The 57,671-nt window shown below is 44.1% G+C and carries 50 protein-coding genes and 2 pseudogenes (1 of these 52 running past the window's edge); 12 read left to right on the top strand and 40 right to left on the bottom strand.

The features are described from left to right. From metE to O3644_RS07315, 10 genes and pseudogenes are all read right to left on the bottom strand, one after another. Nucleotides 1-540, bottom strand: partial view of a 5-methyltetrahydropteroyltriglutamate--homocysteine S-methyltransferase gene (metE, locus tag O3644_RS07360; protein WP_371595385.1) — the 5' portion only. The gene continues 1,713 nt to the left of window position 1, outside the view; only the first 540 of its 2,253 coding nucleotides appear in the window; the start codon lies at nucleotides 538-540; its stop codon lies beyond the left edge, outside the window. A 376-nt stretch (nucleotides 541-916) separates the two neighbouring features. Beyond that, a complete protein-coding gene (locus O3644_RS07355; RefSeq protein WP_371595384.1) occupies nucleotides 917-2,002 on the bottom strand; it encodes a HigA family addiction module antitoxin in 1,086 nt (361 codons plus the stop codon). Next, nucleotides 1,995-2,333: a type II toxin-antitoxin system RelE/ParE family toxin gene (locus O3644_RS07350; RefSeq protein ID WP_048764774.1), complete on the bottom strand. Its 339-nt coding sequence runs from the start codon at nucleotides 2,331-2,333 to the stop codon at nucleotides 1,995-1,997. Before O3644_RS07350 ends, O3644_RS07355 begins: the two co-directional genes overlap by 8 nt. Before the next feature lie 131 nt (nucleotides 2,334-2,464). Continuing rightward, nucleotides 2,465-2,863 (bottom strand): annotated as a pseudogene (locus tag O3644_RS07345) (N-6 DNA methylase); the annotation flags it as partial. Between the two features lie 15 nt (nucleotides 2,864-2,878). Further along, a complete protein-coding gene (locus tag O3644_RS07340; RefSeq protein ID WP_048764778.1) occupies nucleotides 2,879-4,624 on the bottom strand; it encodes a DUF2075 domain-containing protein in 1,746 nt (581 codons plus the stop codon). Further along, nucleotides 4,624-4,959, bottom strand: a complete 336-nt coding sequence (locus tag O3644_RS07335) for a nucleotide pyrophosphohydrolase (RefSeq protein ID WP_048764782.1) — start codon at nucleotides 4,957-4,959, stop codon at nucleotides 4,624-4,626. The genes O3644_RS07340 and O3644_RS07335 overlap by 1 nt, the downstream gene beginning before the upstream one ends. A gap of 123 nt (nucleotides 4,960-5,082) precedes the next feature. Continuing rightward, entirely contained in the window at nucleotides 5,083-5,931 is an 849-nt protein-coding gene (locus O3644_RS07330) for a hypothetical protein (RefSeq protein ID WP_152901992.1), read from the bottom strand. Nucleotides 5,932-6,382: 451 nt separating this feature from the next. Next, nucleotides 6,383-6,606: pseudogene (locus O3644_RS07325) on the bottom strand (hypothetical protein); the annotation flags it as partial. Between the two features lie 104 nt (nucleotides 6,607-6,710). Continuing rightward, nucleotides 6,711-7,811, bottom strand: a complete 1,101-nt coding sequence (locus O3644_RS07320; protein ID WP_371595383.1) for an AI-2E family transporter — start codon at nucleotides 7,809-7,811, stop codon at nucleotides 6,711-6,713. 87 nt (nucleotides 7,812-7,898) lie between these two features. Next, nucleotides 7,899-8,270, bottom strand: a complete 372-nt coding sequence (locus O3644_RS07315) for an insulin activator factor (RefSeq protein ID WP_371595382.1) — start codon at nucleotides 8,268-8,270, stop codon at nucleotides 7,899-7,901. Nucleotides 8,271-8,402: 132 nt separating this feature from the next. Here O3644_RS07315 and pabB point away from each other — a divergent pair, with 132 nt between their 5' ends. The 3 genes from pabB to O3644_RS07300 all read left to right on the top strand — a co-directional run bounded on the left by pabB (nucleotide 8,403) and on the right by O3644_RS07300 (nucleotide 12,150). Further along, nucleotides 8,403-10,124 carry an aminodeoxychorismate synthase component I gene (gene pabB, locus O3644_RS07310; protein ID WP_371595381.1) on the top strand — a complete coding sequence of 574 codons (1,722 nt, stop codon included), beginning with the start codon at nucleotides 8,403-8,405 and terminating at the stop codon, nucleotides 10,122-10,124. A gap of 335 nt (nucleotides 10,125-10,459) precedes the next feature. Further along, nucleotides 10,460-11,389 carry an ATP-binding cassette domain-containing protein gene (locus O3644_RS07305; RefSeq protein ID WP_371595380.1) on the top strand — a complete coding sequence of 310 codons (930 nt, stop codon included), beginning with the start codon at nucleotides 10,460-10,462 and terminating at the stop codon, nucleotides 11,387-11,389. Beyond that, complete coding sequence (locus O3644_RS07300) at nucleotides 11,386-12,150, top strand: lantibiotic ABC transporter permease (RefSeq protein ID WP_048764038.1); 765 nt, start codon at nucleotides 11,386-11,388, stop codon at nucleotides 12,148-12,150. The genes O3644_RS07305 and O3644_RS07300 overlap by 4 nt, the downstream gene beginning before the upstream one ends. A gap of 41 nt (nucleotides 12,151-12,191) precedes the next feature. Here O3644_RS07300 and O3644_RS07295 read toward each other — a convergent pair whose 3' ends face one another. The 4 genes from O3644_RS07295 to spxB all read right to left on the bottom strand — a co-directional run bounded on the left by O3644_RS07295 (nucleotide 12,192) and on the right by spxB (nucleotide 17,581). Beyond that, nucleotides 12,192-13,067 (bottom strand): sensor histidine kinase, encoded by an 876-nt coding sequence (locus O3644_RS07295; protein WP_371595379.1) that lies wholly within the window; start codon nucleotides 13,065-13,067, stop codon nucleotides 12,192-12,194. 2 nt (nucleotides 13,068-13,069) lie between these two features. Then, nucleotides 13,070-13,750, bottom strand: a complete 681-nt coding sequence (locus O3644_RS07290; RefSeq protein ID WP_048764040.1) for a response regulator transcription factor — start codon at nucleotides 13,748-13,750, stop codon at nucleotides 13,070-13,072. A 264-nt stretch (nucleotides 13,751-14,014) separates the two neighbouring features. Further along, entirely contained in the window at nucleotides 14,015-15,454 is a 1,440-nt protein-coding gene (locus O3644_RS07285; RefSeq protein ID WP_048765411.1) for a 6-phospho-beta-glucosidase, read from the bottom strand. Between the two features lie 351 nt (nucleotides 15,455-15,805). Beyond that, the gene (gene spxB, locus O3644_RS07280) at nucleotides 15,806-17,581 is read right to left on the bottom strand and encodes a pyruvate oxidase (protein WP_000191810.1); all 1,776 of its coding nucleotides are present in this window, start codon (nucleotides 17,579-17,581) and stop codon (nucleotides 15,806-15,808) included. Nucleotides 17,582-17,916: 335 nt separating this feature from the next. Between spxB and O3644_RS07275 the strand changes: the two genes are divergently transcribed. Beyond that, complete coding sequence (locus O3644_RS07275; protein ID WP_048765412.1) at nucleotides 17,917-18,354, top strand: GNAT family N-acetyltransferase; 438 nt, start codon at nucleotides 17,917-17,919, stop codon at nucleotides 18,352-18,354. Here the strand turns inward: O3644_RS07275 and O3644_RS07270 are convergent. After that, a complete protein-coding gene (locus O3644_RS07270; RefSeq protein WP_048765413.1) occupies nucleotides 18,351-18,662 on the bottom strand; it encodes a hypothetical protein in 312 nt (103 codons plus the stop codon). The genes O3644_RS07275 and O3644_RS07270 overlap by 4 nt on opposite strands. A 135-nt stretch (nucleotides 18,663-18,797) precedes the next feature. Between O3644_RS07270 and O3644_RS07265 the strand changes: the two genes are divergently transcribed. Beyond that, the gene (locus O3644_RS07265; RefSeq protein WP_048765415.1) at nucleotides 18,798-20,132 is read left to right on the top strand and encodes an Nramp family divalent metal transporter; all 1,335 of its coding nucleotides are present in this window, start codon (nucleotides 18,798-18,800) and stop codon (nucleotides 20,130-20,132) included. Between the two features lie 249 nt (nucleotides 20,133-20,381). Here O3644_RS07265 and O3644_RS07260 read toward each other — a convergent pair whose 3' ends face one another. The 3 genes from O3644_RS07260 to O3644_RS07250 are packed head-to-tail and all read right to left on the bottom strand — an operon-like array spanning nucleotide 20,382 to nucleotide 22,940. Further along, entirely contained in the window at nucleotides 20,382-21,014 is a 633-nt protein-coding gene (locus O3644_RS07260) for an SGNH/GDSL hydrolase family protein (RefSeq protein ID WP_048765421.1), read from the bottom strand. Beyond that, nucleotides 21,015-21,842 carry a Cof-type HAD-IIB family hydrolase gene (locus O3644_RS07255; protein ID WP_048765422.1) on the bottom strand — a complete coding sequence of 276 codons (828 nt, stop codon included), beginning with the start codon at nucleotides 21,840-21,842 and terminating at the stop codon, nucleotides 21,015-21,017. It lies immediately after the preceding gene. Nucleotides 21,843-21,857: 15 nt separating this feature from the next. Beyond that, a complete protein-coding gene (locus O3644_RS07250; RefSeq protein ID WP_239665876.1) occupies nucleotides 21,858-22,940 on the bottom strand; it encodes a DUF3114 domain-containing protein in 1,083 nt (360 codons plus the stop codon). Between the two features lie 202 nt (nucleotides 22,941-23,142). Here O3644_RS07250 and O3644_RS07245 point away from each other — a divergent pair, with 202 nt between their 5' ends. From O3644_RS07245 to O3644_RS07230, 4 genes are all read left to right on the top strand, one after another. Beyond that, a complete protein-coding gene (locus O3644_RS07245) occupies nucleotides 23,143-23,790 on the top strand; it encodes a metal-dependent transcriptional regulator (protein WP_187421789.1) in 648 nt (215 codons plus the stop codon). 106 nt (nucleotides 23,791-23,896) lie between these two features. Beyond that, on the top strand, nucleotides 23,897-24,358 hold the full coding sequence (locus O3644_RS07240) for a MarR family winged helix-turn-helix transcriptional regulator (RefSeq protein WP_048765429.1): 462 nt from the start codon (nucleotides 23,897-23,899) through the stop codon (nucleotides 24,356-24,358). Further along, nucleotides 24,351-24,761, top strand: a complete 411-nt coding sequence (locus tag O3644_RS07235; protein WP_048765431.1) for an EVE domain-containing protein — start codon at nucleotides 24,351-24,353, stop codon at nucleotides 24,759-24,761. Before O3644_RS07240 ends, O3644_RS07235 begins: the two co-directional genes overlap by 8 nt. Nucleotides 24,762-25,059: 298 nt before the next feature. Further along, the gene (locus O3644_RS07230) at nucleotides 25,060-25,851 is read left to right on the top strand and encodes a DUF4037 domain-containing protein (RefSeq protein ID WP_371595377.1); all 792 of its coding nucleotides are present in this window, start codon (nucleotides 25,060-25,062) and stop codon (nucleotides 25,849-25,851) included. Between the two features lie 84 nt (nucleotides 25,852-25,935). Here the strand turns inward: O3644_RS07230 and O3644_RS07225 are convergent, their stop codons facing one another. The 9 genes from O3644_RS07225 to O3644_RS07185 form a co-directional block, all read right to left on the bottom strand. Further along, the gene (locus O3644_RS07225; protein WP_371595376.1) at nucleotides 25,936-35,061 is read right to left on the bottom strand and encodes an SIALI-17 repeat-containing surface protein; all 9,126 of its coding nucleotides are present in this window, start codon (nucleotides 35,059-35,061) and stop codon (nucleotides 25,936-25,938) included. A gap of 358 nt (nucleotides 35,062-35,419) precedes the next feature. After that, the gene (gene dtd, locus O3644_RS07220; RefSeq protein WP_125383544.1) at nucleotides 35,420-35,863 is read right to left on the bottom strand and encodes a D-aminoacyl-tRNA deacylase; all 444 of its coding nucleotides are present in this window, start codon (nucleotides 35,861-35,863) and stop codon (nucleotides 35,420-35,422) included. Nucleotides 35,864-35,910: 47 nt separating this feature from the next. After that, complete coding sequence (locus O3644_RS07215; RefSeq protein WP_061423401.1) at nucleotides 35,911-38,130, bottom strand: bifunctional (p)ppGpp synthetase/guanosine-3',5'-bis(diphosphate) 3'-pyrophosphohydrolase; 2,220 nt, start codon at nucleotides 38,128-38,130, stop codon at nucleotides 35,911-35,913. 273 nt (nucleotides 38,131-38,403) lie between these two features. Beyond that, nucleotides 38,404-38,544: a hypothetical protein gene (locus tag O3644_RS07210; protein ID WP_167320505.1), complete on the bottom strand. Its 141-nt coding sequence runs from the start codon at nucleotides 38,542-38,544 to the stop codon at nucleotides 38,404-38,406. Between the two features lie 294 nt (nucleotides 38,545-38,838). Then, a complete protein-coding gene (locus O3644_RS07205) occupies nucleotides 38,839-39,234 on the bottom strand; it encodes a single-stranded DNA-binding protein (RefSeq protein ID WP_015604291.1) in 396 nt (131 codons plus the stop codon). 78 nt (nucleotides 39,235-39,312) lie between these two features. Then, nucleotides 39,313-40,074 (bottom strand): SDR family NAD(P)-dependent oxidoreductase, encoded by a 762-nt coding sequence (locus O3644_RS07200; RefSeq protein WP_371595375.1) that lies wholly within the window; start codon nucleotides 40,072-40,074, stop codon nucleotides 39,313-39,315. Nucleotides 40,075-40,115: 41 nt separating this feature from the next. Further along, nucleotides 40,116-40,742 carry a YtpR family tRNA-binding protein gene (ytpR, locus tag O3644_RS07195; protein WP_371595374.1) on the bottom strand — a complete coding sequence of 209 codons (627 nt, stop codon included), beginning with the start codon at nucleotides 40,740-40,742 and terminating at the stop codon, nucleotides 40,116-40,118. A gap of 29 nt (nucleotides 40,743-40,771) precedes the next feature. Then, nucleotides 40,772-41,086: a thioredoxin family protein gene (locus O3644_RS07190; RefSeq protein ID WP_313963275.1), complete on the bottom strand. Its 315-nt coding sequence runs from the start codon at nucleotides 41,084-41,086 to the stop codon at nucleotides 40,772-40,774. Then, a complete protein-coding gene (locus O3644_RS07185; protein WP_311163875.1) occupies nucleotides 41,086-41,370 on the bottom strand; it encodes a DUF4651 domain-containing protein in 285 nt (94 codons plus the stop codon). The genes O3644_RS07190 and O3644_RS07185 overlap by 1 nt, the downstream gene beginning before the upstream one ends. A gap of 126 nt (nucleotides 41,371-41,496) precedes the next feature. Here O3644_RS07185 and pepA point away from each other — a divergent pair, with 126 nt between their 5' ends. Then, nucleotides 41,497-42,561 (top strand): glutamyl aminopeptidase, encoded by a 1,065-nt coding sequence (gene pepA, locus O3644_RS07180; RefSeq protein ID WP_371595373.1) that lies wholly within the window; start codon nucleotides 41,497-41,499, stop codon nucleotides 42,559-42,561. A 118-nt stretch (nucleotides 42,562-42,679) separates the two neighbouring features. Continuing rightward, nucleotides 42,680-44,164: a DUF1846 domain-containing protein gene (locus O3644_RS07175; protein ID WP_371595372.1), complete on the top strand. Its 1,485-nt coding sequence runs from the start codon at nucleotides 42,680-42,682 to the stop codon at nucleotides 44,162-44,164. Nucleotides 44,165-44,218: 54 nt separating this feature from the next. Here O3644_RS07175 and O3644_RS07170 read toward each other — a convergent pair whose 3' ends face one another. Together O3644_RS07170 and O3644_RS07165 are read right to left on the bottom strand one after the other, a co-directional pair. After that, on the bottom strand, nucleotides 44,219-44,599 hold the full coding sequence (locus O3644_RS07170) for a hypothetical protein (RefSeq protein ID WP_371595371.1): 381 nt from the start codon (nucleotides 44,597-44,599) through the stop codon (nucleotides 44,219-44,221). Nucleotides 44,600-44,668: 69 nt separating this feature from the next. Then, a complete protein-coding gene (locus O3644_RS07165) occupies nucleotides 44,669-46,309 on the bottom strand; it encodes an alpha-glucosidase (protein WP_371595369.1) in 1,641 nt (546 codons plus the stop codon). 152 nt (nucleotides 46,310-46,461) lie between these two features. Here O3644_RS07165 and O3644_RS07160 point away from each other — a divergent pair, with 152 nt between their 5' ends. Continuing rightward, a complete protein-coding gene (locus O3644_RS07160; RefSeq protein ID WP_371595368.1) occupies nucleotides 46,462-47,946 on the top strand; it encodes a DUF1846 domain-containing protein in 1,485 nt (494 codons plus the stop codon). 134 nt (nucleotides 47,947-48,080) lie between these two features. Here the strand turns inward: O3644_RS07160 and O3644_RS07155 are convergent, their stop codons facing one another. The 11 genes from O3644_RS07155 to O3644_RS07105 form a co-directional block, all read right to left on the bottom strand. Then, entirely contained in the window at nucleotides 48,081-49,112 is a 1,032-nt protein-coding gene (locus O3644_RS07155) for a sensor histidine kinase (RefSeq protein WP_371595367.1), read from the bottom strand. Then, nucleotides 49,079-49,777: a response regulator transcription factor gene (locus O3644_RS07150; protein WP_371595366.1), complete on the bottom strand. Its 699-nt coding sequence runs from the start codon at nucleotides 49,775-49,777 to the stop codon at nucleotides 49,079-49,081. Before O3644_RS07150 ends, O3644_RS07155 begins: the two co-directional genes overlap by 34 nt. A gap of 12 nt (nucleotides 49,778-49,789) precedes the next feature. Next, entirely contained in the window at nucleotides 49,790-50,512 is a 723-nt protein-coding gene (locus O3644_RS07145) for a lantibiotic ABC transporter permease (protein ID WP_148888942.1), read from the bottom strand. Then, nucleotides 50,512-51,300, bottom strand: a complete 789-nt coding sequence (locus tag O3644_RS07140) for a lantibiotic ABC transporter permease (protein WP_148888943.1) — start codon at nucleotides 51,298-51,300, stop codon at nucleotides 50,512-50,514. The genes O3644_RS07145 and O3644_RS07140 overlap by 1 nt, the downstream gene beginning before the upstream one ends. Nucleotide 51,301: 1 nt before the next feature. Beyond that, nucleotides 51,302-52,009 carry an ABC transporter ATP-binding protein gene (locus O3644_RS07135; protein WP_371595365.1) on the bottom strand — a complete coding sequence of 236 codons (708 nt, stop codon included), beginning with the start codon at nucleotides 52,007-52,009 and terminating at the stop codon, nucleotides 51,302-51,304. A gap of 94 nt (nucleotides 52,010-52,103) precedes the next feature. Next, nucleotides 52,104-52,916 carry a 2-amino-4-hydroxy-6-hydroxymethyldihydropteridine diphosphokinase gene (gene folK / locus O3644_RS07130; RefSeq protein WP_371595364.1) on the bottom strand — a complete coding sequence of 271 codons (813 nt, stop codon included), beginning with the start codon at nucleotides 52,914-52,916 and terminating at the stop codon, nucleotides 52,104-52,106. Nucleotides 52,917-53,003: 87 nt separating this feature from the next. Further along, nucleotides 53,004-53,558, bottom strand: a complete 555-nt coding sequence (gene folE / locus O3644_RS07125; protein ID WP_002903579.1) for a GTP cyclohydrolase I FolE — start codon at nucleotides 53,556-53,558, stop codon at nucleotides 53,004-53,006. Further along, nucleotides 53,539-54,882 carry a folylpolyglutamate synthase/dihydrofolate synthase family protein gene (locus O3644_RS07120; RefSeq protein ID WP_371595363.1) on the bottom strand — a complete coding sequence of 448 codons (1,344 nt, stop codon included), beginning with the start codon at nucleotides 54,880-54,882 and terminating at the stop codon, nucleotides 53,539-53,541. Before O3644_RS07120 ends, folE begins: the two co-directional genes overlap by 20 nt. A 2-nt stretch (nucleotides 54,883-54,884) precedes the next feature. Further along, nucleotides 54,885-55,835 (bottom strand): dihydropteroate synthase, encoded by a 951-nt coding sequence (gene folP / locus O3644_RS07115; RefSeq protein ID WP_371595362.1) that lies wholly within the window; start codon nucleotides 55,833-55,835, stop codon nucleotides 54,885-54,887. A gap of 186 nt (nucleotides 55,836-56,021) precedes the next feature. Next, nucleotides 56,022-56,651: a hypothetical protein gene (locus O3644_RS07110; RefSeq protein ID WP_371595361.1), complete on the bottom strand. Its 630-nt coding sequence runs from the start codon at nucleotides 56,649-56,651 to the stop codon at nucleotides 56,022-56,024. 148 nt (nucleotides 56,652-56,799) lie between these two features. After that, nucleotides 56,800-57,471, bottom strand: coding sequence for a lysostaphin resistance A-like protein (locus O3644_RS07105; protein ID WP_371595360.1), 672 nt, complete (start codon nucleotides 57,469-57,471; stop codon nucleotides 56,800-56,802). Between the last annotated feature and the right edge of the window lie 200 nt (nucleotides 57,472-57,671).

Below are 57,671 nucleotides of genomic sequence, written 5' to 3'. Positions count from 1 at the left end.
TACGAAGTCTTCTGCTTTCACACCTTCTTCAAAGTCTGACAATTGAAGGAAAGTGAATGGACCTACAAGAACAGGACGAGTGTTGAGACCAAGTTCTTTCGCTTCTTGGAACTCATCAAAGATCTTGTGACCAGCCAATTTAACTTGAGTGTCTTTTTCAAATTTAGGAACAATATAGTGGTAGTTGGTGTTGAACCACTTCTTCATCGGAAGGGCACGCACATCCCCTTTTTCACCTTGGTAACCACGCGCCAAGGCAAAGTAGCGCTCAAGGTCAGTCAAGTCCAAGTTTTGAACAGAAGCAGGCACCACGTTGAAAAGGAAAGCTGCATCTAGGAAGTTGTCATAGTGAGAAAAGTCATTTGATGGGATTTCAGTGATGCCTTTTTCTTTGACAATGTTCCAGTGCTTCGCACGCAAGTCTTTCGCTGCTGCCAAAAGTTCGTCTGCTGAGGTTTCATTTCTAAAATATTTTTCAGTTGTAAATTTTAATTCGCGGAATTCACCCAAACGAGGGAAACCAATGATAGTCGTTGACATAAACGTCCTCCAAAAATTGTTGTTGAAACTATCTTAACAGAAAATCCGCCCTCTGTATAATTGGAATTTCCCAGAGTTTGATATAGTTTAAAACTATATCACTATTATATACAAAAGAAAAAGATTTGAGACACGTGTCTCAAATCCTTTTTTTGCTTGTTTTTAAGTTACATACTAGTTTATAGATTAAAACAGGCTATCGCTAATTCTTATAAACAACTATGACTTGTTATTAGAAAAGACTATAGGTTATCTAAATTTTGATCTTTTTGATTTCTCTTTTCGCTTTTTAATAAAATGAGCGAATCAATTGGAGTCCACTGCTAACTATACTAAACTTTAAGCATCTTTTCATCTTCTAAAAATTTCCTGACACTTAAGATACAAAGTAATAATTTTCTTTTAGTTCTCGGAAACGATCAAAACTGAGAATGCCCTCATTTTGTAATCTTCCTAGAATAATACTCGGGTGAATATTTATTTCTTCAGCAAATTGAAGGATGTCCGACTTATCAAAGTTTCCTTTTTCTACAAAAGTTTGATAGTCTTCAGGGTTTATCAAAAGATCTTTTGCAAACTGGTCTGCCTCTTCCTCAGAACGTCGGTATGAGTCACTGTTTCCGTCTTCAGATGAAAAATCGTTCTGTAAAATGTGTCCAATCTCATGGAAAAGTGAGAACCAGAAAATATCGGATGCCTTGTTTCGGTCTGTCAATAATAGCAAGGCACTACCATTGCTGAATTTTTTTGTAGCACCATTCAGATTAGCATTTGCCAAAGCAGGTAGACCGACTAGAACAACACCACAGTCTAGCAAGATGTCAGACAAGCGTTGAGGAAAGACCTCTGGATCTTGTCTTGTCAACTTTCTCAACGCCGGCAGGCTTCTCTCTAGCTTTCTGCGATTGAGTTTAATTGTCGTTTTATCACGCGCCTTTTTAGATGCCAACTCCAGCATGATATTGGAGTTTACTATACTTTTAGGCGTAAACTCACGTGTATTCCGATAACTCACTAGATGATTGAAAGTTAAGAGGTTTTCTAAACTCGCCACCCCTAGAATCTTGCGAAGCTCGACGATCTTTTCTTTCAAAGTATAGCGTTTGTCTGGAACGTAGCCTTCTTCCTTAAAATACTTGAAATCAATCATCTCACAGATGTCTTTCTCGCCACCTTCTTCTAGCTCTCTTTGTTCTGCAATCTCTGCAACCTTTACATCGTAAGTATTCTGAAGATTGAGCCAGGTTTGCATGGAAACTCCGCTTAGCTTGGCTAACTTATGAGCCATATCCTTACTAATAGACTCCTCAGCATTGACGATTTTGCTGACAGTCTTTGCAGAAACTCCCAAACGCTCCGCAAATTCCTTCTGCGTTACGTTATAATCTTCGATTAACTCACTGACATACTGACCTGGATGAAAAGCAATCAGGTCTTTGGATTCAATAATTTTATTACTCATAATGATTGCTGACCTCCTCTATTTTTAGGATTTCGATTTCAACGGGACTAGGAAATACCTTTTCTAGATCCTCATCACGAAATTCTACAATCAACCGATAGGAACTCCTTCGACCATCTATATCCAAAGCAAACTGCCCTTGTCTCTTTCCCCTGAGTTGGTGAAAGTGATACTTAGGAAAAGCTGTCACACTAGCCAAAGAATCCGCCGCTTCCAAAAAGTTAATTAACTGATGCAACTTTACAGCAAGCTTATCCGAAAAATCTTTTTTCGCTCGCCTCAGCTCTGTGCACTGCTTTTTAACAGTTTTATTTTTATAGATAAGCTTCATAAGTCCCTTTCTGTTTAAATTAAATTACCTTTTAGGTAATTTAATTGTATCATCTTTAGAAAATAAAAACCAGCCAAAAATTGATTTGGCAGGGATATTAAATCAGGTTGATGTATCTGACTGCTTTTCCATCACCCTTTAAATTTTTCCAAAAACTGTTTGAGTTCGGTATCTGCTTCTAGTGTGGTTCCGTAAAGTTGGTTCAGCATTTTAAGTAAAGAAGCTGTTTGGCTTTCGATTGCTTCGTTTGTCGTGTTAATCTTGCTGACGATGTCCGTCAGTGGTTCGACTTCTTCTTCCTCAAAGGTATCTACATAGCTTGCTAGATGGGCAAACTTGTCAATCTCCTCACGAGACTTGTAGGCTTCCAGAATCTTCTCAATATGAGTATCCACCATGATATTTTAGTTTTTCCTCTCATCAAACTCCTTAGAAGCATCGATAAAGTAGACATCACGATTGGTACGGTTCTTTTTGAGAACGATGACCGTCGTTGGAATGCTGGTGTTGAAGAAGATATTAGCTGAGAGAGTCTTATCCCATTTTTATTTTACCGCTTTCTTCAGAACTTCCCTTAATTCTTCATCAACGGCAAAAATATATAAACCATTTACACCACGCGTTAACAAAACATTTAGTTCATTTCGCAACAGTCTTTCTCCATAGTTTACTTTTTCACCATTTGCAAGTTTACGATTTTGAACAGCACCCTTATTTTTACTTTCAGAAATATCATAAATGATTTTGCCATCTCGATACTTCCCAGATGGTCCGATAATAACACCTACATAATTCAAATCAAATCCCTGAACTGTAAACGTAGAACCTATTTCATCAATTGTTTGAGGCTGCTCTATCCAAGACAATTTGGCATATTCCTTCTCTGGCTTTAATTGTTGATTCCAAGGAGCCTTCCAGTCACCGATTTCAACAAACCATTTTGGTCTCACTTGCTTCTTTTTTTCTTCAACAAAAGGCCAATCATATGTTGCAACTAATCTAGAAATACCTAGTTTTTGATCTTTATTCTTTAACTTAATAGCTTTTTGTAGTTCCAAAGGAGAATCAAAGATTCTAATATCATATTGTTTATCTTTTGTTAATTTCTTAATCTCACCTTCATCAATAATACTACGAATCCAATCAATAGTAGCAGGATTTGCGTTAATTCTCATTTGGTTACGCAATTCAATTAAATTTCCTGCAAGATTAGCCTCATGTTCCAATTCTAAAAATGTATTATCAGTCCATATTTGAGATTTATTCATAATCTGTTTATCATCATAAACCAGAACAACTACTTTTGATTGTGCTAGTAAATCTTTTAAATGATTTCCACCAAGATATGCTTGATTTTTCGCAGTAAGCAGTAGATGGCCTTCGTCAACTATAACCACTCCTGCTTTAATCTTCTCTTTTCTCAAGGCATTTAAAAATTGAGTAGGCTTCATCGCCACTTCCAAACTAGAGCCACTATTCCAATTTAGTTTTCTTTCAATTTCTTTATATACACTTAATTGATTATTATGATTTACAACAAGATTAATGTAATTATTATCCTTAATAAATGAAATATCTTCAGAATTTAATAAATCATCCACAAGCGAACTCATTAAAACTGTTTTCCCCGCTCCAGCTTCTCCTTTAACTAGAATGAGTGTTCCATCTTGATTTTTACTAATCGAGGCACTTATTTTATTAATAATAGTGTTTTTAGCTTCGATTTGTTCTTCGGTCAATTTATGAAACGGAGACGCTTTGAAAATTGCTGAATTTCGAACAATACTCTCAACAGGGAATAAATGTTTGTTGCTCTTTCTTAGCAAACGCCAAATTTTTGAAAAAATTGAATCTAACTCATTAGATGTATAATATTCATTTTGAGGATTTCCTCTTCTATTTTGTACTCTGGTAACATTGTCGACACTTGATAAATAAAGCATTAAACGATTTTCTATGTCTAGAGTTAACGACTTATTAAAATGATTGTGACCAATTACAAACATCTTCGTTGTCGAAGATGTTGCAAAATCTCTCCAATCATCTCTATTCTCTTTTTTTATATCGGCAATTAAGTGTTGACTAGTTCGCCGAATTATATCAGTTGTTTCTCCTATGTATACACTAAATTGATTCTTCTTCTCATCATTAACAATATAAACTACCGGATAATCAAATAAAAATTTTATATCGTTTTTGTGTTCACTAAATTTAAGTTGATTTCTAAGATTTACCAGAGAATCACTTGTATATTCTATCTCTCTTACAATTGGACTTTTTATTTTAACCATTATTTCTCCAACTCAGTATATTTTTTGTTATTACCCTTACTTAACTTAACAGGATATTTCCGATTATTATCAATTAATTTATCTTCAATAATCTGTTCTACATCCAATTGTAAATTATCAGCTAACATAAAACTATAAATTAGGACATCAGCAAGTTCCTCTTTAACTCTATCCAATGATTTACTGGTGACCTCCTCGGATTCCTTCCATTGGAACAACTCCAAAAGTTCACTAGCTTCCAGTGAAATAGAAATAGCTAAATCTTTTTCATTGTGAAACTTTCTCCAATCACGATCATCTCGAAATTGATTTATTTTCTCTATTATTGACTTCATGATTATTTCTCCAATATAAATCTACTAACATATATTATAACATGAAGCGGATTCATAAATAGAGTAAATGTAATAAAAAGAAGGAGTAAATCCTTCTCCTGTGAACTATTCAATTTTACTCACTTACTTGGTTAGAAGTTCTATCAATTCTTCATCACTAAGTGATTTATTATCACTGAACCTAATTGAACTATCATAATAGGCTTCATAGTATTCAGGTGATATTAACGTCTTATCTAAGATATAGCTTTTATCTTTATCCTTTTGATAATTTGCTACTATCTCTGATTCTCGTAATTCTTTTTTAGATTTTGGTGTACCATTAGCCCTTTGATGCTCTTCACTCAACTGCAAGTGTTGAAAGATAACTGATATATATCTGGAAGGATTTACTAGAAATCTTTTACTAGCGATAGACTTTGGAACTAAAATTAAAAGTTCCTCCACACCACTTTCATTAGGAACAAGTACATACTGGCTTTCAAAGGTAGCCCACTCATGACTTTCAACATCCCAATAATCAAATCGTTGTACTTCATCACTGATTTTTAAACCGTGTAATCTAGCTTGTTCTAAAGAATATAAAATCAATTCTTTTTTTAATAAGCTTACCAACAAATCTGACATCCTATCTTCTGAAAATTTCTTTACAAAAATAGGCATCGCTATAGGAGTCAGTAATTTTTCTTTGATTTTATCTACTGATTTATAGACATACCCAAAAAATTGATCAAGCATCTGCATTGAAACACCTGTCCCTTTGGAGTTATTAACAGAATATCCAAAGTGGATAGCATTACATTCTTTAGAGTGCGAAAACAATTGTAATGCGCCTGCTTTATTACCCAAAGTGTACATTTTATAGACTGTCTTTACAAAATCATTAACAATATTCCTAAAACTATCTGATAACAGCAATGGGTCTAAAAATAATTTAACATCCTTTGATGTGTCTACATCAACAAAATCCAATCCTACTTGGATAGACTTTCTATTTAATAATCTTGATATTCTAATAATATCTACCTCTTTCCTTAATTCTTTGTAGAAAAAAGAAAAATTATCAAAATGAGATTTACATTTCTTTTATGTAGTGTTAGAATAAAATATAATTTTTTTAAATAGTGCCTCTATCACCATTTTGAAATTCACTATTTTTAGCCAGTCGTCAGCGCCCACTGACGTCTTTTTTCTACAATCTATATTATAACAAACAAAGCTAAAAAATCAATATATTGTGCTATTTTTTGCAAACAAAACAGAAAAAACACAATATATTGTGGAGGTTTCTAGTTTACCCATATTCTCTCTATTCTCTATATTTAGTGCATTTCATTTCTCAATACTATATCAAAATATCCCCTAGAACATCTATTCTAGGGGATATTTCATGGTTATAGATTGATATTTACCTACCAACCTACTACTTCCGCTTTTTTTCAGATTTAGCTTTCTTATCACTTGTGGTCAAGCGTCGCTTGCTATCTCGGATTGTATTGAGTTCCTTGAGGAGTTTACCGAGTGTTCTTTCTTAGGATAGGTTTCTGCACTGGTTACGATATAGTGCATAAAGAGGTCGTAGACTATTGTTGGTTCAGTACGGACTTCCTTGACAGACTTATAAGCATGCGCCTGACTTTCCACTTTAGCATTTACTACTACCGTTTTCTATGACACTTCCTTTGAGAGGATCTTTTGGCAGGATCAGGAACAAAAACAGGCATCAAAATGAAGCCACTAAACTTCATTTTTCACCTACTTGTTCCCCCTTCGACTTCCTTCTCCTCCTTCTCCACAACAAACTCTCTAACCAAGCGGTAGATAACCGCGAAGATAGGCGTGAAGAAAATCATGCCGACCAAGCCAAAGAGGTTGCCTCCAATCAGGGCTGCGGCTAGGGTAAAGAGAGTTGGGAGGCCAACGGACTGGCCGACCACGCGCGGATAGATGATATTGCCCTCAATCAGCTGCACCAGCTGAAAGACTGCGATTGAAAGAAGGGCTTTCCAAGGGCTGTCGGTAAAGATAAAGATAGCTCCCAAGGCACAAGCTGAGAAAGGCCCTATGTAGGGAATGAAAGAGAGCACTCCAGCCAAAACCCCAGTCAAGGCCGCATAAGGCAAACCTGTCAGCGAGTAGGCGATAAAGACCAAAACACCAACAATGACGGCCTCTATCATCTGCCCCATCAGAAACTTATCATAGGTCTCAACAAGGACAGAACCGACATAGGATAGGCGTTTCACAGCCTTCTCAGGAAGCAGGACTTGCAAGAGACGACTAGTGATCGTCTGCAAATGCTCCTTGCTGCTCAAGAAGGCAAACATGAGAAAGATAGACATGATGACAGAGAAGAAATTGCCAAAGATAGCAGAGATATTGCCTGTCAGGCTACCCAGAAGAGAGATGGCTCGGTTGACAATGTCGCTGTTTTGCAGCTGCTTGGTCAAATCTTTCAGCTGGCTAGAAGAAAGCAAGCCAGACTGCTGCAGCCACTTGGCTAGCTGCGGCGCTACTTTGCCGATGGTCGCGCTCAGCTGATTGACCGCTGTGGTCAAAGTCGGCACGACAATAGAAACAATCCCCGTCATGATGAGAGCTAAAATCAGCACCTCCAAAACCAAGGCCAGACTGCGCTGCAACTTCTGAGGGACTCGGCATTTGTCCAAGAGGTCTTCCAGCTTTTTCATCGGTACATTAAAGATAAAGGCCAATACTCCGCCCAGTATAATAGGTGAAAATACTGACGTCAGGCTCTGCAGGCACGACCAAATGTTTCCGATATAGAGAACCAGAGCCAGAGTAAGCGCCGCAAAGACGATGAGTTTATAGGATTCATTGATTTTTTTCATAAGACTTCCTTTACAGTTTTGTCATTTCCTTATTTTATCATAATTTTCAAGGCCTTTCGAGCAGGAGAAACTTAGTCGCCACACTTGTCAATCAGCTTTGTCATCACTCTTAAATTTTGACAAATCTAGAAGATATAGAATTCCTGAGATGATAGATAGAAGTCCTGAAAAAGTAAACAGAAAAGAGATAAAGCCCATGATGGAGGCGCAGAATAGAAGCTCATGACTCGTCTTATTGACTCTTGGGTCGTTGCTATAATGATACATTCCAACTATAGAAAGCCCCAAAAGCAGCCAGCTGGTCAGTATAACAACCTTGCCCCAGCCAGGGTTTTCAACCAGTGTGGGAACCGAATAAATAATTTCCCAGTGCCATCTATTTAAAGAAGCGTAAATGATCTGAAGGCCTCCTAAAATGCCAACAATTCCATTTATCCACAGCAATTTGTTTGATTTCATAAGCATCTCGTTCTTTCTTTTTTTTAAATAGTATACCGAGCCACTTTCTAATCTGTCAACTATTACAAAAGAATGAGTGTCTCATCCGATAAATCCGTTTTCATTCAAATTATCTTATGATACAATAAACTCATGCACAAGAAAACAGTTATTGATTTTAAAGAACTGGGTCGGCGCTTGATTTTCAGCCAGCCCATCAAAGAGCTCAAAACACGCGAGTTGTCCGAAGTCAGAGCGATTCTGCAAGAAGTCGAGGACTGGCAGAAAAAGGGATTTTATGCAGTCGGCTATGTCAGCTACGAAGCGGCTCCTGCTTTTGAGGAAAAACTCCAGGTCCACAAAGCCCCTCTGCTGGGCGAGTACCTGATTTACTTTACCATTCATGATAGGGCTGATGAAGCCCCATTTCCTTTGGCATACGACGAGGTAGATATGCCAGCGCAATGGCAGAGCCTGACGACTGAGCAAGAGTACGAAAAGGCCATCGGGACCATTCACCATCATATCCGTCAGGGCGATACCTATCAGGTCAACTACACGGTGCAGCTAGGCGCAGAGCTTAATCCACAGGACAGTTGGGCTATTTACAACCGTCTGGTCGTTGAGCAAAACGCCGCTTACAATGCCTACGTAGAGCACGATCATCAAGCAGTCTTATCCATCAGTCCTGAGCTCTTTTTCGAGGAGCACCGAGGTGAGCTGACAACACGGCCGATGAAAGGGACTACCAATCGCGGTCTGACAGTCGCTGCGGACTTGGAACAGGCGGACTGGCTCCGCCAGGATCCTAAAAATCGAGCGGAAAATATGATGATCGTTGATCTGCTACGCAATGACATGAACCGCATTTCAGAGATTGGCAGCGAGCGAGTCGAGCAGCTGTGTCAGGTCGAGCAGTATTCCACTGTCTGGCAAATGACCTCCACCATCAAGAGCCAACTGCGGCCTGAGATTAGCCTAGGAGAAATTTTTGATGCCCTCTTTCCATGCGGCTCTATCACTGGTGCTCCAAAAATTTCGACCATGGCTATCATCAAGGCGACAGAAAAAGCCGCCCGCGGTGTTTACTGTGGCACTGTTGGTATCTGCCTGCCAGACCAGAGACGGATTTTCAATGTAGCTATCCGCACCATTCAGCTAGAAGCTGGCAAGGCTATCTACGGTGTCGGAGGTGGCATCACTTGGGATAGCACATGGGAATCCGAGTACATCGAAACCCAGCAAAAATCCGCTGTTCTTTATCGGAAAAATCCGCAATTTAACCTGATTACGACAGGGAAGATTGAGCAAGGCCGCCTGACCTTCCAAGACCAACATCTGAAGCGTCTACGAGAATCCGCCCGTTACTTTGCTTATCCATTTGATGAGGAAAAACTGAAGGCAGAGTTGAACCAAACCCTAGCAGAACTGGATCCAAGTACGGACTACCGCCTGCGGATCTCCATCGCCAAATCTGGAAAAGTGACCTGCCAGCTAGAAAAACTGCAAGCACTCCCAGAAGCTTTCTGCAAGGCCATTCTCGTCCCACAAAATGCCAACTTACAGCAGCCTTTCACCTACTTTAAAACTAGCTATCGGCCACACCTATCCCTAGGCCAGCAGGAGCAAATTTACTACAATGCCCAAGGGCAGCTGCTAGAAAGCTCCATCGGTAACCTAGTCCTCCAGTTGGAGGGCCACCTCTATACGCCACCAGTCGAGCTAGGGCTTTTGGACGGCATCTACCGCCAGCATCTCTTGGCAACAGGTCAGGCCACAGAAAAAATCCTCAGCCTAGACGACTTAAAATCAGCAGAAAAAATCTACGCCTGCAACGCACTGCGAGGCCTTTATGAATTGGAAATAGATGATTAGAGAGTGGGACAGAAATCGGTAATTCGTTAGAATTCAATTTCGTCGTCCCACCTCCGCACAGTTGAGTAGGGCTGTAAAAGCTGATGAAATCAGCGTAGTAGAGCCCACTCAACCACTGCGTCTTGCTCGACAATCCAAAGACAATTGAGAGGCTAGGACTATTGTTCCAGCCTCTTTTTCTATAGGCCTCAGTCCGCTTAAACACGAATTATCATTGCTATTTCAAGATTTTAGAAATATTTTAGAATTGCTTGATGAATACTTAATAAGTGTCCGATATACTGGATAGTGAGGAAAGGATTTCCAAAGATAATTCAAAAAGGAGAAGTAAAACCATGGAAAATATTTTAGTTTTACAAGGGGTCAGCAAAAAGTTCGGCCAGCAGCAGGCTCTAAGCGATGTCAATCTGACCATCAAAAAAGGAGATATTTACGGCCTCATCGGTAAAAACGGGGCTGGTAAGACCACTCTGATCAAAATCATGACCCAGCTGATGCATGCCAGCAACGGAACCGTGTCTCTCTTTGGTTCTAGCGACCAGGCCGAATGGACACAAGCCCTCAAGCGGGTCGGCTCGGTCATTGAAACGCCCGTTGCCCACAACCACTTGACCGCTTACGAAAATCTCAGCTACTACTGCAAACTCCGCCAGATACCTAATGCCGAGAAGGCCATACAAGAAACCTTGGAATACGTGAACTTAACAGATACTGGCAAGAAGGAATTCAGAGATTTTTCTCTCGGTATGAAGCAGCGTTTGGGAATTGCCATTGCCTTATTGTCTAAGCCAGATTTGATGATTCTAGACGAACCTATCAACGGACTAGACCCTGTCGGTATCAAGGAATTCCGCCAGCTTGTCCAAAAACTCAATGAAGAGCTGGGCATGACCTTTGTTATTTCCAGCCATATCCTATCCGAGCTCTATCTAGTCGCTACACGCTTTGGCATCATCGACCAAGGTCATATGATCAAGGAAATCTCCAAGGCTGAATTTGAAGAGCAAAGCGAAGATTATATCGTCTTGAAAACGGATCATTTGGAGGAAGCCAGCCAGCTGCTCCAAGATCAATTAGGCTACCGCATCAAGGTGGTCAATGCTCTCAATGAGATCCATGTCTTTACCCATTCGCACAACATCAACAATATCGTAAAAGAGCTAGCCACAGCTGACTTAGTCATTCAAGAAATCTACTATGCACGGCAAAATCTCGAAAATTTCTTTACAGATTTACTTGATCAACACCAGGGAGGTCTATCATGATTCAAACCATTCGCGCTGACTTTTACCGTCTCTTCCACTCCAAGGGCTTTTGGATTACTGAGTTCGTTTTACTAGCCAATATCCTGATCGGCGTCCTCTATAAGGTTACCAGCAGATTTGGAACATCCATCTCAACGGATGGACAAAACATCACTCAGCAAGTACCAGTAAAAATGACAGGTATCAATGCTCTTGCCCATTTCTCTGGAAATTCTGACAGTATTATATTTTTCACTCTCATTGTCGTCTGCCTCTTATTAGGTGTGGACTTGTCCCGCAAGCTTTATAAAAACAGCCTCGCTCACGGTATTTCACGGACAGAGTTCTTCCTATCTAAAACTTTGGTCTCCTTTGTTGTCGCCATCTTCCAATTCATTCTCTTGCTAGGGCTATCCTTCATCATCGCTAGCTCTATCAATGGAATTGGGACAGCTCCGGCAGGTTTCTTTGGCCAATTTTTGCTAACCATTCTCGTCCAACTCATTATAACCATCGCTTGGATTGGCATCGTGTCTTTCGTTCTCTATCTCAGCCATTCTATTGCTGCGGTCTTTATTACCTATTTTGTCGGAAGCGCCCTGCTCATCTTTCCAGTCTTGCTCTATCCTCATATAGAATGGTTCCGCTATTTAACCTTACAATTTGGAATAGAGATGGCTGCGGATCCTGCTGTAGTTTTGCGAGCTAGTTTAGTCGCGATTGCCATAGCAGTCTTCTTCCTAGGCAGTAGCCTCCTCATTTTCAAGAAAAAAGATCTCTAAAACCAAACAATCAGCTAATCTTCTGACTAGCTGATTCTTTTTTATAAGGCCACAATCAATTCAAACCAATCTCCCTCTGCTTGAATGGTCAAGTCACCACCTAAGATTTCGACCAGCTGCTGGGTGATATAAAGCCCCAGTCCAGACGATTCTTCACTACTGGAGAGGTTTTCAGAATAGAAGCGATTGGTCAGTTTATCCAGATGTAAGATAGGCTTCTGAACCTTATTTTTGACCTGAAAAATAACCTTTTGTTCTTCTTTTTTCAGACTGATGCTGGCTGTTTCTCGACCATGTTTGAGGACATTGCTGAGCATATTCTGGACGATTCGATCAAAGATGTCACTGTCCGTTTCCAGAAGCAGATTTTCAGATAAATCCACATCTAAATCAATCCCTGATCGCTGAAAGGCATCATAGTAGGCAAAGAGTTGCTGGGTGACCAGCTGGGATAGGTCTGCCCGCTGAAGGCTCGGTCGAATAGCTCCTTCCATCAAGCGACGGTATTCCATCAGAGCCTCCAAGCGTCTGGATACCATACCCAGATTATCTGCAATCTTTTGCAGCTGCTGGTCCATCTGGTCCTTATCAGCGTCCTTGAGTAACTGTTGCGTGTAGCCACTAGCAATGGTCAGTGGCGTTCGGATATCGTGAGCAATATTGCTGATAGCCATATCCAAGGTTTTCTTTTCCTGCTGGGTCACAAAGGACATCTTATCAATTTCCTGAAAAAGCTGCTCCACCTCGTCAGTCAGAGTCACTAGACTAGGAGATTGATCTCTCAAGGTCAAGCGAACCTGACTTCCTGTGCGACGCTTATCGCCTATCTGTTGAGTCAGACTACGAATCGTCAGATGATAGCGAACGAGAAAGACTAGTAAGAACAGGATTATCAATACACATGCAATCCACCACATAGCTAATCCTCCTTAAGCCGCACGCCCAGACCCCAAATGGTCTCGATATAGTCTGTCGAACGATCCAGCTGGGCTAATTTCTTACGAAGATTGCTGAGATGGGCATTGAGCGTATTATCGCCTGGCAGATAGGTCTCCTCCCAGACCGACTCATACAGCTCCTCTTTGGTAAAAATTTTTTTAGGATGAGCCAGCAAGGTCTGGAAAATCTGAAATTCCTTTTTCCCTAGCCGCATGGACTGGTCACCAGAAGCAATTTCAAAAGTATCTGGCAGAAGGCGGATGTTTTTGATTGAGGTCTCCCCAGCAGGCTTAGACTGGGGCTGCTGACTACCTCGCAGTTGGACAGTGACACGCGCCGCCACTTCGTCTAGATTAAAAGGCTTGACAATGTAGTCATTGGCACCGTCCAGCAGATACTGGCTCACGAGACTCTTTTCACCCAGGGCGGTCAGCATGACTACCGGCACCTGACTGGTCTTGCGAATTTCCCTCAGCACCTCATCGCCATTTTTTCCAGGCAGCATAATATCCAGCAGGACTAGATGAATCTCTTCTTCCGCAAAAATCCGCAATCCCTCAGTCCCAGAATAAGCTGAAAACACTACGTGCTCCTGCGTAAAGAGATTTTTCAAAATCTCATGAATATCATTGTTATCTTCAATTAGTAAAAGATTGGCCATCATCATTCTCCAATAGCTTGATAAAACTAGTGTAGCAAGGATGAGCCAGCAAGTCAATCAAATATAAACGATGCAAAAGAAAGAGAGTGGGACAGAAATCGGTAATTCGTTAGAATTCGATTTCGTCGTCCCACCTCCGCACAGTTGAGTAGGGCTGTAAAAGCTGATGAAATCAGCCTAGTAGAGCCCACTCAACCACTGCGTCTTGCTCGACCTTCCAAAGACAATTGAGAGGCTAGGACTTTTGTCCCAGCCTCCTTGATGTTATTTGACAGATGCTCCGTTAGTCGCGATAACTTCCTTGTACCAGTCAAAGGATTTTTTCTTGGAGCGCTTGAGTGTTCCCCTACCTTCATTGTCCCGGTCCACATAGATAAAGCCATAGCGCTTCTTCATCTCGCCAGTGCCCGCGGAGACTAGGTCGATACAGCCCCAGGTCGTGTAGCCCCACAGCACCACACCGTCTTCATTGATGGCTTCCCGCATGGCCTTGACATGGGCCGCCAGATAGTCAATCCGATAATCATCAGCCACATAGCCATTTTCATCAGGAGTATCCACTGCACCCAGACCATTTTCCACGATAAACATGGGCTTTTGATAGCGATCCCAGATGGTATTCAGCGTAATGCGCAAACCCAGAGGATCAATCTGCCAGCCCCACTCAGAAGCGTCCAAATAAGGGTTCTTGAGAGAAGCAAAGATATTGCCTGCGGTCAACTCATTGACCTTAGGGTCGCCCGAAGCTACCCGGCTAGAGTAGTAAGAGAAGGAAATGAAGTCCACCATATGCTCCTTGAGCAGCTGCAGGTCTTCTTCTGTCATTTCGACAGTGATACCTTCGCGCTCCCAAGCTTTCTTAGCATAGTTAGGATATTCGCCACGCGCCTGCACGTCGATGAAGAAATAGTTTTTCCTGTCTTCCTCCATACCAGCCCATACATCGCGTGGATGGCAGGTGTTAGGATAATTTTGCCCCGCCGCCAGCATACAGCCGACCTTGTTTTCCGGATCAATCTCATGAGCCAGTTTGGTGGCAATGGCTGACGCGACCAGCTCATGATGGGCTGCTTGGTATTTGACCTGCTCCTCATTTTCGCCTTCTTCAAAGCAGAGCCCCGCCCCCATAAATGGTGCATGGAGGATCATGTTAATCTCATTGAAGGTCAGCCAGTACTTGACCAAGCCCTTGTAGCGGGTAAAGAGAGTGCGGCAAAGACGCTCGTAAAATTCCAGCATCTTACGGCTCCGCCACCCACCATATTGCTCAATCAAGTGCATAGGGCAGTCAAAGTGAGTAATGGTCACCAGAGGCTCAATACCGTACTTGTGGCATTCCTTAAAGAGGTCTTCGTAAAATTTCAGGCCAGCTTCATTGGGCTCCAGCTCATCCCCCTTAGGGAAAATCCGGCTCCAAGCAATGGACAGACGATAGGTCTTAAAGCCCATCTCGCCAAAGAGGGCAATGTCCTCCTTAAAGCGATGGTACATGTCAATAGCTTCCTTGGCTGGGTAGAAATAGCCTTCCTCAAAGTCAAACATCTTTTTCTTACCCGTGATGATAGCCAGACGGTCCTCACCAATCGGCACCACATCTACATTGGCCAGCCCACGACCATCCGCATCATAAGCGCCTTCGCACTGGTTGGCAGCTGTCGCTCCGCCCCACAAAAAACCATCAGGAAAAGTCAGTTTTTCAGTCATATCTCTACTCGCTTTCTTATTTTACCACTTCATTCACTTATATTATACCGCAATCTCAATAGCTTTACTTGTGAAATACTGCGGAATAGTGATACTATCCTATGTTTCTCCCTGTCTGTTTTCTAATCTTACTCTTTCTAGGCTTCCTATCATTTACCCAGATAATAAGCCTCAGCCCTCCTCCAAAAAGACATATGAAGCAAAACAAGCAAAAAGACCGGATTGCTCCGATCTTTTCAAGTTTCTCTCTATAAAAATCAATGAATAAACAAGGCATCGAACCGCAGGCAGTACTGGAGTACGGCAAGGTGAAGATAACGCAGTTTATTCTTTGATTTTCCACGAGAGGAATTATTTGATTGCGCGTGATTGCAAACCTTCTTCTTCCAAGAAGAGGCGGAATGGTACAAGCTCTTCAGCTTCGTATTTTTCCTTGAAGGCTTTGATTGCTTCTTCTGAGTGTTGTTTTGGATCCAATTCAAGTACTTCTACTGGAAGTGGACGGTGTTGAGTGATGCGAGCATCGATGACAACAGTTTTACCTTCTTTGTTCAATTTAACAGCTTCTGCGACAACTGCATCGATGTCTTCGATACGGTCTACTGTAAATCCAACAGCTCCTTGAGCTTCAGCGATTTTCGCATAGTCAGCATTAGGGAAGTCACAACCAAACAAGTGTTTGTTTGTGTCTTCGTATTTGTCCTTGATGAAGGCATATTTACCATTTGAGAAGACAACGTTGATAACTGGAAGGTCGTATTGAACGTTTGTGATCACGTCTGGGTAGCACATGTTGAATGCACCGTCACCCATGATGTTCCATACTTGGCGATCTGGATTGTCTTTCTTAGCAGCGATACCACCAGGAAGGGCAATACCCATTGTCGCAAAGAGTGGAGATGTACGCCACATGTTCTTAGGTGTCATGTGAAGGTGACGAGTAGATGTTTGAGTAGTGTCACCTACGTCGATTGAATAGATAGCGTCTTGATCAGCATGTTTGTTGATTGCATTGTAAACTTGATACAATTGCAATTCACCCTCAGTTTTACCTTCGAGTTTGTTCATGTAATCACGCCAGTTTTGGTTATTCTTAACGTTTGCACGCCACCATGGAGTAGACTCAACTGGGTTTACTTTATCAAGGATAGCTTTAGCTGCTTGACCTGCATCTCCAAGGATTGAAGCGTCAAGGGCGTGACGTTTACCAAGTTTGTAAGGGTCGATATCCACTTGGATGAATTTTTCAGTGTTTTTGAATGCTTCGTAAACTTCAGCAAATGGGAAGTTTGAACCAAGGAAAAGAACTGTGTCTGCTTCAAAGACAACTTCGTTGGCTGGTTTCCAACCAACACGGTAAGCAGAACCTGTCAAACCTTCGTAGTTCCATTCGAAAGCTTCAAAGTTTTTACCAGTTGTGATGATTGGTGCTTTGATTTTACGTGACAATTCAGTGATCACTTCACCAGCTTTGACACCACCGTAACCAGCGTAGATCACAGGGCGTTCCGCATTGTTCAAGATTTCAACCGCTTTGTCGATTTCAACTTCGTTCAAAGCAGGAGCGATAAATGAACGCTCATAAGAACCTGAACCGTAGTATGAATTTTCATCGATTTCTTGGAAACCGAAGTTTACTGGGATTTCAACAACAGCTGGACCTTTTTTAGAAACTGCAGCACGGCAAGCTTCGTCAATTACTTTTGGCAATTGCTCAGCGTAAGCTACACGTTTGTTGTAGACAGCGATACCGTTATACATTGGGTTTTGGTTCAATTCTTGGAAGGCATCCATGTTGAGTTCGTTGACTGGACGTGATCCAAGGATAGCAAGGAATGGAGTGTTGTCCATAGCTGCATCGTAAACACCGTTAATCAAGTGAGTTGCACCTGGACCACCTGAACCAACTGCAACCCCGATTGAGCCACCGAATTTAGCTTGCATGACCGCTGCAAGAGCACCAGTTTCTTCGTGGCGAACTTGCAAAAAGCGGATATCTTTGTCTTCAGCCAAAGCATCCATGAGTGAGCTGAGTGTTCCTGATGGGATACCGTAGATGGTGTCTACGCCCCATGTTTTCAATACGTTGAGCATTGCTGCAGATGCAGTAATTTTCCCTTGAGTCATAATAACTCTCCTTCAAAATTAAATTATTTATTGAAAACTTTCAGATAGGTTAATGAAAACGTTTCAATAAACTTACTCTACAAATTTATCACTTTTTCCAACTCTTGTATAAGAATATGCTCAGGATTGCTTTAGAACTATTACATAACAATTATGAGATTTTTCTGACTTTTGAAATGTATATTATAATAGATTTCGGAAAAAGGTGAAAGTGGCTCTCGCTAACCTTTGAAACTGTGCAAAATTTTAATTCAGAGTAAATTAGAAATTTAAGGGCTAAACATGCTATAATATTGCTAGGTAAACGAAAATATTCCAAAATAGTAGGTGAAAAGATGATCAGAGAAGCCAGTCCCAACGACCTAGATGAATTGCTCCATTTGTACCTCTCCTTGCACGAGACGGCCATTCCAGAAAAAAACCCAAGCTTACAAAAAGTCTGGCAGCGGATGGTAGAAGATCCAGACCACCATATCATTGTCAAAGTGCTTGACGGAAAGATTGTTTCTTCTTGTATTTGTGTCGTCATTCCCAATCTCACGAGAGGACTACGTCCCTACGCCCTGATCGAAAATGTCGTTACTCATCATGACTTTAGAGGCAAGGGTTACGCTAGTGGATGCCTTGATTTTGCTAAGAAATTAGCGACCGAAGCCAATTGCTACAAAATGATGCTGCTGACGGGCTCCAAGAAAGAAAGTACCTGGGAATTTTATAAACGGGCTGGCTACAACCACCAAGATAAGACGGCCTTTATCCAGTGGCTAGACTAAAGCAAGCAAAAATCTTTAATAAATATAGAATAGATAAAGTCGAAATCAACCTCTGCTTCCAATTGTCGAAGAAAGTGATCTTTGGGAACCAATTCGTCTATCGTATAGAAGCCATATTGGCAGCGATTATAATCTGGTTTTTCTTTGTGAAACATAGCGAGCACCTCATAACTTTTCTTATCATTATTATACGACTTTACAAAAAAGTCCTTAGAAACTTCTGTTCTGAGGATTTTGTCTTCAATCTGAAGCCAGCGTTTTACTACGCTGGCTTTTGCAATACTGATATTGCTTATTTCAACTATCATTTTTTTTATTTGTAATCATTCTAAAATGTGATATAATAACGGTGAATTGGAAATAGGTAAACTATTTTCATCATTCTTTCAAAAAATATTCTATTAAGAAATATGTAAAGACAGATTAGAAAGTGGGAAATCACTATGTCCTCTTATAAAAAAGTCTCTCTTTCTGAGATCAATCAATCTATTGAGACTCCAAATAACAATCATTTTTGGCAAAATCTAAAAGCATTCTTAGGACCTGGTGCACTTGTGGCAGTTGGCTACATGGATCCTGGAAATTGGATCACCAGTGTGGTTGGTGGCGCCTCCTACAAGTACAGCCTTTTATTTGTTATTTTAATTTCATCCATCATTGCTATGCAGCTACAACAGATGGCTGGGAAGCTCGGTATCGTGACTAGGATGGACCTAGCGCAGGCCACAGCTCATCATGCTCCCAAGTGGCTTCGCTATAGTTTGTGGGTGATTTTAGAATTAGCTTTAATGGCGACAGACTTGGCTGAGGTTCTAGGTTCAGCGATTGCCTTAAATCTTTTGTTTAAAATACCGATTATGATTGCTATCCTCTTAACCGTTTTAGATGTGTTTCTTTTGTTGTTGTTGATGAAATTTGGTTTCAAAAAAATTGAAGCTATTGTTACGACCCTTATTTTAACCATATTAGCCATCTTTACCTATCTTGTGGCCTTATCCAATCCAAGTATCCAGGGGATCATTGGTGGTTATTTGCCAACTTCAACTTTATTTGAAACACCGTTACCGGGTCATGAAAGTCAATTGACCTTGGCTCTAGGGATTGTGGGAGCGACAGTCATGCCCCATAATCTCTATCTCCATTCCTCTCTATCCCAAACAAGGAAAATCAATCACAAAGATAAGAAAGATATTCGAAAAGCAGTTCGCTTTATGACCTGGGATTCAAATCTTCAGTTGTCCTTAGCATTTATTGTCAATTCCTTACTTCTCATTTTAGGAGCATCTCTCTTTTTTGGTCATGCGTCTGAAATTTCGGCATTCTCTCAAATGTACAATGCTTTACAAGATTCGACAATAGCAGGAGCGATAGCCAGTTCAACTCTGTCCACTTTATTTGCTCTAGCCCTCTTAGCAAGTGGTCAAAATTCGACCATTACAGGCACTTTGACAGGACAGATTGTCATGGAAGGTTTCTTACATCTAAGATTACCTCAGTGGCTTATCCGTATCGGTACCCGTATTTTTGCCTTGCTACCTGTGATTATAGTCGCCGTTTTATTTGGGTATCAAGAAAAAACCCTGGATCAGTTATTGGTCTATTCACAGGTCTTTCTTTCAATCGCTCTTCCGTTTTCAATTTTTCCCTTGATTTATCTAACCTCTAAGAAGTCACTGATGGGAGAATTTACTAATGCCAAGTGGAACACAATCCTAGGTTATGCAATTTCAATTATCTTAACCATTCTTAATATCAAGCTTCTTTTCGATATTTTTTAAGAGTGGTTTTGAAGTCAAGTCTCGGCATCGGCGTGAAGATTGGTAAAGAGAAAGTAGTCGTAGTTGATTCATAAAAAGAAACAAAAAAGAACAGTTGAAACTGTTCTTTCAGATTGAAGACAAAGCCCTTAGCAACTTCTGTTCTAAGAACTTTGTCTTCAGTCTGAAACGAGTGTGATAACAAAGTCACACTCGTTTTGAAATGTCAGTTTTAACTGTTTGATTAAGCTGGTCAAGAAAAAGATTTTCTCAGAGATACGGTTGCAGAGCCTTGGACAGCATCGCATAGCCAGCAATAGTCAAGTGCAAGCCATCCGTCGTAAAATCCTCCCGCAGCTGACCGCCCTCATCCAAGAAATTGTCATAAAGGTCAATAAAATGGACATTGGTATAAATGCTTGCTAGGTCTTGGTAGGCACGATTGAGGGCTTGGATTTTCTCATTCGTTCGGATATAAACCGTCCCTTTGTACTGCTCCTGCTCATTCACAGGCAGGACGGATAGCAACTGGATCTGAGCCAGAGGATAGTCACGGGAAATCTCCTGAACAACTGCTTCCAGATTGGCCAGCGTTTCAGTCTGAGGCATCTCCTTACCAATGTCGTTGGTTCCAATCAGGAGAAAGACCTTGTCCAGAGCCTGCCCAAAGAGATGGGCATCCAAGTTTTCTAAAAGCAAATCAGTCTTGTAGCCACGAATGCCACGATTGACTAAGGTTTTAGGACTTTGCAATAGCTCATGCAGTGGGAAATATTCCACAATCGAATCACCGATAAAAATAATCGCTGGCTCTTTTACTGCAAGCTGATTCAGATCCCGATAATTTTTCTGGATCTTTGCCTGCTCATTTAAAAGCCACTGTTCTAATAGTTGAACTGCCATTTAGACTCCTTTTTCTAAGTATTGCTCAATCACCTGCAAAACACCGGCCTCTGAATTGGCTGGTGCCAAGCGACTGGCAATGCGCTTAATCTTCTCATCCCCATTTTCCATAGCATAGGAGAAATCCGCTAGTTCCAGCATTTCTAAGTCATTTTCGCTGTCGCCAAAAGCCATGATTTCCTTGCTTTTGATTTGCCACCGATCCATGAGCTGACGAAGCCCCCAAGCCTTGTGAAGACCTTCTTGGATAATGTCAATCGCACCATAGCCACTGGTCACGGCACTCAATCTTCCAGCAAATGCTGTATTGATCTGCCGCGTAATCTCTTCCGCTTGCGCTTCATCTACCATAACGCTCATCTTTAGTACTTCTTCAAACGGATGATTTTGCAGATTGGGTACGAAATTCATTCGTTTGTAGAAATGAACCGCCATTTCCTCTGTCATAATCTTGCTAATCATCGGAAAATCAGTGCCGTCCTGAACAAAGCCACCTTTAGTGGAAGTGACCACCAGATGCACCTCTCGTTCTTGACCCTGAAAAAAAGCCAGCGTGTCCGCAATCAAATCAGGCTGCCAGAAAGTGCCCAGCAACATTTCATTCTTTTCAAAGATTCTAGCTCCGTTAGCGACAATCAGGGTTATACGCTCTGTCAAATCGCCCAACAATAAGCGCATTCGTTGGATTTCATTGCCCGTCGCAATGACAAACTTGATGTTCCGCTCCTCCAGCTGGTCTAAAACTGCTGTCAGGCGTGGTAAATCCAACTCTCCTCGCGGATCCAAAAGGGTGCCGTCCATATCCGTAGCGATCATTTTAATTGGCATCTTCCCACCTCATTTCTATAATCTCAGATATTTATTTTTCACTTTATTCCATAAATATTTGAGATAATCTTTTCCTTTTAACTTTTCGACTAATGATTTTTCAAAGTTTTTTACTTGGGCATCAACTTGACTTTTAGCGCTTTTCCCCGCAATTGCATAGCAACCCTTAGCCGTATGGTAACCAGCCAGACCTCGATTATTCTGAGGGGCTTTGAAGGCTTGCCCGCTATTCCGAATCGCCAGCCTGCGAAACTGGGGATCCCACTGGGCTGGACTTTTGACATCATAGTAATAATGGGAACTATGATTGAAAAGCGAGGGTTTCTCCCCGTAATTAAAACTAGCTCCATTGACTAGCCCATTTTGACTGCTACTTTCTGGATCTAGGATATTGAGAAATTGCCCTTCCCTATCCAGAATGAACTCGGTATGGAAACGATGGAGAATCTTGATATTGGCCTGATAGGGCTGCTGGTCTGGGTAGGTCACCTTGCCCTTATTGACAAAGGCTTTATTGTGCAGCCGTGAAGATTCCCAGAGCTGGCAATCCAGATCAGGATGCGCCTGAAAATAGGCTAGGAGAGCCTGGCCATCTATCATCCCCGGCTTACGAAAATGCTCTCTAATCCACTGGGCCTGCTGACTGGAAATGACGTAGCGAAACTGGTGCAACTGACCTTTTAACCTTTGATTGCCACTGTCTGCAATAAAGTCTGCTGGAGAAAAAGCCTGCCGAATCGTTTGAGAAAACTGGCGCCAAAAGGGAGCGTGTGGCGATAAGTCCGGATGTATACGTGAGAGCAAGCGGGTGATTTCTGCTGCTTCCCCGCTCAATTCGTCAGGCATGTCCATATAGAACATAGCTAGCTTCAACAATTTCTCAGCTTGCTGAGGCTGGACTGCTCGGCATTCAAAAGACCATAGCTTCTGAAAGAAGGGACTGCCAAATATAAGGGCCTCCTCAAAAAGACCTTGGCGAGCTGATTCATGTGGCAATGACGCCATTTCTGCTAGAAAAACTTTATCAAGAGCAGCTTGAGACCAGCCGAGCGCTTGTAATTCTAGGCAGTATTGCTTGATTTCTACTTCCATCACCATCCACATCCATCATATGAAATTTCTTTAGCACCGTTTGGGGCTTCGCTAGCAGGTTCATGCAGCCTTGAGACCTCTCCTATTTATCTCTAAATATGCCAAAATTTCATGTAAAAGTCAACGTACAATGGAACTTTCGGCCTCAAATTGTATTCTTTCAGCATTTTTTGCTATACTAGTCTTAGGAAAACAACGAGGACAAAAGATGACGCCAAATAAAGAAGACTATTTAAAATGTATTTACGAGATTGGCACGCGCCAGGGAAAAATCACCAATAAAGAAATCGCCCAGCACATGCAGGTTTCTCCGCCAGCCGTGACGGAGATGATGAAGAAAATGCTGGCTGAAGAACTCCTAATCAAGGACAAAAAGGCCGGCTATCTGCTGACCGACCTAGGCCTGCAGCTGGTCTCTGACCTCTACCGCAAGCACCGATTGATTGAGGTGTTCTTGGTTCAAAAGCTAGGCTATACCACGGACGAAATCCATCAGGAAGCCGAAATTCTGGAACATACCGTTTCTGAACGCTTTGTCGCAGGCTTGGAAAAAATGCTGGATTTCCCAGAGACCTGCCCTCATGGTGGCACAATTCCAGCCAAACACCAACTGCTGAAAGAAAAATACCATCAAACTCTGGCCTCCGCTCAGGAGCCTGGTAGCTACCTCATCCGCCGTGTCCACGACGACTTTGAGCTTTTGGCTTATCTGGAAAAGCACAATCTAAACATAGACCAAGAAATCAATTTCCTCCAGTATGACGACTACAGCCAGCTCTATCAACTAGAAGTAGACGGCCGAGCAATCCAAGTTAGCCCTATGATTGCCCAGCAGATTTATGTGGAAAAACTATAAACAGAACCCAGTTCAGACTTTTTAGTCTAAACTGGTTTTTTTATTGACAAAGATAAGATGTCAGAATATAATAAGTGTACTTACAAAATATTTAGAGGAAAAGCTAATGGAAAAATCGCAATTTAACTCCATCTACAAGGATGAATACAAAAAATCAACCGGTCTGCTCTTTATCCGTGCCTACCACAAGTGGCATGGGCTGATAAAAAACAAACTGAGAACGATTGATTTGACCCATCCCCAGTTTGTCGTTCTGACCACTCTTGCAGCGCTTCTGCGTCAGCAAGAATGGGTGAATCAGACCGATATTGCCCGATTTTCTGACATGGATGTCATGACCGTATCCCAAATCATCCGCCTCTTGGTCAAGAAAAGGTTGATCATGCGGGAAGTCCATCCCAAGGACAGCCGTGCCAACATCATACTCCTAACGGATATGGGGCTGCAAAAGGTCAACCAAGCTCTTCCTCTAGTAGAAAGCATTGATCAGGCATTCTTTGGAAAATTAGAAAATAAAACGGAAGTATTCAATCAACTCTTAATGAAACTGGAGGCAGAAAATGACTAGATTTTGGGTAGGCGTCGTATCAAAAGAACACGTCCTAAGAGGTGTAGAGGGAGGCTTTTGCCAAGTCTGCCACGGAAAGAAAGCACCGCTGAACCGAATGAAAAAAGGAGATTACCTTTTGTACTACAGCTCCAAGTATCAGCTGAATGGTCAGGAAAAGCTGCAGGCCTTTACAGCAGTTGGCAAGATTCTAGATGATACAGCCTATCAAGTAGAAATGTTTGAAGGTTTCTTCCCTTTTCGACGTGACGTCAGCTACTACCAGCCTGTCAAAGACTGCCACATCGAGCAAGTACGGACACATCCCGAATGGCGTCAATATGCTTCTCAGATAAGATACGGACATTTCGAAGTTTCAAAAGAATTTTTTCTCTATGTCTTTGAACAGATGAAGGAAGGATAGGAGGCTGGGACATCCCGACCTCCTATTCTTCGTATCCGATATCATATGCTCTATAATTGTTTTAGCAGGAATTATGGAGTTTTTAGGAAAAATCCTATCTACCTTACTGAAAAGTATAAATCAAATCAAATCATATCACAAACCGCCTAGAAAGACCAAGGCTTTTCTGATCAAAATAATACTCTAGACACTTCCACTTCATCACGTTTTTTAAAAGAAAGAAAAGATCCCATTTACCCTCTTGCAAACCTTTTCACTTTTTGCTAGAATGATGTCAAAAAATTAAGAAGGACAAATTATGCCACAAAATCTCTTTAAAGAATTGGCTCAACTGGAGCAAGTGGAAGCTCTGGCTCTCGGAGGCTCACGGGCCGGCCAACATTTTGACCAAGACTCAGACTATGATGTCTATGTCTACCTGAGCGCTCCTCTCGCGCCAGCCATCCGCCAAGAAATCCTCAGCAAGTACTGCTCCTATATGGAAATCGGCAATCAATTTTGGGAACTGGAAGACGACTGCGTCCTCAATAATGGTATCGAGATTGAGCTGATTTACCGCTCGCTGGACGACTTTGACCAAGACTTGCAGACCGTCGTTTTAGAGCACCAAGCCCAGAATTCTTACACTACCTGTATGTGGTACAATCTGATCCACAGCAAGATTCTCTACGATCGAGACGGCCGCTATGCTGCTCTCCAGAGCAAGTACAGCCTGCCCTATCCAGCTGAACTGAAAAAGAATATCATCAGTAAGCAGCTCCTACTTCTCGACCAAGCTATGCCAGCTTTTTCAAGACAGATCAAAAAAGCGATCAAGCGTCAAGATCTGCTCAGCATCAATCACCGCAGCAGTGAGTTTTTCGCTTCTTACTTTGATGTGATCTTCGCTCTCAATGAGCAGCTCCATCCAGGCGAAAAGCGCATGCTCCAGTATGCCAAAGAAAATTGCTCCCGCCTGCCTCAGGATTTTGAAGCCAATATCCAAGACTACTTCCAACATCTCTACCAGCCAGACCAGCAACAGAAAGCGGTCCTAGCCTTGGATAGCCTCCTAAACAATCTTAAGCACTTGATTGAAGCATCTATCTAGAATTTCAACAGATAAAAAGCTCATGAAGCCAGTTTTTCAGCTGGTTCATGAGCTTTTTACTATTTTCGTCAAGTGAGTTGAGGCTTATTTGTTAAAGATTGACTGTCTGAAGTCGTCTGTCTCACGAAGATAGGCATTGTAAATCTTCTTCTTGAGCAGGTTGACCCAGCTAGCTTCAACACGATTTGTCGCATTGGTAATGTTGCGCACATCCTCTGCGACTGCTTCATCCATCAGCTTCTGCATCTCTGCATACGAGCGAATGGTTACTTGCTTGGTACTGTTAGGATTTCTGAGTTCGTACTCGATGGTGATTGGTTTGAGCTTGGTTAGCTGGTCAATCCGCTCTTGGTACATGGCCTTCTTAAAGGCCGCCCATGAAGCATACTCACCCTTGAATACATTTTCCAAGACTTTCTGGTCAGTCACGAGACCAACATCTCTCCTGAGCCAGCCATCCCAAGTTGTCTTGCCTTCTGCAGCAGCCTCTTCGGAGAATTTCCCTGAAACATAAGGGACAAAACCTTCATGGTAGCCCTTGGCTGCCAGTAACTCATAGGCTGTGCGGCGGAACATAACGTCTCCCGGCGCCCCATTTGGATTGCTCAAGGCTGAGTAGATTGGCGAGAAGAGGCTGAGACTGAGGTAGCCATTACGCGGATACTGTCCGCTATCCTTATTCTCTCGACGGGTGATGACATCATTGTCAATCAGAGATTCAAAGCTGGTTAGTTGCTTGATTTCCTCAGCAGTAAAGCTGCGCGTCTGGTTACCAGCATGGGTCTGCTTACCATATTTATCCGTAATATAGTAATTCTCCATCTTTCTGAACCACTGGAGCTTGGCTGCATCGCTCTGCTTGACCATCGAAGTCCCTTCTAAGTAATCCAACGTGTAAATCATGTCAAACATGCCATGGACATAGTGCTGCAAATCTGCCGCATTTTGGACACGTTCCTTGAAGTTGTAGGTATGCACCCGTGTCTTAGAGTCCTTGTCCGTCTTGAAGAGGGTATTGAGGGTAATGGTTGGTTCATTTGGACTTGGTGTAGACTGCAAGAGACCACGCGCATAGAGCTCAGCCCCCAGTCCTTCACGGCGGCCATTGCCTTCAAAGTAGATAGAACCGTCGGAGTTATGGGTCATCTCATGCGTGTAGACAGAGTTCCCATAGTCTTCTAACAAGCGAGCAGCATCAAAGTGGGTGACACTGCCCGTAGCATAGGCATTGTATCCCTTGCTTGGATACCACTTGCCGGCTGGTCCAAAGAATTCCTGCATAGCTAGTGATTTCTTGTCATTAGCTGGAGCCCAATATCTTTTACCATCCTTGTCAACCAATGAGAATCCATCGTAAACCAGAACAGAACGGAAGAGCTTGTCCTTGCTTTCAGGGCTTAGGATCTTATACCAGAAGTCATAGTGATCACGCTGCCATTCAGCTGACTTTCTAACTCGGTCTTCGACATATTCAGCTAGCTCTGCATCTGTTCGCACCCTGTTATTGGCATCAAGGCGATAGCGATCATAAGCTCCCATGGAGACGGTGGACATATTGGAGATGACATAGACACCCTTCTCAGTCATGGTCAAGAGTGGCAGGAGCATGCCCTTATGTTCCCAATTATCAGCAGTAATCTTGTCATAAACGCCAACAGAATACTTACTCTTGCCCTCGGCTGCATCCTGAAGCTGTCTAGCTTCTGCCACATCCGACTTGGCCTCAACGATATAGGCTTTTGTATTATTCTTGAGCCATTCGTTATTGGTCTTGTCTGGAAGGAAGAGCTGGCGATAGCTTTCCAGATAGTTAAAGAGGCCGCGCTTACCAGTCGCTTCAGAGAGCGAGTTATCGTAAGCCAGATGATTGTTCTTAGCCTTGAGATTTTCAAAACCAGACTGACCGAGTGCAATGATGGTGTCTAGCGTCGAAGTCCTATGATTGCCAAAGAAATCAAACTTATAAGCCGACAAATCCTTGACATTGGTCTTGTCATAGTTGATATTATACCAACGGTTGAGATAGGTCAGACCAAGCAGGAAGGCTTCCTTATTGGCTGTAATCTTCTGAGCTACATAGTCAGCCACGACATCGCCTTCAGTATTGATGGACTTGTCCATAGCTAGAACTTTGCGTAACTCTTCTGCCAACTTGGTCTTGACTTGCTCAAAGGCTGTGTCCAGATAGAGCTCATCCAGAGAAGCATCCGCATTCACGCCTAAAACAGTTCGCATGGCTGGTGAGTCAAGGACAACCTTGCTCAACTCTGGCAGCACTTGATTGAGAACTCTGCTATAGTCTGATAGGAAGGCTTCTGGTGTATAAAGGAGGTCTAAGCCGTTTACAGTGTATTCTGCGATAGCTTGATGTTTGAAGTCTCCTTTATAGGTCAGATTTAGATAGTCAACCGTCTTATCCTCAAAGTGCAGCATTAGGCGGTTAATCGCAGTCTTGTTGCTATGGATATCGGTGATCATCTGATCACCCTTCATCGGAACCACATCCAGCAAATACTCTCTAGTAAGCTTGTGATTATCTGGAAGTTTATTTCCATAAGCAACGATGGTCTCCTTATTGTAGAATGGAAGGAGTTTTTCCATATTGGCATAGGCTATCAGACGGTCTGCACGAGCATTCTTTTCCTTGCTATAGTCAACCGTATGGAGATTGAGATTGCTGTCCTCTAGCGTGGTCGTGATGTCTAGGCTAGCCAGTTTCTCCTCAGCCTCGTCCAAGCTTAGAGTAGACGTGACAAACTGATCATTGCCTAGAGTTTCGTTTCCTTCAACCGCATAGGCTTCTTTAATGCGATCATTCTTGTAGTCTTGGTCGCCAGAAATGCTGTAAACATTTGTACCGCTGACATTGCTGATAACATTATCAATCAAGCCATTGAAGTAATTGGAGCCGACTACTCCACCGATTTGACCGTTCTTCGTAGAATTTTGGATCTTTCCAGTCACATAAGAACGGCTGATACGGGCATTGTCTTCCAAGCGACCGACCAGACCGCCAAAGCGCTGTTCGTTTGTTCGAGCACCTGCCAGAATGGTCACATCTGCCCTGCTCTGACTCAGCAAGGAATTTCCTCCCTTGAGGTTGGCAACCAAACCGCCGACATTATAGGCCTTGTACTGCTTGTCATTGGCTTGGATAGTTCCTGTAAAGGAGCTATTGGTGATTTGGCTATTGCTTGCAACAACGACCAAACCAGCTACCTGGGAAGCATTGCCCACTACCGACACTCTACCTTGGGCAGAAACATCCGTGATTTGCGCATTATCTGCACTACGGGCCAAAGCAGCAGAGTCATAGGTCCCGACAATATTGACCTCTTTCAGGTCCAAATTAGAAATAGAGGAACCGCTCTTGAGGTTTTCAAACAAAGGCTTGGCTAGATTATAAATCGCATACTGCTTGCCATTGTGACTACCAGTCAGACTGCCTGTGAAGTTTCCTCGGAGATAGACATAATCAGTAGGGGCCAGACTGACCTCGCTCGCATCCAAATCAGCTCCTAGAACAAAGTTGCCAGCCATATTTTTCTTCATGGCGTCTACCAAACCAGCAAAGCTCGTGTAGACATTTTGCTGACTAGGCACTGCCCTGCTGATATAAAAGTCATAACCAGACTTGTAGCCTGTGTCACCCTCTTGCACCAGCTCAGGCAGAGAGACCCTAACCTTGTAGACAGCCTTGCCATCCTTCTGGCCTTCTGCCATGCTATGAACCGGCAGGAGCATGTCCTTGGATTCACTCGATTTGACTTTGACAAAGTAGGTAGACAGGTCCGTAGGTATAGCAGTCATGGAAACGACACGCTTGAACTGGTCCTTTTCTTTTCTGTAAAACTCAGCCGAATCAATATCACGGAAGGAAATCTTCTTGTATTGCAACTCAAAGTTGCGGCTATCTTTTTCAAGGTCAGTCATGCTGCCCGTATCCAGCTCATAAGTCAGCTTGGTTTTCAGCGTATAGCCTGTGTAGTAGTCCAAGTCATCAATCTTCAGACTTCCTGCCACATTGTCAATCGGAAGCGAGTGGACAAGCTGGTCTCCCTTGTACAATTCAGCTGTCGCTGAGCGCAAGGATTTTGTCTTGTCTTCCAAGCTATATTGAACCGTGACCGACTTGTCCTCTGGATTTTCTGTCAGACTTAAGATCGAAACTGTCGGCTTGACCTTAGGCACACCATTTAGAGCCGTCCTGCTTGCTGTCAGGCTGGCAAAGGCTTGATTGACCTGCACTTGTGTGGCAGTTTGATCATTCAGAATTCCTTCTGCCTTGGTCAATTCGTTCGTATAGGCTGCTTTCTTATCTGCATCCGCATTCTTATATTGGACTGTCGTCTGCACAGTTCTGCCCAAATCATGTTCATTCCGCAAACGCGCTTTGTCCACTTCAAGACCCTGTAACTGAGCCTTGGCTTGATTGATTTGGTCCACCAGCTGGTTGACTTCCGCTTGGCCGGCTTGTGACTGATTGAGAAGCGCATGGCCTGCCGCCAAAGCGGTATCATAGGCTGCTTGGTGACTTTGACTATCATTGAAATAGCGAGCCTGAGCCTTGATTTTCTCTGCTTCTGTCAGTAGATTGTGAAGCGAAATCAGATCGAACTCTCTCAAGGCTTCCACTTGCGGGGCATCACTTGGTACCATGTGCGGTTTTATTGTGCCGACTTTGACAAGCTGAGCAACTGCTGCCCGCGTTTCCTCATTGGACAGCTCTTGACGGGAAAGTTCTTGGCCGTTAGAAGTATAAACTCTAGTCTTGATGGTACGTTCGCCCTGCACTCCTGGAGTGACGATGTGGCGGGCACCTTGTACAAGCTCATCCGTCTCTTCTTCACGTGTGGTAAAATCGATTTTCTCTACTCGCGTTTCATCCTTATAAGTCAGCGGATATTCTGGTAAAGCGGGCTCTTGCGGCGCAGTGCTCGGTACCATATGTGGCTTGGCCGTGCCGACTTTGACAACTTGTGTGACTGGAGCTAAAGTTTCCTCGTTGGACAATTCTTGGCGGGCAAGTTCTTGACCATTGGAAGTATAAACTCGAGTCTTGATCGTACGTTCACCCTGAACACCTGGAATGACGATGTGGCGGGCACCTTGTACAAGCTCATCTGTTTCTTCTTCACGTGTGATAAAGTCAATTTTCTCTACTCGCGTTTCATCCCTATAAGTTAGCGGATATTCTGGAAGGGCAGATGTTTGCGGAGCAGTGCTCGGTACCATATGTGGCTTGGCGGTGCCAACTTTGACAACTTGCGTAACTGGGGCTAGCGTCTCCTCATTGAACAATTCTTGACGATCAATTTCCTGACCGTTGGAACTATAGATACGAGTCTTGATGGTCCGTTCGCCCTGAACACCTGGAGTGACGATGTGACGAGCGCCTTGGACAAGTTCATCCGTTTCTTCCTCTCGCGTGGTGAAGTCGATTTTCTCTACTCGCGTTTCATCCTTATAAGTCAGCGGGTACTCTGGTAGGGCAGATGCTTGCGGCGCAGTACTAGGTACCATATGTGGCTTGGCTGTGCCAATTTTGACAACTTGTGTGACTGGAGCTAGCGTTTCTTCGTTGGACAACTCTTGGCGGGCAAGTTCTTGACCATTGGAAGTATAAACTCGAGTCTCGATGGTACGTTCGCCATGAACACCTGGAATGACGATGTGGCGGGCACCTTGTACAAGCTCATCTGTTTCTTCTTCACGTGTGGTAAAGTCAATTTTCTCTACTCGCGTTTCATCTTTATAAGTCAGCGGATATTCTGGTAAAGCGGGCTCTTGCGGCGCAGTGCTCGGTACCATGTATGGATTGGCAGTGCCAATTTTGACAACTTGCGGAACTGGGGCTAGAGTTTCCTCATTGGACAGCTCTTGACGGGCAATCTCTTGTCCGTTGGAAGTATAGATACGAGTCTTGATGGTACGTTCGCCCTGCACTCCTGGAGTGACGATTTGACGAGCGCTTTGGACAAGTTCATCTGTTTCTTCTTCTCGCGTAGTGAAATCGATTTTCTCTACTCGCGTTTCATCCTTATAGGTCAGCGGATATTCTGGTAAAGCAGACTCTTGCGGAGCGGTGCTCGGTACCATGTGTGGCTTGGCTGTGCCAATTTTGACAACCTGCGTGACGGGGGCTAGCGTCTCCTCGTTGGACAATTCTTGGCGGGAAATTTCCTGACCATTAGAAGTATAAACTCTAGTCTTGATGGTACGTTTGCCCTGCACACCTGGAGTGACGATTTGGCGAGCGCCTTGGACAAGTTCATCTGTTTCTTCTTCACGTGTGGTAAAGTCAATTTTCTCTACTCGCGTTTCATCCTTATAAATCAGCGGATACTCTGGAAGGGCAGATTCTTGCGGAGCAGTGCTCGGTACCATATGTGGCTTGGCCGTGCCGATTTTGACAAGCTGCGTGACTGGAGCTAGAGTTTCCTCGTTGGACAGCTCTTGACGGGCAATCTCTTGTCCGTTGGAACTATAGATACGAGTCTTGATCGTACGTTCACCCTGAACACCTGGCGTGACGATTTGACGAGCGTCCTGAGGTAACTCATCAGTATACTGTTCCTCAATGTTAAAAGCAATCTTCTCCACACGAGTTTCATCCTTTGCAACCAACTCTAACTCAGGAATTTCATGGACTGGAGCGGTATCAGGGACTGTGCCATAATCAGTTAACTCGGGTTTCTCGTGCACGGGAGCGCTAGCAGGTGCTGTACCATAGTCAGTTAACTCGGGGACTTCGTGCACGGGGGCACTAACGGGAACTGTACCATAATCAGTTAATTCTGGTTTCTCGTGCAAGGGAGCAGTATCGGGAACGGTGCCATAGCCAGACAACTCGGGAACCTCGTGGACAGGAGCGGTATCAGGGACCGCACCATACGCAGTGAACTCAGGGACTTCATGCACGGGAGCAGTATCGGGAACGGTGCCATAGCTAGTTAACTCGGGCTTCTCGTGCACAGGAGCGGTATCGGATACCGTACCATAACCAGTGAACTCAGGCTTCTCGTGCACGGGGGCACTAGCGGGAACCGTACCATAACCAGGCAACTCGGGAAGCTCATGAACCGGGGCGCTAGCAGGGACGGTGCCATAACTAGTAAGCTCGGGAACCTCGTGCACAGGAGCGGTATCGGGGACCGTGCCATAATCAGTGAGCTCAGGTTTCTCGTGCAAGGGAGCGCTAGCAGGAACGGTGCCATAGCCAGGCAACTCGGGGACCTCATGAACCGGAGCGCTATCTGGGACTGTGCCATAGCCAGTTAACTCAGGGACCTCGTGTACAGGAGCACTGTCAGGGACCGTACCATAACTAGTGAGCTCGGGAACCTCGTGAACTGGAGCGGTAGCTGGAACAACGCCATAGCTAGTTAACTCAGACTTCTCATACACGGGAGCGCTATTCGGAACGGTGCCATAGCCAGTTAACTCGGGTTTCTCATGGACTGGAGCAGTATCGGGAACGGTGCCATAACCAGTTAACTCAGGAACTTCATGAACGGGAGCGCTATCTGGAACTGTACCATAATCAGTTAATTCAGGAACCTCGTGCACGGGAGCAGTGTCGGGAACGGTGCCATAGCCAGTTAACTCGGGAACTTCGTGTACAGGAGCAGTATCAGGAACGGTGCCATAATTAGTGAGCTCAGGTTTCTCATGGACTGGAGCACTAGCGGGAACCGTGCCATAGTCAGTTAACTCGGGGACTTCATGCACGGGGGCGCTAGCAGGGACTGTGCCATAACTAGTAAGCTCGGGAACCTCTTGCACAGGAGCTGTATCGGGAACCGTGCCATAATTAGTGAACTCAGGAACTTCATGCACGGGAGCGCTATCCGGAATCGTGCCATAGCCAGACAACTCGGGGACTTCATGCACGGGGGCAGTAGTGGGAACTGTACCATAGGTAGCCATCTCGGGAACTTCGTGTACAGGAGCACTATCTGGAACGATGCCATAACTAGTGAGCTCGGGTTTCTCATGTACGGGAGCAGTATCTGGGACCGTGCCATAGTCAGTTAACTCGGGTACCTCGTGCACGGGAGCAGAATTGGGAACGGTGCCATAATTAGTGAGCTCTGGAACTTCATGGATTGGAGCCTCTTTAGGAACTGCCTTGTTTGCTGCAGTCCCGACTAAAACAACTTCTGAAACAGGCTCAGTGGTTACTTGATCGGAAATCTGCTTGCTCTCTACGACTTTTCCCTCAACACTATAGTGGCGTGTTACGATCTTGCGAGTCCCTGGAATGCCCGCGCGAATCACTCGGGATTGTCCTTCGGCTAAGTCATCTGAATACTGATATTCCGTTTTATAGGGAATTTCTTGGGTCTGGGTCCTTGCTTGACTTGTAAATTGCAGCTCTGGTCGCTCATGAACTGGCGTTTGACGAGCAAACTGTCCTTCTTTAGCAGCAATTTCCTCCCTTTCCTTCTCGGAAAGATAGGCTCCTTCAGCTAGCAGGGGCTCTTTCGGAACTTCAGTATGCTTAGGGCGACTTGCTAACTCTTTCAACTCCTGATCAGGCTGACTAGCTGAGGCTTCCTTTTGAAGGGCTGGCAGCTGAGAGTTTCCTCTTTGAGCTAGTTGATGCTGCGCTTCTTTTTTAAGGTAACCAATATACTGGTAGCCAGCAATTTTCAATGGTTCTGGCAACTGATCGCCAACGGCCAAAGTCAGACTTTGATTATAGGCGGCCAAATCCGTACTGCTGATTGCCAAAACAGAAGCTGGCAAAAGCACAGAACCCAAGCCTGTCACAAGCAAAATAGAGGACAGGTATCTCTTGCCATTTTTCCCTCGCGCCAGCACTAAAACAACCAAAGCCAGTCCTGTAGCCGCAAAAGCCGCTCCCAAGAAACCTGACTCCCCTGTCTTAGGGAGCTTCCCTGACAAGCTTTCCTGACTTGTCGGACGGTAAACCAAATAATAAGCGTCCGAATTTTCCTCCGCAAATTTGGGTAGTTCCTTTACAATAGCAGCTTTTTCAGCCTCAGTCAGATCGCTCTCCACTACATAGTGATACTGAACAAGGGTAGAATGATTGGCAGACACTTCTGCTGCCTCAACAGAGCTGACAGCTCCTCCCATTGTCGTACACAAAAAGAAGCTTCCGATAGTAGCGGAAACTAGACCTACAGACAGCTTTCTAAAAGAATAGCGCTGGTATATGTCACCAGTGACTCTTTTTTTCATAAAATTCCCTTTTCTTCATATAATAAACTAATAAAAATTTTACTGGATTTTACTCAAAATTGCAATCCCTTAGCCTGATAAAATACTTTTCTTTCAGCGGTCGATAGGGAGAGAAAATTCCTACATTCCAATTCAAAATTGAAGCAAGCAACAACTCCATCAAGGACATCAAGCAAACGTTTTTTTTCCTTGAAGCTTTATCAATTTTAAAACTGGAATTCACGTCGCTCTCCATAACAAAAAGGAGAGAACCCAGCTGGTCCTCTCCAGATAGTAGATAATCCGGCCTCACCATAGTTGACAAAAAGCCTGCAAAAGCTTTACCTCGAACCACTCGAGTTAAGAAAACACAATTCCTTCACCGATTTTTAGTGTCAAGCAGAATGGTCACTGGGCCATCATTTACCAATTCCACCTGCATATCTGCTCCGAACACGCCCGTCTTGACTGGCACTTGCTTAGCTAACAGCTGGTTAAACTTGTCATAAAAGGAACTAGCCATATCCGGCTTGGCTGCACCTGTAAAGGCTGGCCGATTTCCCTTTTTGGTATCTGCATGGAGGGTGAATTGGGAAATGGAAAGAATCTCCCCTCCGATATCCTGAACAGAAAGATTCATCTTATCCTCAGCATCGGAAAAAATCCGCATATTGACAATCTTCCTGACCGCGTAGTCCATATCTTCCTGACTATCATCAGGCCCGACACCTACCAAGAGCAGGAGACCTTGTTCAATGCTGCTATGCAGCTGCTGGTCAATACTAACCTGAGCACGTTTGACACGCTGAATGACAATTTTCATATCTTTTCCTTTATTTCTGACTACTATCTACTCTGACAGGATCGCACTTAGCCATTGGTTCGTTTGACCGAATACACCTCTGGCACACTCTTAATCTTATCCACCACCGTCGTCAGCATGGACAGATTAGCAATGCCAAAAGAAACATGGATATTAGCAAATTTCATATCCTTAGTTGGCTGGGCATTAACCGTTGAGATATTTTTGGTGGTATTGGACAGCACCTGCAACACATCGTTAAGGAGGCCAGACCGATTGAGACCATAAATATCAATGTGAGCCGTGTACTCTTTAGTCGAATTATTTTCTTCCCATTCCACATCAAGCAAGCGTTGCTCATAATTTTCCTGAGCCTTGAGATTCATACAGTCTTGCCGGTGGATGGCCACGCCGCGTCCTTTGGTAATGTAACCCACAATGTCGTCACCAGGCACAGGATTACAGCACTTAGCAATCCGAATGAGGAGACCAGACGCTCCCTGAATGACCACACCGCCTTCGTGCTTGACCTTAAGGGTGTCTTTTTTATTTTCAACCTTAACTTCACCACCCTTGACCAATTCCTCCGCCTCTGCTTTGGCCTTGGCCCGCTCTTCCTCACGGCGCTCTTTTTCCGTCAAGCGGTTGAAAATACTAATGGCACCGATCTCACCGAAACCAATTGCCGCAAAAAGCGCTTCTTCGGTCTTATAGCTGGTCTTTTGCAGCACATCTTCCATGTGCTTCTTGTCCATGTACTTATTGGCTACATAACCATTCTCCTGAAATTGAGCCTGCAAGAGCTCCCGTCCTTTAGAAATAGACAGCTCCTTGTCTTGATTTTTAAAGAACTGACGGATTTTATTTCTGGCCTTGCTGGTCTTGACAAGATTAAGCCAGTCACGACTAGGTCCAAAGGAATTGGCATTGGTGATGATTTCCACCTGATCCCCAGTCTTCAGCTTGGTATTGAGCGGCACCATGCGGCCATTAACCTTGGCTCCTGTCGCCTTCTCCCCAACCTTAGTATGGATCTCATAGGCAAAATCAATGGGTCCTGAGTCCTTAGGCAAAGAACGTACTGCTCCATCCGGTGTGAAGACATAGATTTCCTCAGCCAGGTAGCTTTCCTTAACCGAATCAACAAATTCCTTAGCATCACCAGACTGATTCTGCAATTCCATCAATTCCTTGATCCAATTCATCCCGATGGCAGATTCCTTGCCGTCAACCTGACCCTTAATTCCTTTTTTATAGGCCCAGTGAGCAGCGACCCCGTATTCTGCGACTTCGTGCATTTCCTTGGTTCGAATCTGGAACTCAATCGGACCTTTAGGACCATAAACGGTCGTATGGATAGACTGGTAACCGTTGGCCTTGCGATTAGCAATATAATCCTTGAAACGCCCCGGCATGGGTTTCCAAAGCTCATGGATATAGCCCAGCATGGCATAAACATCACTATGGGTGCTCAAAATGCAACGAATAGCAATCAGATCATAGATCTCATCAAACCGCTTCTTCTTGTCCTGCATTTTGCGGTAGATGGAGTAAATATGCTTGGGACGACCATAAATCTTCCCATGCAGATTGCGCTCACCTGCGTAGGTTTCAATCTTGTGGACAACTTCCTCTACCAGAGCTTCCCGCTCTCGGCGCTTCTCCTTCATCATGTGGGAAATTTTATAAAACTCCGTCGGATTGAGATAACGGAAAGATAAGTCTTCCAATTCCCATTTGACACTGGAAATCCCCAAACGATGGGCCAGAGGAGCATAGATTTCCATCGTTTCCTGCGAGATTCGCTCCTGCTTGTCTGGCCGTAAATGATTCAGAGTACGCATATTATGCAGACGGTCAGCCAACTTGACCAAGATCACTCGAAGGTCTTCAGACATGGCCATGAGCATCTTGCGGTGATTTTCCGCCAACTGTTCTTCGTGAGACTTGTATTTGACTTTCCCAAGCTTGGTCACACCATCCACAATCACACGCACATCATGGCCGAATTCCCGCTCCAGATCGTCCAAGGTCGCCGCCGTATCCTCTACGACATCATGCAAAAAACCACAGGCTACTGAAACAGCATCCAACTTGAGCTTGGCTAAAATTCCCGCCACCTGAATCGGATGGACGATATAGGGCTCTCCCGACTGACGAGTTTGCCCGCTATGGCATTCCATCGCATAGATCAACGCTTTTTGAACAAAAGCCACATCCTCTGCAGCTAAATATTTTTTGGTTAGGGCTACAACCTGATTCCCCGTTAAATTTTCTTCTTTTGGCATGCATTCTCTCCGCTTTCTTGCCTACTATTTTAACATTTTTAAATCAATATGAAAACCAAGAGGACTAGAATAAAAGTAAGGTGGCAGAATAGAACTGCGTTTTCAAAGTTTTAGCTTGTCAACCTTGTTTCCGAGCTAAGATTTAAAAACTTTCCTAGAGTTATAAACAGTTCCAGCCCCACGAGGTTGCTCGATAATCCATGGCTATTGAGCAAGCAGCTGCAACCTCAAGGATCTCTTTCTAATAAAAAGCGAGGTCGAGACACTTTTGTCTCAACCTCCGTGATGAAAATGATGTACTTTCTCCATATGAGCTATATCTTTTAGAAACTCATAATAGGCATAGATGAGGTAACCAGCAGAGGCCACACCCAAAATAGCTATTGATACTTCAAATAAGGTAGACAAAGACATGATAAACCTCCTCTCCTTATTTCAAACTGCAATGTGCAAAGCGACCATCAGCGGCTGTTTCGTTTCCGATTTTTTCCTTTCTAGCCTGCCTATGGATTCACCTTTATTATACCAAATTTAAGATAGGAAAACAATAAAAATCCCTTTATAAAAATACTTTTTTCAGGCCTGATGAAGCAAATGACCTGCGTCAGTTGTCTATTTCTCCACCTGCCCTTTAATCAAAAAAAGCTAGGAGCACTTTCCTAACTTTCTTCTCTTTTGTCATGAACACTCGAGACCAGAAAACCACTTTTAAAAAGGGAGTTCCTCCTCTTCCAGCACCAAATCTGCTAGGTCTGCTCCAGTATTATTTTCACGGAGAGCTCTCTGGGCTCGGCTCTCTAAAAGCTGAAAACCACTGCAAAGAACTTCTGTCACATAATGAGTGGTTCCATCCTTTTCATAGCGGCGACTCCGCAATTCTCCATCCAGAGAAATCAAACTCCCCTTACTAGCATAACTTGCCAAGGTTTCAGCCAAGCGCCCCCAGACAACAAGGTTAATAAAATCCGCTTCACGCTCTCCGTTTTGGCTCTTGTACCGGCGATTCACCGCCACTGTCGCACGCGCGACCGACTTATCATTTGCTGTCTTGTGTAGCTCTGGTGTAGCCGTCAACCGGCCAATGATGATGACTTTATTATACATATTTTCTTCCTCCTACTTATCTATTCGCAGGGAATCAAAAAAAAGTTACAGAAATTTGTAACTTTTCTCAGAAATTTTTTACTTTTTATGAACCATGAAACCTGTCGCCTGTTGATTGGCCATAATGCTCATATCTGTAATCTGAACACGACGGGGCTGACTGGTCACATAAACAACCGTGTCTGCGATATCCTGAGCTTGCAAGGCCTCAATTCCCTGATAGACCGTCGCCGCCCTCTCTTTATCACCGTGGAAACGTACTCTAGAAAAATCTGTTTCGACAATTCCAGGCTGAATAGTTGTCACCTTGATGTCCGTTGCGATGGTATCAATTCGCAGTCCATCTGAAAAAGTCTTAACTGCTGCCTTGGTGGCTGAATAGACAGCTGCACCTGCATAGGCATAGATTCCTGCGGTTGATCCCATGTTGATAATATGACCTTGATTGGCTGCTACCATAGAAGGCAAGAAACAGCGAGTGACTGCCATCAAACCTTTGACATTGGTATCCAACATGGTCAGCATATCCAATTCTTCATAGTCTTGATAGGGAGCCAAGCCAAGAGCTAGTCCAGCGTTATTGACCAAAATATCAATCTGCCTTATCGTTTCCAAAATATCGGAGCAGACAGTCTTGACCATAGCCATATCCGTGACATCAAGTGGAAAAGTCCAAACTGTTTGATTTGGATAGGTTACTGCAAACTCTGATTTGAGGGCTTCCAGTCTGTCTGTCCGTCGCCCTGTTAGAACGACATTCTCCCCCTGCTCCAGATAAGCTCGCGCAATGGCTTCACCGATTCCAGATGTCGCTCCTGTAATCACTACATTTTTTGCCATCTTATCCCCCTCTATCTGGTCTATCAAATACTGACAATTTCCTAGGCAGTCCAGTGTTTGGCTGGGTCAAATGGAGTTCCGACAACTTGGTCTTCTGATAATTCAATAACCCCACGTTTTTGCGGCGCATTTGGCAACTGGAGCTCCCGTGGGCTGCACATCATACCAAAACTCTTTTCGCCGCGGAGTTCTCCTGGAAAGATGAGATTGCCCTTCGGCATCATAGCACCAGGCAAGGCCACGATTGTCTTGAGGCCGACACGAGCATTTGGAGCACCAGCCACGATTTGAACCGTCTTATCGGCTGCCACCTGCACTTGACAAATGTTGAGGTGGTCACTGTCAGGGTGGGCTACCATCTCAAGGATTTCCCCCACAACAAACTTAGGATCACGGTCGTTAACCAGCTCAGCTGGGAAGCCTTCTTTGGTCAATTCTTGATTGAGAGTCGCAACCTGCTCATCCGTCAGCTGAACTTGTCCGCGCTCTGCAATTTCAAAAAGGTCTGACAGTTCAAAAATGTTCCATGCCACTGTCAGTCCATTATCTTCGCGGTAAACACGCGCAACATTTCCCTTGCGCTCAGCAGCCAACTTAGCTCCCTGATCATCAGCAGCGATGACCATCAGAACATCTCCAACATGCTCTTTGTTGTATGTAAAAATCATTTCTTCCTCCAAAAATACTTTAAATCTTCTTACAAATTTGCTAAAAAATCATTGATTTGACTCTTGGTCTTGCGGTCGCGATTGACATAGCGACCAATCTCTCGACCATCTTCCACGACAACCAGACTAGGAATTCCGTAAACGTCCCATTTTTGGGCCACAGCCATATACTGATCCCGATCCACCTCGACAAAGGTAAAGTCAGGATTTTCAGCTTCTATCTCTGGCAGAAAAGGCTTGATGAAGCGACAATCTCCACACCAATCTGCTGTGAAAAAGAAGACAGTCTTCCCCTTATGATCCACATAAGAAGCCAGCTCCTCCATACTTTGCGGCCGAATCATCACTCTTCCTCGTAGGTCAGCTGACCATTCTCATAGACGAAGGTGAAATGGCGGTCGTCTTCTAGGACAACCCCTCCAACTGTACGGCTGTCGCTTGATTCATAAAGTGCTACATAGACCGTTGCAATCGGTCCTCGGCTGGCAAAAAATTCCCGCACGACCTGAACAATTTCTTCTCTATTACGCAGCCTTTTCTGCTCCTGCACAAGCTTGGCAGCTCCAAAGGCCACGGCTCCCGCTCCCAAAAGAGCGGTTGTCGTTAAAATGATTTTTTTAGCTTTCATGTAGAATATTTTAACACAAAAGCGCAGAGGCGACAAACAATATTACAGATTTCTCAGCTTCTTTTAGTTCATCCTGTTCTTCCCTCTAAAAAAGTGATAAAATAGAATCAGAAAGAAGGTAAACTTATGTCTGATTTATTTTCAAAAATCAAGGAAGTGACTGAGCTCTCAGCAATCTCCGGTCACGAGGCACCTGTCCGCAGCTATCTGCGCGAAAAAATCACTCCTCACGTTGATGAGGTCGTTACTGACGGCCTAGGCGGTATCTTCGGGGTTCGGCATTCTCAAGCTGAAAATGCTCCCCGCGTTCTGGTTGCGGCTCACATGGACGAGGTTGGCTTCATGGTCAGCGAGATCAAGCCCGACGGGACTTTCCGTGTAGTGGAAATCGGCGGCTGGAATCCGTTGGTCGTGAGCAGCCAACGCTTCAAACTCTTCACCCGCGAAGGCCGAGAAATCCCTGTCATCTCAGGCTCTGTCCCTCCTCATCTGACACGCGGTTCTGGCGGACCAGTTATGCCACAGGTTGCGGACATTGTCTTTGACGGCGGCTTTGCGGACAAGGCAGAAGCTGAAAGCTACGGCATCCGTCCAGGAGACACGATCGTGCCAGACAGCTCTGCCATTCTCACAGCTAACGGTAAAAATGTCATCTCTAAAGCCTGGGACAACCGCTACGGCGTCCTTATGGTCAGCGAATTGGCCCAAGCCTTATCTGGTCAAGAACTAGGGAACCAACTCTATGTCGGTGCCAATGTCCAAGAAGAGGTTGGCCTGCGTGGTGCCCATGCTTCAACGACAAAATTTGCTCCTGAGGTCTTCCTAGCTGTGGACTGCTCCCCAGCTGGTGACATCTACGGCGGCCAAGGTGCCATCGGTGATGGAACGTTGATTCGCTTCTTTGATCCCGGTCATCTCATGCTGCCAGCCATGAAGGACTTCCTCTTGACAACTGCTGAGGAAGCTGGCATCAAGTATCAATACTACTGCGGCAAGGGCGGAACGGATGCTGGTGCTGCCCATCTCCAAAGCGGTGGCGTACCATCTACCACCATTGGTGTCTGCGCCCGCTACATTCATTCCCACCAAACTCTCTATGCCATGGACGATTTCCTGCAAGCCCAAGCCTTCCTGCAAGCGCTGGTCAAAAAGCTGGATCGCTCAACCGTGGACACGATTACCAACTACTGATTTCGAGAAGCAGCCCGTTCTTCATTCGGGCTGCTATCTATTTTATATAATATACTCTCTTTTAATTTTCCAACTTGAAGAAATTTTGTTATAATGCTTACCAGAGGTGAAACTATACATGAAAAAAATTGCTTTTGATTCAGAAAAATACTTAAACCTACAGCGCGACCATATCTTGGAGCGCATTAATCAATTTGAGGGCAAATTGTACATGGAATTCGGCGGTAAAATGCTGGAAGACTTCCATGCTGCCCGCGTCCTGCCAGGTTATGAGCCGGACAATAAAATTAGACTGCTCAAAGAGCTCAAGGACCAAGTCGAGATTGTCATTGCTATCAATGCCAACAATATTGAGCACTCGAAAGCGCGTGGAGACTTGGGCATTTCCTATGACCAAGAAGTTCTGCGCCTAATCGATACCTTTAATGAGCTGGATATTTATGTGGGCTCAGTGGTCATCACCCAGTATGCCGGCCAGCCAGCAGCCGATCTCTTCCGAGCTCAGCTAGAAAAGAATGGAATTGACTCCTATATCCACTATCCAATCAAGGGCTATCCTACTGATATGGACCATATCATCTCGCCCGAAGGCATGGGCAAAAACGACTATATCAAAACCAGCCGTAATCTGGTCGTAGTGACCGCACCTGGTCCTGGTTCTGGTAAATTGGCTACTTGCTTGTCCAACATGTACCACGACCAAATCAATGGCATCAAGTCAGGCTATGCCAAATTTGAAACCTTCCCAGTTTGGAATCTGCCCCTGCACCATCCAGTCAATTTAGCTTATGAGGCAGCGACAGCAGACCTGGACGATGTCAACATGATTGATCCTTTCCACCTGCAAACCTACGGCGAAACCACTGTCAACTACAACCGTGATATCGAAATTTTCCCAGTCCTTAAGCGTATGCTGGAGCGCATCCTAGGCAAATCACCTTATGCTTCTCCAACAGACATGGGCGTCAACATGGTCGGCTTTGCCATTGTAGACAATGACGCTGCTATAGAGGCTTCTCAACAGGAAATCATCCGCCGCTACTACCAGACGATTCTAGACTTCAAGGCGGAGCGCGTTTCAGAATCTGCTATCAAGAAAATCGAACTCTTGATGAATGACTTGGGCATCACACCGCTGGATCGTAAAGTAACCGTTGCTGCGCGTGCCAAGGCTGAAAGCACTGGTGAGCCAGCTCTGGCTCTGGAATTGCCAAATGGCGAAATCGTAACCGGTAAGACCTCTGAGCTCTTTGGCCCTACGGCTGCTGTATTGATTAATGCCATTAAGAAATTAGCCAATATTGCCAAAGAGACCAAGCTGATTGAGCCCGAGTACGTTAAACCAATCCAAGGTCTGAAAATCAATCATTTGGGCAGCCGTAATCCGCGCCTTCACTCAAATGAAATCTTAATGGCCCTGGCAATCACAGCCATGGAAAATCAAGACGCTGCACAAGCCATGCAAGAGCTTGGAAATCTCAAGGGCAGCGAAGCTCATTCAACCGTAATGCTGACAGATGAAGACAAAAATGTTCTGCGCAAACTCGGCATCCATGTAACTATGGATCCTGTTCATCAGTATGATCGACTTTATAGAAAATAAAAACAAGCTCTGTTAAAAGCTTGTTGAGAAAGCTGGCCCTGCCAGCTTTTTTTGTTAATAGCGCTTGGATAGGAGAAAACGCAAGAGATAGTAAAGTCCCAAAACTAGGATAATGGTCAAAGTCAGAAACTGATTGAGATTCAAAATGATAGGAAAAATCATAGACAGAAGGCTCAGTCCTGCCGCCAGCAGCAAAAGGATATCAAAGAGCAGAGTGCGAGTCTTTTCGTCAATCATCCGATTGCGTTCATCCGTCACCTGAATGTAGAGCCTATTAAAGGCTTCCTCCCGTTTCAAGGCAAGATTATAACGCAGAACCATCAAAGAAATCCCTAGCAGCAGACCAACCATGATGCCTTCCTGTAAATCATCCAGAGAATGAATGTAGCTCCATCCCAACCCCAGCCAGAGGACTAAAATCAGGATGCGACCCATGATCACTTTCCTTTGAAGTTTTTTTCGAAATTCTTGTTTCGTTAGTATTCCATATCAACCTCCTATTTTTCATACGCTTGAAAAATTTTCAAGATCACCACAATCAATATAATCCCCACAGAAGGCATCCCATGGAGCCAAGATCTGCTTCTCGACAGTTTCTTGAGTCACAGTGTTTTCAATCAAGACAGATTTTATTTTTCCTTCTACTGAAAAATTTTGTTTTTCATTGGACAAATTAGCCACGACTAGGAAGCGACGGTCACCGTCCTTACGGATATAAGCAAAGACCTTATCAGCCGTATCGAGTAATTCAAAATCAGCACGAATCAACCAGCTGTTTTCCTTACGGATCTGGATGAGTTTCTGATAGGTATAGAAAATAGAATCTGGGTTTGCCAGTGCTTCTTGAACGTTGATTTCTTGATGGTTTGGATTCACTGCCAACCAAGGTTGACCTGTTGAGAAACCAGCGTTTTTGCTCTCATCCCATTGCATTGGGGTACGGGCATTGTCACGTCCAATAACACGGATACTGTCCATGATTTCTTCCATCGGAACGCCTTTTTCAAGAGCCTCACGCGCATAGTTGAGGGATTCAATATCTTCTACTTGATCCAGTGTTTCAAACGGATAGTTGGTCATCCCAATTTCCTCACCTTGGTAGATATAAGGAGTTCCTCTCATGAGATGAAGCAAGATGGCAAAGGCTTTGGCAGATTTTTCTCGGTATTCTTGGTCATTTCCCCAGATAGAGACAATACGAGGAAGGTCATGGTTGTTCCAGAAGAGGGAATTCCAGCCATCCTCAACTCCTAACTCTGTCTGCCATTTGTTGAAGATTTCTTTCAACTTACTGATATTCAGCTCTTTTTGATAGTGCCACTTAGGTTGCCCTTCCTGATACTGAAGACAAATATGTTCAAATTGGAAAACCATAGACAATTCTTGACCCTTCGGATCAGAGTAGAGCTTGGCAATTTCTGGTGTTGCCCCCCATGTTTCCCCTACTGTCAAGAGATCCTTATCCCCAAAAGTCGCCTGATTCATCTCTTTGAGATAGGGATGGAGCATGGGACCGTTATTGACTACCTTCTCATCAGGAATCTTGCCAATCATGTCGATGACATCCATACGGAAACCGCCAATGCCTTTATCAATCCAAAAGTTCATCATCTCATAAATTTTCTGGCGAAGTTTTTCATTTTCCCAGTTGAGATCAGGCTGTTTCTTGCTGAAAAAGTGGAGATAGTATTGACCCGACTTTTCATCGTATTCCCAAGCAGATCCACTAAAGATGGAATCCAAATCGTTGGGCTCATCCCGCCAGATATAGTAGTCTCGCTCAGGGCTGTCAGGATTTTCACAGGCCTCTACAAACCAGGCATGCTCATCCGAGGTATGATTGACCACCAAGTCCATGATGATACGAATATCACGCTTCTTAGCTTCTGCGATCAGTTCATCCATATCCTCCATGGTCCCGAAAATACCAGCAATCGCTTGATAATCAGCAATATCATAACCATTATCATCCATAGGACTGTCATAAACGGGAGAAAGCCAAATCGCTGTAATCCCTAGCTTAGCTAGATAGTCTAACTTACTCGTAATTCCTGGCAAATCACCAATTCCATCTCCATTACTATCCATAAAACTCTTAGGATAGACTTGATAGACTACGGCATTATGCCACCATTTTTCTTGCATCTGTTTACCTCATTATTTTAATAATCTATAGTCTATGATAGCGCTTTTTAAAACTTCTTGCAAGCGTTTGCTTAATCTTTTTAATTTCTTTTTTAGCTCCGTAGTTTCCTAACTTCCAATTTTTTATTATAATAGAGGTCAGAGGTAAAAAAATGAAAAAACAAGCTTTTAGTTCTGAACAATATTTGAATCTACAACGCGACCACATTTTGGAGCGCATTAACCAATTTGACGGCAAGCTTTACCTAGAGTTTGGCGGCAAAATGTTAGAAGATTTCCACGCTGCTCGTGTACTTCCTGGTTATGAGCCTGATAATAAAATCAAGCTCTTGCAAGAATTGAAAGAGCAGGTTGAGGTTGTTATCGCCATTAATGCTAGCAATATCGAGCATTCCAAAGCACGAGGTGACTTGGGCATTTCCTATGACCAAGAAGTTCTTCGTTTGATTGATAAATTCAATGAATTGGGGATTTTTGTTGGCTCCGTTGTTATCACGCAATACGCTGGTCAACCTGCTGCAGATGCCTTCCGCAACCAGCTTGAGAAAAATGGAATTGATTCTTATCTTCATTATCCAATCAAAGGCTACCCAACGGATATGGATCACATCATTTCTCCAGAAGGAATGGGGAAAAACGACTACATCAAAACCAGTCGCAAGTTAATCGTCGTAACGGCTCCTGGACCTGGTTCTGGGAAATTGGCAACCTGTGTATCCAATATGTACCACGACCAAATCAACGGTATCAAGTCTGGCTACGCTAAATTTGAAACTTTCCCAGTCTGGAACCTGCCCCTTCATCATCCAGTCAACTTGGCCTACGAGGCTGCTACAGCAGACCTAGATGATGTCAACATGATTGACCCCTTCCACCTTCAAACCTACGGAGAAACCACTGTCAACTACAACCGTGATATCGAAATTTTCCCAGTGCTCAAGCGCATGTTAGAACGTATTCTAGGTGAATCTCCATACGCTTCACCGACAGACATGGGTGTCAACATGGTTGGTTTTGCTATTACAGATAATGAAGCCGCTATCGAAGCATCTAAGCAAGAAATCATCCGTCGTTACTATCAAACCGTTCTTGATTTCAAAGCTGAAAAAGTTGGAGAAACTGCTGTCAAGAAGATTGAACTTCTCATGAACGACCTCGGTATCACACCTGCAGACCGTAAAGTTGCTGTCGCAGCACGTCAAAAGGCTGAAGAAACTGGCGGACCTGCCCTAGCTCTCGAATTACCATCTGGTGACATTGTCACTGGCAAAAACTCAGAACTCTTTGGCCCAACAGCCGCTGCCTTGATCAATGCCATCAAGAAATCCGCTACGATTGACAAGGAAGTGAAACTAATTGAGCCTGAAGTTGTCAAACCAATTCAAGGTCTTAAAATCAATCATCTAGGTAGTCGCAATCCGCGCCTGCACTCAAATGAAATCCTGATTGCTCTTGCCATCACAGCTATGGAAAATCCTGATGCTGCTCGTGCCATGGAAGAACTTGGCAACCTCAAAGGAAGCGAAGCCCACTCAACCATCATCTTGACAGACGAAGACAAGAACGTCCTTCGTAAACTAGGTATCAACGTGACCTTTGACCCTTACTACCAATACGATCGCTTGTATCGCAAATAAATGAACAAGGCTGGGCAAAAACTCAATCTGAGGGAAAATCCAGTAAATCTTTACACGATAAAAGATAAAACGCATAATATCAAGGGTTTTTGAACACTTGGTATTATGCGTTTTATGATTTTTTCCAACCTCACTTATTTCAATGAAATTGTCAACTCAACACAGGCTCCCCCTTGGTCTGGATTGAGCAGGGTCAGACGACCACCGTGCAAGAGAGCTACCTGCTTAGAAAAGGCTAAGCCGATACCATGATGGGGATTAGCTGAATTGCGGCTTTGATCACTCTGGTAAAAGAGCCGTTCTGCTCCCAGCAACATCTCCTCTGAAAATGAAGGGCCGTTGTTCCAGATCGCAAAAACCAACTGGTCCTGTTGTAATGATACCGTTAGCTTGACTTCCTTTTGATCCTGGTCTGCATGTTCAAGCGCATTCAGTAAAATATTGAGCAAAGCCCGTTTGAGATAGTCCAAATGAATCGACAAAATCAGACTAAGATCACAATCTTCTTGGAGATAAAAATGATGGCTTTCCTGTTTGCTGAACAGTGCCCAGTCGTCCTGTAACTCAGCCAAAAAGGTCTCTAAGGAAAGCTGACTGAACTGATTAGCATCAATCTGAAAAGTCTTAGCGTAATCAATCAAAGAGCCACAATACTCTTCCATCTTGTGACTAGCCTGCAAAATCTCAGCAGCATAGTCTGCCTGTGGCTGGTCCAACTGCGTCAACTCCAAGAGCTCAGCATTCCCCTTAATCACAGTTAGGGGCGTTTTCAAATCGTGCGATGTCGCTGATAGCTGTAAAATCAACTCCTGATTATGCTGCTGCTCTTTTTCTAGAAGACGAGCATTTTCTTGGTGGCTGCTCCGTAAATCGCTATAAACTTCTAACATTTCCTCGATCCGAAAAAGCTGGCTTTGATTTTCTTCTAAAAGCTTCTCGCTCGTTAACATTTTTATTTCCCTGTCGATTTTTCGGAGCAATTTCAAAATATTATAAAAAGTAATCAGCAACAAGCTCCCTGCCCAAAAGAACAAGGTAAAAAGAACGTGATCACTTCCTTGCGTAAATTCATAGCCTATAAGCACAAAAATCAAAACATGGAAAAAGACGATTTTTAAACTGCTTGTCCAGACTAGGCTTTTGAAATTTCGGGTTCTAATTGCCATCTATAGCCTACTCCTCTCACTGTTGCGATTGCTTGCAGCCCTTCTTGTTTGCATTTTTGACGAATTTGATATACGTATTCTGAGATGGAGCGAAGCTGTGTTTCTGAGCTTTCTGGGTAAAGCAAGGTATGCAGGCGTTCAGCTGAAAAGGTCTGTTTGGGATTGCTAGCTAATAAATGCAGTAACTTAAACTCTCGCTCTGAAAATTTCAGGACTTTACCAAAACGGGCAACTTCATAGCGCTCTGGATAAAATTGACAAGAAGCAATTTCAGAATAGCGCTCCTCACGCCTTTCTTCACGCCGAAGATGAGCTCTGACACGCGCCAGCAATTCTTTAGTCCCAAAAGGCTTAACAATATAGTCATCTGCTCCGCGAAAGAGCCCTTCCACCTTGTCCGCCTCCAACTCCTTAGCCGTCAGAAAGATGATTGGACATGAAAGATGAGGACGAATGTAGGAACACAGCTCAAAACCATTAACAGGCTCCATCATCACATCCAGTAGAATCAAGTCATATCCGACAAAATGCGTCAGTTCTAGGTCTTCTATCCGATCAAGTGTCTTCACATCATAAGCATCGAGCTCTAGGACGTTTTTCACCAGCTTCAAAATGCTTTGGTCGTCATCAACCACCAAAATACGATACTGTCTCATATTTTCCATTATAGCATACCTCTAGCGAACATCTCGTTTCAAGGTTAAGAATATAGCAGAGCTCCAAATCAAAGCTAGCCAGAATAGCTGTATCCCCAGCCCTGATAGATCTATTGAATGCTGAAGTCCTTCATACTCAAAAAGATTTAGCGTAGCCAGATCGGGCAGGTATTTTGCTTCTTTGATGAAAGTTGCCAATAAACGACTGAGGCCAATCAAGAGAGGAAAGAGCACCGACACCGGCACAACCCAAGATTGAAATAGCAAAGCGAGGCCGGCAGTTAAAAAAGCCAGAAAAAGATTGCTGAGAAGACCAAAAGAGCTGTAATAGAGGAATTTCCCTAGTAAGGACCAGCTAAAGCTTAGGTCAAAACGAGCCAGCATAACAAGGAAACAGCTGCCTACCATGACACTGTAGAGAACTATGAGCAGCAAGACCAGAAAAAGGAATTTCCCAGCCAACCAAGCCTTTCTATTTGATACGGTTAGAAAATTCGTTCGCATCCCAGACTTGACAAACTCCTGGGCAAAATAGAGGGAAGTAAAGATGACGATGACAGGCTGCGCCAGATAGAGGGCATGCAAAGCCTCGCTCAGAGCCTTTGTCTGGCCAACTGCTGTCTGACTATAGTCAAGATTCATCAGAAAAAAAGGAACGACTACCAGAGCCACCAAGGCGGCACCAAGAGCGAGATAGTAAGAACGGAACTTAATCCATTCACTTCTAAGCAGAGCTTTTATCATCAGTAGCGCCCTCCTAAATCCGTCTTCAAAAAGCGCAGAGAAGTCATGCCGCCGATGATTAGTATCCATGCGCCAAGTATCAACAGCCCTTGCAAGGGATTGGTGACATATTGGGAAGTTGGCGTTGCAGCAAATAACTCTCCTGCTGGCTGTGGCAAATAAGCTCCCCAACTCGTGTGAGCAGCTAGGTAGTTTCCTAAATTATAGATTTGGGGTACGAGAAAAAGCAGAGGAACTAGCATGGTCCGAGCCAATAAACCTAACAAAAATGAAAGGATTCCTAATAAGGTTAGAGATAAGGTTTTCCACAAAATCAAACTCCAAGCTGCCTGATTGAGCAAAATCGGATCAAGCCCTTCCTTTCCTAAAGCCAGATGCATGACCATATAACTAAAGTAGATTGATAAAAAGCTACTGGCAAGAGAAAAGCAAGCAAAGGTCATGAGTTTCCCCACAAGCAACTTCAGGCGGTTATTACAGGTCAAAAGACTGGTTCTCAAGCTATGAGACTGAAATTCCATAGCTCCCAAAATTCCAGCTAAGATGACCAAAACCATGCCTGCCATAGAGGCACCATTGAGGCCTAGATATTCCAGCGGGTCAATGGCTTCTGCCAGACCGGGAACCGTCTCAGGTGTGGCATCCAAGCCGACAGATAAATACTGTCGCCCCTCCAGCCAGGATACAGCAGGCACCAATAGCAGCATGAAGGCCATACTCACTTTAAAAGCCTTGGTTGAGCAAATTTTCAACCATTCTGAATGCAATAAAGACATCGTTTCTTTCATTTTAAACCTCCTCTGTCAAATCAAAGAAGAGATCTTCTAGGCTGTCTGAATCTTGCAACACCTCTTCCAATTGTCCCTGCTTAATAATGCGCCCATGATGAATCAAGACAACATCATCTGTCACCATTTGCACCTCTGATAGGATATGAGAAGATAGAAGTACCGTTTTCCCTAAATCAGCCTGCTGACGGATGAACTTTCTAAACCACTTGATCCCACTTGGATCTAGTCCATTAGTCGGCTCATCTAATATAAGAAACTGAGGATCACCCAGCAAAGCTGCTGCCAAACCCAAGCGTTGACCTTCCCCTAGAGACAGGCTTGACAAGAGGTCCTTCCTCTTATGAGCGATTCCAGTCATCTCCAAAACCTCATCAATCCGAGACTTGGGAATGGCATTACTCGCCGCAATAATCCTCAAGTGGTCATAGACCTTTCGATTTGGCAGACCGCCAATGCCGTCAAAGGCTGCACCTACCGTTCTGAGCGGATAAGTCATTGACTGATAGGTTTGCCCATCAAAAGTCGCAGTTCCAGACGTCGCCCGATCCAATCCCAAGAGAATCCTCAAGGTCGAACTTTTACCAGCACCATTCGGGCCCAGAAAAGCTGTAATCCGACCACTTCTAGCTGTAAAAGAAATATCTTTTAAAATCTGCTTACTGCCATGTTTTTTGCAGACACCTTCTATTTTCACCATATGTTCCATACTGAACTCCTTTTGTTTTTTCTTTAGTATACAGGGGCAAGTTCAGAGAAAGTTCAGACAATAAAAAAACTTGCCTCGCGACAAGTTTCTTTTCTCATTTTTCAACTGCATCCCAGAGCTGGCGGATGCTTTTTTTCTGCACGGGATCGACAAAGTGTGGCGCGATTTCCACCAGAGATTGCAAGACAAAAGCTCGCTCAGCCACATAAGGATGAGGAACAATCAAATCTGGACTGTATATCTCTTCTTGTCCTATGTAAAGGATATCCAGATCAATCACACGCGGTCCCCATTTGATCTCCCGCACGCGCCCTAAATCCGCTTCGATAGCTAAGAGCGTCTGCATCAGCTCCTCTGGATTGAGCCAGGTTTCAACTTCAACAACTTGATTGAGAAACGGATCCTGCTCAACGCCACCCCAAGGCTCTGTCTGGATACGGCTTGATGCCTGCAAAACTCTTATATTTTGCTCTGCTATTTTTTCCAAAGCCGCATCTAGATTGGCAGCTGGGCTGCCCTGATTGCTGCCCAGAGCGATAAAGACCTTCCGCTTTTGGTGCACTAGCTTGACTGAGCAGGTCTCTAAAGGCAACGGCACTGGTGCCCAAGGCTTTTTGACCTCCAAGCTGACCTTCTGTACTAAAGGGTGAGTCAGAAAAATCCGATCAATCAGCTTGTAAGCCAGCGTCTCAATCAAGTCTTCCTTGCTTTCCTGACACCAGTGGGTCAAATCCTGAGCTAATTCTCCATAGTGGATAGAAGCTGTCAGGTCGCCTGTTTTTGCAGCCCGAGTCATATCATAGTCCAAAATCAGATCCAGCACAAAACGCTGGCCCAATTCCTTCTCTGCTCCAAACAGACCGTGATAGGCATACACTTCCAAATCCTTAATGCGCAGCTGATCCATTCTCTTATCCTTTCTGATTCAAGTTTCTGCATTTCGTCCTTAATAAAACTATTTGGCCTTTCCTAACATGCTTCACCACTGATAAGATCAATGCCCCATCAATTTGTAAGCTTCATTTTTTAGGTCCTTATCCGTCGCTAAAACGCCACGCGCCGCTGTAGTAACTGTTGCAGTGCCAGGCTTTCTGACTCCACGCATATTCATACACATATGCTCAGCTTCCACCCAGACCAGGGCCCCTTGAGCACCCAGATAATCCATCAAGGCCTCAGCAATCTCTACGGTCAATCGCTCTTGAATCTGCGGTTTCTTGGCATAGACCTCTACTGTTCGGGCCAACTTGGACAGGCCTGCTACCCGCCCATTAGGCACATAGGCGATGTGAACCTTCCCGTAAAATGGCAGGAAGTGATGCTCACACATGGAATGAAAGAAAATATCCTTCTCCACTACCATATTATTGTCAATGATTTCAAAAGACTTGGCCAGATGCTCCTCAGCAGTCTCGCCTAGCCCAGCAAAGATTTCTTGGTACATTTTAGCAATGCGCTGTGGCGTCTCCAGCAAACCTTCGCGGCTTCCGTCTTCTCCAACCGCCTCAATAATCTGGGCAACAGCTGCTTCAATTTTCTTCGTGTCCATATTCACTCCTAGATTCTTTTTCTTTGTCAATGATATAGGCCCTGACCTGAGCCAAAAAATAAAGGGAGCCCGTAATCAGCAAGAGCTCATCGGTCCCATGCTCAGCTTTCAAATAAGCCTCTAAAAATCCCTGCCAATCAGCATAGTTCAATCCCTGCTCGCAAGCCAGCGCCTCCATTTTCTCTTTGGAAAAGCTCCGTGGATCTGCAAAATTGGTCAAAATTAGCTGACTCTTAGGCACCTGCTTGAGCTGACCCACCATTTCCTCCAGAGACTTGGTCTGGATACAGCTGAAAAGGATTTTCTTATCCAAGTCTGGATAATGCTGGCTCAAGGTCCTCGCCAACCTCTCCATGGCATGTAGATTGTGGGCGCCATCAAGCAAAATACGAGGCTGGTGCGAAATCTGCTCCATCCGACCCGGCCAACTGGTCGCCACTAAAGCCGCGCCAACTTGCTCTTTTGTTAACAGCGGTAGCTGCTTGCTCTGACAATAGAGGTCACAGAGCTCAATCGCCAAACCAGCATTATCTACCTGATGCTGCCCCAGCAGAGGCGTCAGGTAAGGCTCCGCCTCCCGATAGGCATTGGAAAAGCTAAAATGCTCTCCTGATTCAGTCCCGCCCAAGCTCTGCACTTGATAAGACTGCCCATAAACATAGTTAGGCGCTTGCTTTTGATGAGCCTTATCCTCAATGACCACTAGAGCTTCTGGCTCAATCCGTCCAGTCACCAAGGGCACATTTGGCTTGATAATTCCCGCCTTCTGCTCGGCAATTGCTGCCAGAGAATGCCCCAGCAGAGCCACATGATCTAGGCCAATAGTCGTAATGGCTGTCAGATCAGGTCGGCAGACATTGGTACTGTCCAAGAGGCCGCCCATGCCGACCTCCATAATGGCCACATCGACCCGCTCCTGAGCCAAATAATCATAGGCCAAAGCCGTCATGATTTCAAACTCAGTCACTCCCTGCAAAACCTCATCATTCGCTTGCTCTTCAAAGAGAGCTCGATAAGTCTCTAGAAGGCGCGACAAATCTTGATTGGGAATAGACCGACCATTGATGGCGATTTGTTCATTGTAGCTGATCAGATAGGGAGAGGTAAAGGTTCCTACACGCAGGCCTTGCATTTCCAAGAGTTGACGCAGGTGGGCAATGGTTGAGCCCTTCCCGTTGGTCCCCCCTATATGAATCACTGACAGCTGCAAATGAGGATTTCCCCGCAGCGCCAGCATCCGCTCCATCCGCTCCAAGCCAAAATTAGGACTATCCGTCCGATAGGCTTCCAGCCAGCTTAAATCTGGCAATTCTTCTTTTGTCATAGTCACTTATACTGCCGTAAATTTAGATCTTCCATTTTCTGAGCCAGTCGAATGGCATCGCCAATCTCGGCTGCCATCCGGTGGACTCCCACATCATGCACTCGGACAGCCTCAACGCCTTGACTAGCTGCAATGCTGGTCAAATGAGCTGAGGCCAGGTCTCTGTTTTGAAAGCCAGCTTCCGTCTCTGGGTCGGTCTCAAAACCATTTTCCTCCAAGATATTGACCAAAAAGCGTTTGCGAGAGACACCCAGAAAAATGGGAAAGCCAGCCCGATGAATGCTATTCAGTTCCTGTAAGAGCAAGAGATTTTCCCGCTTGGTCAAACCAAAACCAATCCCTGGATCCAGCATGATTTGCTCCTTCTCCAACCCAGCTTTCTCAGCTCTTGCCAGTGTTTTTTCAAAAAATGCCCACATGAGCGCCTGAATATCCAGCTGCTCAAAATTTGCTAATTCTGACTCCGTAAAAGCAGGCCCAAAGCCAAAAGTCGGAAAGATTTTCGAGCTAGCATGTTGGGGCCGAGCCATGACTGGGTTGAACATGGCAATAACTGGTGCTCCAGCCTTGGCAGCCACAACTGCCATTCTCTCATCACCCAAGAGTCCTGTGATGTCATTGATGATATTGGCTCCAGCGGCCAAAGCTGCTTCTGCAACTGGTGCCTTCCAAGTATCCACAGAAATGAGGATATCACTCTCCCGACGAAGAGCCTTAATGACCGGCACCACTCGCTCTATCTCGGACTCTATTTCCACAAAATGGCTGCCCGGACGAGTCGACTCTCCACCGATATCCAGCAGGTGAGCTCCCTGAGCTATCATCTTGCGCGCCTGCTCCAGAGCCTTTTCCACCGTATCATATCTGCCCCCATCCGAAAAGGAATCTGGAGTAACATTGAGAATCCCGCAAAGGGCCGTCTTGCCATCTGGTGCAAGCTGTCTTAGATTCATCGTATTTCCTTTCCTCTTGCCACTTCTGCCTTTCAACAAAAAAGGCACACTCATCTAGTGTACCGCAAAGCCAACAGCAGATGCAGCATCAGTTTTACAAACTGCACTTGATCTTACAAGCAGCCCTCTCAGGCTCTTGTGTCATCTATCATTTTACCACAATTCCACTATTTAAGAAAACACTTTTTACAAACAGAAGGGCAAAAGGAGGATTAGAATCAGATTTCGCAGAAGATGAGCCAGCAGGGACAATTCCAGAGATCCAACCCAAGCTTTCAAGACTTGGACAAAAGCCATGCCTAAACTTAGATAAATTAGAAAACAAGATGATTCTCCGGGATTTCTCAGGAAAGCAAAGAGAGTGATTCCCAAAGCAAAAGCCAAACTTTTCCCATATTTCATCTGCCTATTTTGGTCAACCTGCGGCGACAAAGCCAGCAAGTCCATGCCAAGTAGCAGCAAGGAGGAAGCCAAAAAACTGTCTGAAACTAGCTGCTGCAAGGGTGCTTGCACCAAACCCGCCTGACCGCAAAGAAGAACAAGGCCTGCTGCATTGCTTGCAATCATCAAAAAGTAGAGGTGGCGCAAGTGTGGAAATCGCTTGGAAGCACGCAGCTCTATCTTAAAATCCCGCCACTCACGAGAAAAGTAAGAGGCGTACCCAAAAAGAATGATCAAAAACAGAGAGATAAGGAACAGACTAGGCCTTGATAAAACCAAGCGGTTGCTCATTGGCTGAACCAAAAGCAACAAACCCGATTGAAGTAGCATAACTACTAATAAGATTTGGATAGATTTTTGAAATTTGAGACGCATATTTTTCACTCCCTAAAGCTAAGATACAATTCTCATTATAAAGCAAAAGATTTGCCCTGTTGGCTCGCTGCCCTAAAAAGTCACTTTTTATCCCTGAAATGTCAAAAAAGAGATCAAGCTGACCTCTTCATCCATTAATCACCTATGCTTAGCCTTGTGCGGCAATCATCACTAGAATAGCAATAGCATTCCGCAACATATGGGCTAAAATTCCCATTTCCAAACGCTTAGTCTGGTGAACCACCAAAGCTAGAACGCCCCCCATACCAGCATAAAGGATAAAACTACCAATATTGGTCGGACCGTGGAAAAAACCAAAAAGGATAGAACCAACCACCAAACCAATCAACTCATGCTGGGGAAATAGCTTTTTAGGAATCAAACCACGGAAAAGAATTTCTTCCAAAATTGGCGCTGAAAAAATAGCTCCCACAACAAGCAAAATAACGGGCGTACTCTGAAACAAGTTCTGCAAAGCAGTTTGATTAGCGGTCATTCCTGAAAGTTGCCCCTCTAGAACCATAATAATCGCAGCAAAAATACTAACTCCGAAAGTTATCAGATAGGATAATACCAGCCAAATCACTGATTTTAAATTAAAAAAGCTAAAATCAAGGGTCAGTAAGCCTTCTTTTTTGGCCATTCGCAGAGCATAAAAAATAATCAGAAAATAAACCATCAGGACAAGCAAGGTGTAGCCTATTGAAAAACTTTGATCTCGACCTTTGTAAAACTGGATCAGCACAAAAGGAACTTGAGTCTGTACGGCTAAAAACAAAGCCAGTAAACTATATTCTACTTTTTGCAAAAAAATTTTCATTTTTTCCTCCTTTTACTTAGTATAGCGAATTTTTCCCTTCCTGTACAGCTAAGAGCCATGTAAAATCAAAAAATGTGCCATCATACTCACTAGGAAGCTCCTTCCCTCAGCTTTTGATTCAGTCTAGTAACAAAAAAGAGCTCTAAATTTCGATTCTTATTATACCTTTACCAATGCAGTACACCTAGCAAAAAAGAGAG

It is taken from the genome of Streptococcus sp. 27098_8_113 (assembly GCF_041432545.1).
Lineage (GTDB): Bacteria > Bacillota > Bacilli > Lactobacillales > Streptococcaceae > Streptococcus.
The sequence above is the reverse complement of the archived record's forward strand: the minus strand, read 5'-3'. Positions and strand labels throughout refer to the sequence as shown.

Coding starts and splice junctions, on each gene's coding strand:
- O3644_RS07185 (WP_311163875.1), bottom strand. CDS start 41,370: ATGAAAGCTAAAAAAATCATTTTAACGACAACCGCTCTTTTGGGAGCG.
- pabB (WP_371595381.1), top strand. CDS start 8,403: ATGCACAAGAAAACAGTTATTGATTTTAAAGAACTGGGTCGGCGCTTG.
- O3644_RS07230 (WP_371595377.1), top strand. CDS start 25,060: ATGCCACAAAATCTCTTTAAAGAATTGGCTCAACTGGAGCAAGTGGAA.
- O3644_RS07290 (WP_048764040.1), bottom strand. CDS start 13,750: ATGGCCAATCTTTTACTAATTGAAGATAACAATGATATTCATGAGATT.
- O3644_RS07270 (WP_048765413.1), bottom strand. CDS start 18,662: ATGATAGTTGAAATAAGCAATATCAGTATTGCAAAAGCCAGCGTAGTA.
- O3644_RS07120 (WP_371595363.1), bottom strand. CDS start 54,882: ATGACAAAAGAAGAATTGCCAGATTTAAGCTGGCTGGAAGCCTATCGG.
- O3644_RS07135 (WP_371595365.1), bottom strand. CDS start 52,009: ATGGAACATATGGTGAAAATAGAAGGTGTCTGCAAAAAACATGGCAGT.
- O3644_RS07175 (WP_371595372.1), top strand. CDS start 42,680: ATGAAAAAAATTGCTTTTGATTCAGAAAAATACTTAAACCTACAGCGC.
- O3644_RS07300 (WP_048764038.1), top strand. CDS start 11,386: ATGATTCAAACCATTCGCGCTGACTTTTACCGTCTCTTCCACTCCAAG.
- pepA (WP_371595373.1), top strand. CDS start 41,497: ATGTCTGATTTATTTTCAAAAATCAAGGAAGTGACTGAGCTCTCAGCA.
- O3644_RS07250 (WP_239665876.1), bottom strand. CDS start 22,940: ATGGTGATGGAAGTAGAAATCAAGCAATACTGCCTAGAATTACAAGCG.
- O3644_RS07255 (WP_048765422.1), bottom strand. CDS start 21,842: ATGCCAATTAAAATGATCGCTACGGATATGGACGGCACCCTTTTGGAT.
- O3644_RS07340 (WP_048764778.1), bottom strand. CDS start 4,624: ATGGTTAAAATAAAAAGTCCAATTGTAAGAGAGATAGAATATACAAGT.
- O3644_RS07200 (WP_371595375.1), bottom strand. CDS start 40,074: ATGGCAAAAAATGTAGTGATTACAGGAGCGACATCTGGAATCGGTGAA.
- O3644_RS07110 (WP_371595361.1), bottom strand. CDS start 56,651: ATGCGTCTCAAATTTCAAAAATCTATCCAAATCTTATTAGTAGTTATG.
- folK (WP_371595364.1), bottom strand. CDS start 52,916: ATGGATCAGCTGCGCATTAAGGATTTGGAAGTGTATGCCTATCACGGT.
- O3644_RS07275 (WP_048765412.1), top strand. CDS start 17,917: ATGATCAGAGAAGCCAGTCCCAACGACCTAGATGAATTGCTCCATTTG.
- O3644_RS07190 (WP_313963275.1), bottom strand. CDS start 41,086: ATGATTCGGCCGCAAAGTATGGAGGAGCTGGCTTCTTATGTGGATCAT.
- O3644_RS07150 (WP_371595366.1), bottom strand. CDS start 49,777: ATGGAAAATATGAGACAGTATCGTATTTTGGTGGTTGATGACGACCAA.
- O3644_RS07335 (WP_048764782.1), bottom strand. CDS start 4,959: ATGAAGTCAATAATAGAGAAAATAAATCAATTTCGAGATGATCGTGAT.
- O3644_RS07140 (WP_148888943.1), bottom strand. CDS start 51,300: ATGAAAGAAACGATGTCTTTATTGCATTCAGAATGGTTGAAAATTTGC.
- O3644_RS07350 (WP_048764774.1), bottom strand. CDS start 2,333: ATGAAGCTTATCTATAAAAATAAAACTGTTAAAAAGCAGTGCACAGAG.
- O3644_RS07210 (WP_167320505.1), bottom strand. CDS start 38,544: ATGTCTTTGTCTACCTTATTTGAAGTATCAATAGCTATTTTGGGTGTG.
- O3644_RS07320 (WP_371595383.1), bottom strand. CDS start 7,811: ATGAAAAAAATCAATGAATCCTATAAACTCATCGTCTTTGCGGCGCTT.
- O3644_RS07265 (WP_048765415.1), top strand. CDS start 18,798: ATGTCCTCTTATAAAAAAGTCTCTCTTTCTGAGATCAATCAATCTATT.
- folP (WP_371595362.1), bottom strand. CDS start 55,835: ATGAATCTAAGACAGCTTGCACCAGATGGCAAGACGGCCCTTTGCGGG.
- O3644_RS07225 (WP_371595376.1), bottom strand. CDS start 35,061: ATGAAAAAAAGAGTCACTGGTGACATATACCAGCGCTATTCTTTTAGA.
- O3644_RS07285 (WP_048765411.1), bottom strand. CDS start 15,454: ATGACTGAAAAACTGACTTTTCCTGATGGTTTTTTGTGGGGCGGAGCG.
- O3644_RS07315 (WP_371595382.1), bottom strand. CDS start 8,270: ATGAAATCAAACAAATTGCTGTGGATAAATGGAATTGTTGGCATTTTA.
- O3644_RS07155 (WP_371595367.1), bottom strand. CDS start 49,112: ATGGCAATTAGAACCCGAAATTTCAAAAGCCTAGTCTGGACAAGCAGT.
- O3644_RS07165 (WP_371595369.1), bottom strand. CDS start 46,309: ATGCAAGAAAAATGGTGGCATAATGCCGTAGTCTATCAAGTCTATCCT.
- O3644_RS07105 (WP_371595360.1), bottom strand. CDS start 57,471: ATGAAAATTTTTTTGCAAAAAGTAGAATATAGTTTACTGGCTTTGTTT.
- O3644_RS07235 (WP_048765431.1), top strand. CDS start 24,351: ATGACTAGATTTTGGGTAGGCGTCGTATCAAAAGAACACGTCCTAAGA.
- ytpR (WP_371595374.1), bottom strand. CDS start 40,742: ATGATTTTTACATACAACAAAGAGCATGTTGGAGATGTTCTGATGGTC.
- O3644_RS07205 (WP_015604291.1), bottom strand. CDS start 39,234: ATGTATAATAAAGTCATCATCATTGGCCGGTTGACGGCTACACCAGAG.
- O3644_RS07355 (WP_371595384.1), bottom strand. CDS start 2,002: ATGAGTAATAAAATTATTGAATCCAAAGACCTGATTGCTTTTCATCCA.
- O3644_RS07260 (WP_048765421.1), bottom strand. CDS start 21,014: ATGGCAGTTCAACTATTAGAACAGTGGCTTTTAAATGAGCAGGCAAAG.
- O3644_RS07160 (WP_371595368.1), top strand. CDS start 46,462: ATGAAAAAACAAGCTTTTAGTTCTGAACAATATTTGAATCTACAACGC.
- O3644_RS07295 (WP_371595379.1), bottom strand. CDS start 13,067: ATGTGGTGGATTGCATGTGTATTGATAATCCTGTTCTTACTAGTCTTT.
- O3644_RS07245 (WP_187421789.1), top strand. CDS start 23,143: ATGACGCCAAATAAAGAAGACTATTTAAAATGTATTTACGAGATTGGC.
- O3644_RS07170 (WP_371595371.1), bottom strand. CDS start 44,599: ATGGGTCGCATCCTGATTTTAGTCCTCTGGCTGGGGTTGGGATGGAGC.
- O3644_RS07305 (WP_371595380.1), top strand. CDS start 10,460: ATGGAAAATATTTTAGTTTTACAAGGGGTCAGCAAAAAGTTCGGCCAG.
- O3644_RS07145 (WP_148888942.1), bottom strand. CDS start 50,512: ATGATAAAAGCTCTGCTTAGAAGTGAATGGATTAAGTTCCGTTCTTAC.
- O3644_RS07240 (WP_048765429.1), top strand. CDS start 23,897: ATGGAAAAATCGCAATTTAACTCCATCTACAAGGATGAATACAAAAAA.
- spxB (WP_000191810.1), bottom strand. CDS start 17,581: ATGACTCAAGGGAAAATTACTGCATCTGCAGCAATGCTCAACGTATTG.
- dtd (WP_125383544.1), bottom strand. CDS start 35,863: ATGAAAATTGTCATTCAGCGTGTCAAACGTGCTCAGGTTAGTATTGAC.
- folE (WP_002903579.1), bottom strand. CDS start 53,558: ATGGACACGAAGAAAATTGAAGCAGCTGTTGCCCAGATTATTGAGGCG.
- O3644_RS07215 (WP_061423401.1), bottom strand. CDS start 38,130: ATGCCAAAAGAAGAAAATTTAACGGGGAATCAGGTTGTAGCCCTAACC.